This window comes from Bacillus sp. 123MFChir2 (assembly GCF_000383235.1).
GTDB lineage: Bacteria > Bacillota > Bacilli > Bacillales > Bacillaceae_G > Bacillus_A.
In genome coordinates, this window is sequence record NZ_KB910951.1 from 1 (window position 1) to 54,893 (window position 54,893).

The following is a 54,893-nucleotide window of genomic DNA, read 5'->3' on the forward strand; positions in this document are numbered from 1 at the left end:
TTTCTTCACGTAAAAGGTAGTAAGAAAAAACATATCAAACCGTTGTCATTCGCAGGTTTCACACGCTTGTTTCTTTGTGATATTCTGCCGTTTGAGTGGAGAATTTGTTTGAAAGAAATACTGGCATTCCATCGGCAAATAAGTCAAATAGATACTGTATAATTTTGGTTAATCAACACGTGTGTACACATAAAAAGCCTTCGCTGGGGTGCGAAGGCTTTAACGGTTCCCTAATGCAAGATACATAAAAGATTTCTCCTAAATTAACTTTTGCGAAATAGCAATCATAATCTTCATTTCTTCTTCAGATAAAGTAGAAAATCGTTCTTTCAAATACAACTTGTTCTGTTTTTCCATCTCAGCTACTAACTCTTTTCCTTTATCAATAATCTCCAAATACACAACGCGGCGATCTGATGTACTACGCGAACGCGTTACAAGTCCTTTTTTTATTAGTTTTTCTGCAACAGCCGTAATATGACTATTCGATACATTCAATTCATTCGCAACACGGGAAACCATTTCCTTTTGGTTTCGATTTAAAATACGTAACACGAGAAATTCATTCCACGGAATATAATCCTCAAAAATTTTGTTCATATCATTACGGATTGTACGAAACATAGCAAAAAAATTTGTCGACAAATTCTCGATGAGCAACTCGCGATTGTTAACCATTATATACAGCACCCCTATGTACTTAATATAGTTAAATAAAAATATTATGAACTATATTAACGTACTTTTTTCATTTTGTCATCCATTTTATTTGGAAATTCATGTATCTTTTCTTTCTTGTATGGAAATAGATGATAAAAGTTGCTTTTATCAAATGCTGTACACTTGATCAGCGCGAAAACAGGGTGCCTAGAAGCACCCTGTTTTCATTTTCTTCCCCCTAATTAAACAGTGTATCCTTAATATAAAGTTTCGACATTGAAGGATGTCCCCATCAATTATAGTTTCACTACCTATACTTCATTTCCCTAAAAAATGTTACAATAAACAAAAAGTTATTTTTTTCCAAAATAAGTGAGGGGGGTTAGTATGAAGGAACAAGACGAGGCGTTTTCAGATTTAAATAGAAAAGAAAAAACACTTGTAATTAGTAGTATTTCGCTACTCATTTTTCTCGCATTGGCTTTTATATTTTTTGTTTATGTTGGTGTATTTCATCTTACTGGGGTCGAATATACATCTCGAACAGCTCTTCTTCTCTTTTTTATATTAAGCCTTGCTTTAGACATATTTAGTAGCTTTGGAATTGGTTTGTGTAAAATATTTTTTAGCGCTCCATTAAACCAAATGCCTAAATGGCTCTCATTTCTCCTTCTTGCTATTTTACAAATTTCCTTTGATTGGATTACAATTCATATTACAGACGAATGGATTGATGGGGTTACCATCTCCAATATAGGTGAATTGTTGATTGTTCTAACCTTTTTCACAATTGATAAACTATGGATTACCGATAAGAAAAATAAGTAATATTACAAGCTTTCCGCAAAAAAACTTGATACAATATGAGAAAATATAGAAAGGAGTGTCATGTATGACATTACAACAATGGTTTGAAAAAGGCATGTCCTTTGATACATATGTAAATAATATGACAGTAAACCAATACGAATTGCTACACGTTTACAATAACTTCTTAATTCCAAATGAACTTCTTCCAATTTTAGAAACACGCCAAAATGACAACTTAAAGGTTATCGTTTTAAGCGCAGATTGGTGCGGTGATGCCCTTCTTTGCGTACCAATTATGAAACGCATTTGCGAAGTTGCTGGCATCGAGATGAGCTTACTTATTCGCGATGATAATTTAGAGTTGATGGATCAATATTTAACAAATGGTACAGCACGCGCAATTCCAATTTTTATTTTTATCGATCAAGATGGGAAAGAAAAGGCAGTATGGGGGCCTCGAGCACCAAAAGTACAAGAGTTGGTTACCTCTATGCGTGCAACACTTCCTAATAAGGAAGATCCAGGGTTCGAAGAAAAACAGCAAAACATGTATGCAGAATTCCGTAAAACGTTAGCTTCTGACACTGCAATTTGGGAGCACGTCATGGGAAATATAATAGAAAAAATAGCAAAATAAAAAACTGCCCAATGGCAGTTTTTTCATTATAAAACAAAGAAATAAAACACCGCAGCAAGAATGAAACGGTAATATGCAAATGGTGTTAATTTCACACGAGATAATAATTTTAAGAATGAAACAATCGCTAACATCGCAACGACGAATGCAGTAATAAATCCGCTCGCAAATAATGGAAGATCTGCTGCACTTAATTCATTCCAACTCTTAATTAAGTCAAGGCCTGTTGCTGCAACCATCATTGGTACTGCAAGAATAAATGTATATTCAGCAGCCGCTGTATGAGATACACGAGCTAATAACCCACCACTAATCGTAGATCCAGAACGTGAAAATCCTGGCCATAGTGCTAAACATTGAAACATTCCAATTGTGAATGCTTGTTTATAGGTAATCTCGTCCAATGTTTTTGCTGTGCTTGGTTTTGAAAACTTTTCAGCAATAATCATTAAAATACCACCAGCAACTAGACTAATAACAACCGGGCCTGTCCCGAATAAAATCTCCTTGATTTTGCTATGAAATAAAAAACCAAGTAAACCAGCTGGAATCATTCCGATAATAATATGTAATAAGTTTAAAGATGGCCCTTGCTTTACTCGTCCAATTCCAACTAATGACCATAATCGTTTCCAAAATACAACAACAACTGCTAAAATGGATCCTAATTGCACAACAACTTCAAAGGTTTTTGCCTTATCTCCTTCAAACCCAATTAAATGCCCTGTTAAAATCATATGTCCTGTTGATGATACAGGTAAAAACTCCGTCAATCCTTCAACAGCACCCATGATTAATCCAATTAACCAATCAGCCACACCCGTGCCTCCTTAATACCTTCTAATGCTTTATTCATACTTTATCATAATACCTCATCTTTACAAAACACGCATCGTTTTTTTCAAATTCATTCTAAATACATGGATACGTATTACTTTTCTAAATCCTTATTCAATAGTATGATTGAAGCGGTTTGTTTGTATATTAGAAAGGAGTAAATATGAAAGAATCTTCATCAATTTCACAAAAAATAAAACAATTTGTCTTATTATTTTTCCCTATATTTGTTACACAAATATCATTATTTTCCATGAGCTTTTTCGATACTACGATGTCAGGCCATGCAAGCGCTACGGATTTAGCTGGCGTTGCAATTGGAACAAGTATATGGATTCCAATTAGTACAGGATTAACAGGTATTTTAATGGCAACCACTCCGATTGTCGCTCATCTTATCGGTTCCAAACAAAAAGAAAAGGTCTCTCACATTGTGACACAAGCTGTATATTTAGCGATTTTTGTCAGCTTTATCGTTATACTAATTGGTTTTTTTGCAGTTTCACCTATTTTAAACGCCATGCATTTAGAGCAACGAGTAGCTCAAATTGCTAGTCAATTTTTAAGCATTATCGCATTTGGTATCATTCCACTGTTTGTTTATACAGTTCTCCGCGGTTTTATTGATGCCTTAGGAAAAACACGGACTACAATGATTATCACTTTACTATCTTTACCGATTAATATTGTGTTGAACTATGTACTCATTTTTGGTCATTTCGGTTTCCCTAAACTCGGAGGAGTCGGAGCTGCGATTGCCTCAACAATCACATACTGGTGTATTTTGCTAATCACAATTATCATTATTCGTACAAAAGAACCGTTCTCCCCATATGGTATCTTTCGATGTCTATATCATCCCTCTCTACCCAGCTGGAAGGAATTATTAAAACTCGGGATACCTATTGGATTTGCAATCTTTTTTGAAACAAGCATTTTTGCTGCTGTTACGTTATTAATGAGTAATTATAATACAACAACCATCGCTGCTCACCAGTCTGCAATAAACTTCGCGTCTCTTTTATATATGACACCACTTAGCTTATCTATGGCAATGACAATTTCTGTCGGATTCGAAGTCGGTGCATCCAGGTATAAAGATGCTAAGCACTATAGCTTTATAGGGATTGGCTTGGCATTAGCGTTTGCATGTGTTTATTCGCTCTTACTATTTGTATTTGATGAAAATATCGCTTCTATTTATACAAATGATCCTGTTGTACACGACTTAACGAAACAATTTCTAGTATTTGCGATTTTGTTCCAATTTTCCGACGCAGTTGCTACACCAGTACAAGGGGCACTTCGCGGTTATAAAGATGTAAATGTCGCTCTTATTATGACGCTCATCGCCTATTGGGTCATAGGTCTGCCGCTTGGTTATATCCTTGCAACCTATACACCTTTAGCTGCAAAAGGATATTGGATTGGACTTATTTTAGGATTGGCTTTCGGAGCAATCTTTTTACTTGCTCGTCTATTACAAGTACAGAAAAAATATATTGTAGTCAAAAGCCGCTAAATAGCGGCTTTTGAACATCTGAAAGATACAAAAAGGGCAACTCTCTATTTTTTGCATCTGTTTATTTTTCTAATAGGTAACTACTCAGCTATACCTTTTAGAAATTTAGATTCTAGTGAAGATGTGTCTCTCTATTACTTATAAATTCACTTTTGGGCACATAGACTGCTGTCATGCAAACAGGGCGGGAGCCTGTACGTATTTTCTATTTTCAAACTTTGCACGTAGCAGAAATAGGCCCTGACCGCTCCTGTGCATCGCCAGTCCCTCTCGCCCATTTAAAAAGATACTTTTCTGCCTTTTTTTCATACAGTAACTGAGTAGTTACTCTAATACATTAATTAATATCTGTAATATTACAAAAAAAGAATAGGATTCCTTATAAAAGAGAGCTATAATAGATTTTGATATTTCTAGAAAGGAGATTAATTGAATATGAGGAAAATTTTGATTGCACTACTACTCTGCTTTTCTTCTATGCTTCCTATTAAAGCAGTCAACGCAGAGACAAATCAGCCAGATCATTTGATAACTGTCAATGTTGCGACTAATAAGATGGCATATTATGAAAAGGGTAAGCTTATTAAAGAGTTTACAGTTGCTACTGGCAAAAGCAGTACAAAAACACCATTAGGAACGTACAAGATTGTTAACAAAATTAAGAATCGTCCATATTACAAAAGACACATTCCTGGCGGTGATCCACGTAACCCATTAGGAGATCGTTGGCTCGGTCTTGATGTAAATGGAACGAAAGGAACAACATATGCAATCCATGGAACCAATAATGTAAATGCGATTGGAAAATGGACTACACTTGGTTGTATTCGCATGTATAATGAAGATGTACATTGGTTATTTGATCGCGTTCCTGTCAATACAACTGTAACTATCACAAACAAATAAGCAATAACATATAAAGTAATTACTGTTTCATATGAATATATAGTTACATAATGCTTTTTTTTTGAGGAAAAATGTTCTTTTTTAAGAACATTTTTCCTCATTTAGAAACTATATTAAGAACTTATTATAATAAGATATTTAAATATTAATTCTCTTTTCCAATATTTTTATTTATACTTTTGATTCAAGCCTCCCCAAGTGTATATTTCTTCCTTATAGCGCGTAACCTATCCATACAGTGAAAGGAGTTGCAACTATGGACGAAACAGAAGAACAACAATCTTATCAAGAAGAGTTCGCACCGGAAATTTCACCTAGTTCATCCCCCCTCTCGCTTTTCGAATATGACGTTTTTAGTAGGAATTGTCGTATTTGCAGCTGTATTATTATTGCTAATTACCTTCGTATATTTTAAATAAAAGACAGGAGGAGTAATATGGATAACAACCGAGCAAGTACAAGCAAACGAGTTGTAAAAACACAAAAAGGCTACGCCGGAGATTCTTTGGACAAACACCGTGCTATCGAAAATGCGAATCTTGTTTTGGCTAAAAAGGAGATTGGGCAACAAAACGAGAATTTATAAGGCGAAAGCGAGTTCAAGTCATGTTGTATTCTACATAACAGAAACTTGCATGTCGAAAAACCAAAATGGATTTATATAGAATAACAAAAGAAGTCCCTAATTTAGGGATTTTCTTTTGTATGATTAATGAACGAAAGAGGCGAAAAAAATGATAAACTATACGCACTACATTCAAAAAACACTCCCGGATTTACCTATCCATTCTTTTCATAAAGATGAAAGCGGCTGGGATAATGTTGCGATTATCGTAAATGATGAATGGTTATTTCGATTTCCTAGAAAAATTGAATATGCCAAAAAAATTCCTCGTGAAAAACAATTGTACGAAGTTCTATTTCCTATACTGCAAACTGAGTTTATAGAAATACCGAACTATCATATTTTATATGATAACGAAGCGGATTCTATTCCTGTTTGTAGTTACTATAAAATGATTCACGGTGAACCATTCAAATCATCTTACTTACATAATCTTTCAATCAATGAAAAAGCACACATTGCCGCGCAACTAGCATCATTTCTTGCTGCTTTGCATACAGTCCCTACTACACTTGCAAAAGAATGGGGCTTTCAAGTTGAACAAACTATTAAACATTGGAAGGAATTATATATAAAACTAAAAGGTTATCTGTTTACCACACTTACAATAGAAGAAACTAATCGATTGAATACACTATTTCAAACATTTTTAGAACAACTATATACAAGTACTTCCTTACAAACCGTTATTCATGCCGACTTAACACATAACCATATTCTATTTCATCCTCATACAAAAAAACTTGCCGGTATCATTGATATAGGAGACGCACAAATTGGTGATCCTGCATTTGATTTTGCTGGATTATATGCCGATTATGGACATGATTTTACATTAGAAGTTTACAACAACTATATTTCTTTAACAAAGAGCAAGGATAAAACCTTTTTCGAGCGAATTACCTCCTTTTATCAATACAGCCCTATACTCCATGATCTCGTATACGGTTTCGAAGCAAATAATGAAAAAATAATTGAAACAAATAAACAAAGATTATTACATATTTTAAACAAATAAAAAGGTGCTTCTTTGCACCTTTTTTCCTGCTCGCGCTCACCATTAAGAAAGGTGATGTACAAACTCTGTACCAAAATGAAGACATGCATCAACATCTTCATTTTCTGGCGTTAATTCCACTTTTAATCCGCCGAGTACGACTTTAGCTCCGCAGTCTTGTAATTTTTCAATTAAAATGTCAACAGCAGCTCCGTATTTCGGATATGCAGAATCCCCTGAACCAAACACTGCTGCTATTTTCCCTGTTAAATCCACTTTATCCATTTCATCATAGAAATCTAAGAAATCATCCGGTAAATCGCCGTCTCCCCATGTGTATGCACCTAGTACAATTCCATCATACTCTTCTAGAATAGACGCTTTTGGTGACGACATAATATCAATGACTTCAATTTCTTTTCCTGCCTCACGAATCGCCCCGGCAATATGATCTGCCATCTCCTCTGTATTTCCACTCATACTTGCAAAAATCATTACTAACTTACTCATTCAACTCTCTCCCTTTATTATGTATCTCATTCTATTTATTTTTTGCACTCTTTTACAATCATCAAACGATAATGATAACCATTATCAAATACAACAATACTAGATTAATTGATAACAATTATCAAAGTCAATGACCATTTTTGAAAAATTGATGAAAAGATACAAGCTTGTCCGGAAGACATTCATATACTATAAATGAGCATAGTTCTTTCTTAACCCTCTCTAACGGAAAGAAATAGAAGCAACTGCGAATATCGCAGTTGCCTTTTTTTATTCTGAAATATACAGTGAAACTTACACTTATTCTTTCAATAGTTCCATTGCCGTTTGTAAAAATAATTGTGCACCGCGAATTAAAGCTGTTTCGTCTACATCAAATTTGGGATGATGATGTGGATAGCGTGTTTCTTTATTTTCATTCCCTGTTCCTAGCTTTATAAAACAACCTGGGGCCTTTTGTAAATATGCAGAAAAATCCTCTCCCCCCATAGAAGGTGGCAGCGTGGTAATACTTTCTTTTCCAAACAATGTGATTGCACTATTTTCTACTATTTTTGTCACATACGAATCATTTATAACTGGATTATATCCATACCGATACGTATATGCGTACGCTGCATCATGCGCTGCTGTAGTTCCTTTTACAATTTGTTCAATAATCCCTTCAGATTCCTGTCTTAATCTGTTCTCAAAGCAACGCACCGTTCCTATAATCGTTGCTGTCTCAGGAATAATATTATCGGTTGTTCCAGCATGAAATTGTGTAACCGAGACCACCCGTTGTTCAAATGCATCAGTCCGCCTTGAAACAAGATGCTGTAAATTTGTAATAATTTGTGCACCAATTACAATTGGGTCCACCGTTTGCTTCGGATGTGCAGCATGTCCTCCTTTTCCTTTAATATCAATAGTAAATACATCAGGTGCTGCCATCATCGATCCATAAGTAATTCCTATTTGCCCACTATCTAGTCCTGACATGACATGTAAACCGATCACATAATCTACACCATCCATAACGCCTGCCTTGACCATCTCTTGCCCTCCACCAGGGTATTGTTCTTCAGCGTGTTGAAACAAAAGGCGAATTTCCCCTCCCCAGTCATTATCATATTTTGCTAAAGCTTCTGCCGCGCCTAATAAAATTGCCGTATGTGCATCATGACCACAAGCATGCATAATTCCTGGTACAATTGATGCATATGGTTTCATTGTTTGCTCTTGAATTGGAAGTGCATCTATATCTGCGCGGATTGCAATGGTTTTACCTGAACCTTTTCCTTTTCGCGTTGCCATTACACTGCATGCTGTTGGTCTTGTTAGATCAAAATAAGATAACGAATCCAATGTGTCATATACAAACTGTGATGTATGTCTTTCCTGAAATGACAATTCAGGGTGCTGATGCAAATAGCGTCGCCAATTTCGAATATTGTCTTCAGAAAGGTAACGTAACCAATCTACTTGAGATGTTTTCATCCGCTTCAACTCCCTATTCTATTTTTAACAATCTTATTCCACCATGAATGACCGTATTCCCTTGTTTAATGAGAGTTTATGTACTATCTTAGTTAGAAGTAGCATATTCTTGTCCTTTCCTTTGCAAAGGAATTACAATTCTATCTGGAATGTAATATAATTGTTAAGTTAGGGATTTTCTTTTTTAACATTTAGTGCTACTATCAGAAAAGAGCCTTTCCGTCTTACATTTACCTAAAATGTGGAATTTTCGTGTTTTTCAAAGTGATGTAGGATATGATACTTACATACGAATACTATTTCATAGAGGGGGACAGACATGAAAATATTAAAAGAAATATGGTCTCAACCACTCACGCAATGGATTGCAAAAACTTGTTACTACCTTGCGATTTTATTTGCTTTACTATGGTTGTATGGATTCCAAGATACAAATACAAGTACATTTATTTACAATGAATTTTAGGGTGGGAGCGTTATGAAGTTATTAGAACAGATTGAAAAATGGGCGCTTGAAACGCCTGACCAAACTGCTTTTGTTTGGCGAGATGCGAAAATTACGTACAAACAATTAAAAGAAGACTCTGATGCATTAGCACATTGGATTTCTTCTCAATATGAAGATGACCGTTCACCAATTATGGTATACGGACATATGCAACCAGAAATGATTGTCTGTTTCCTAGGATGTGTCAAAGCTGGTCATGCATATATTCCAGTAGACGTCTCAATTCCAGCTGATCGTGTACTACGCATTGCGGAAAGTTCTGGTGCAAAGCTACTTTTATCTCCAACTGATGTTACAGTGGCTGATTTACCAGTTGATATTATTGATGGAATCCAATTACAAGATATTCTTCTCACTCATAAAGGAAATGTCCCAAATCCTGAACATGCAGTAAATGACGAAGACAACTTCTACATCATTTACACATCAGGTAGTACGGGAAATCCAAAAGGTGTACAAATTACGTATAACTGCCTTGTAAGCTTTACAAAATGGACGGTTGAAGACTTCAACTTACAAACAGGACAAGTTTTCTTGAACCAAGCACCTTTCTCATTTGACCTATCTGTTATGGACATTTATCCATCATTAGTAACCGGTGGTACACTATGGGCAATTGATAAAGATATGATTGCACGTCCAAAAGATTTATTTGCTTCTTTAGAACAATCAGATACACAAGTTTGGACATCTACACCGTCCTTTGCAGAAATGTGTTTAATGGAACCGTCTTTCTCAGAAGGTATGCTTCCAAATATGAAAACATTCTTATTCTGCGGTGAAGTATTATCTAATGATGTTGCAAAAAAACTATTAGAACGTTTCCCAAAAGCTACGATTATGAATACATATGGACCAACAGAAGCAACTGTTGCAGTGACTGGTATTCATGTAACAAATGAAGTAGTGGAGAAATATAAATCTCTTCCAGTCGGTTACTGTAAATCAGATTGCCGCATCATTATTATGAAAGAAGATGGTACAATCGCAGCTGATGGTGAGAAGGGTGAAATTATCATTGTTGGTCCAAGTGTAAGTGTTGGATACTTAGGAAGCCCTGAATTAACAGAAAAAGCATTCACTGTTATTAACGAAGAACGCGCTTATAAAACAGGTGACGCTGGCTATTTAGAAAATGGACTTCTTTTCTATAACGGTCGTCTTGATTTCCAAATTAAACTACACGGTTATCGTATGGAGTTAGAAGAAATTGAACATCACCTTCGTTCTTGTTCATATGTAGAATCGGCTGTTGTACTTCCAATTAAAAAAGGTGAAAAATATGACTACTTATTAGCGGTTGTTGTTCCGGGTGAACATACTTTTGAAAAAGAATTCAAATTAACATCTGCGATTAAGAAAGAACTCAATGAACGATTACCGAATTACATGATTCCACGAAAGTTCATGTATCAATCTTCTATTCCAATGACACCAAATGGAAAAGTAGATCGTAAAAAATTATTGAGTGAGGTTACAGCATGACCCCATATGCATCATTTTATTTTTTCGCTATTGTAGGCATTTTGCTTATTCCTACCATTATTGCTGGGTTACGAGGGAAAATGCTGCGTAAATATAATGCGGTTGTAACACTTATTATGTTGGCTGTTATCTTTTCAGATAAACCAATACAAGCTGTTGCACTAGCAATATTTGCAATTTGGCAATTTATTTTGATTAAAGGTTATTTAGCATTAAGGCAGCGTGATAACAAAACTAGTATCTTTTGCACTGCTGTTGTTTTATCAATTTTACCGCTTATTTTAGTAAAAATTATACCTGCTGTACCAGCTTTAAAATCACTCGTACTTTTTGATATACCTGTTAGCAATTTGATTGTATTTCTTGGTGTACCAAATGGAACATTTACTGTTAGCAATTTGGTTGTATTTCTTGGTGTATCATATGTAACATTTAGAGCTGTACAAATGATATTTGAAATTCGTGATGGTCTGATTAAAGAAATATCACTATTTAAGTTTTGGGAGTTTCTTTTATTCTTCCCAGCGATTTCAACAGGTCCGATCGATCGTTATCGTCGTTTCCAAAAAGATGTAGAGAAACCACCATCAGCAGATGAGTATAAAGCATTGCTTTATACAGGAATCAATCGTATTTTCCAAGGTTTTCTTTACAAATTTATTATCGCTTATTTAATAAACAAATACCTTTTAGATACACCACTAACGAAACAATTTACATTTTCATCAGTTATGACTGAGATGTATGCATATAGTTTCTACTTATTCTTCGACTTCGCGGGATACAGTGCATTTGTAATTGGTGTGAGTTACTTAATGGGGATTAAAACACCTGAAAACTTTAATAAACCATTTATAAGTCGTAACATTAAAGATTTTTGGAACCGTTGGCACATGAGTTTATCATTCTGGTTCCGAGACTTTATCTATATGCGCTTTGTCTTTTTTGCGACAAAGAAAAAACTAATTAAAAACCGCTATACAATTTCTTATATCGGTGCTTTTTTAAACTTTTTCATTATGGGAGTTTGGCACGGACTAACGTGGTATTATATTGTCTATGGCCTATATCATGCAATTTTGTTTATTTCATTTGATATATTTGAACGAAAAAACAAAAAGCATAAATTTTGGCCTAACAATAAGTTCACACACGTCCTGGCGATTATTATTACATTCCATTTCGTTTGTTTTGGTCTTCTGATCTTCTCAGGTCACCTGAACAGATTCTTTAGTTAAACACCTTAGTGTAAAGACTAAGAAAATACAAATTATGATTATAAAGGAGAATTAACAATGGCTGAATTTAAAGATCAAGTATTAGATATTTTAGAGGAAGTTTGTGAAAACGACATCGTAAAGGAAAATACAGATGTACAATTATTTGAAGAAGGAATTCTTGATTCTTTCGGTACAGTATCCTTATTAGTAGAATTCCAAGAACGTTTAGGCATTGAAGTGTCTATTTCTGACTTTGACCGTGACGAGTGGGCAACACCAAACATGATTATTAAGAAACTGGAAGATATGCGATGAAACAACCAACGTTTGGCCCGATGCTTCTAGCATTTGCTCTTTTTTGCGTGGTGTTATTTATTCCATCACGCTTCCTTTTACCACTTATCGGGGAGCAAAAGGTCGACGATGCCGCAACATCTTTAAAGAAAGAAATGTTTCAAGGCATTGCAATGCAACAAAAGATGCTAGAAGATCCAAAATTCCTTCCGATGTATGGTTCATCGGAATTTTCTCGATTGGATGTGTACCATCCATCTAACTACTTTAAAGTAAAAAATCAAGAATTTACACCGTTTCTTATCGGTCGCGGTGGAACACAAAGTCTTACCCATGTATTAAGTTTAGCTTCCTCGATGGATCAGTTAGAAAATCGCAAAATCGTCTTTGTCCTTTCGCCACAATGGTTCGTAAAGGAAGGTTTAGATGAAGTGCATTTTGCGCCAAACTTTTCGTCTCAACAAGCGTATCATCTTATCTTTAACAATGACTTAAAGCCTGAGATGAAAAAGCAAATTGCTAAGCGCTTATTAAAATATGAAATTGTTCAAAAAGACACACTCCTAAAAACTTCTTTAGAAGGAATTGTGTATGATGATACAAAACATAATGTGAAAGCAGCGGCGACAAAACCATTTGCATACGTATATCGTAATATTTTAGACCGCAAAGATTTAGTTGCATCAATATTCGATATTAAACCGCGAAAAACACATATAGATCCTGAATTAAAATCGCTTGCTTGGGAAGAAATTCGTAAGCGCGCAGAAAAAACTGGTGAAATAGAATCTAAAACAAATCCGTTTGGCATTGAAGATCCGTACTATAACAAAGGAATTAAGAAAAAATTAGAACGTCTAAAAGGCTACCGATCAAATGAATCATTCAATGAATCACCAGAGTATGACGATTTCCAATTAGTCTTAGACATTTTAAAACAGTCGCATGCAAAACCTTTGTTTATTTCTGTTCCTGTTAATGGTCCATGGTACGATTATGCTGGATTCCCGAAAGAACGCCGTGATGTATACTATAAAAAAATTAATGAACAAATTACCAAAGCTGGATTCCCAGTTACAGACTTTTCGAGCCATGAATATGATAAGTATTTCTTAAAAGATACGATGCATTTAGGTTGGAAAGGCTGGGTATATGTCGACGAGGCACTTCAACAGTTTTATAAAAGTAACTAAGAAGAACGCTTGAATATTTCAAGCGTTCTCTTTTTTACTTATAAACCGTACTTTGTAATCTAGTTAGTGTTTCCTTTGCCTCTTTCATCACTCTCATGATAGTTTGCTGGGCCCCTTCTATTTGTGCTAAAGACGAAGCCTGCCCTGCCCAAAGTGACATATACTCACGATTATTCTGTTTCACCGCTGCTTTGCGAATATCTGTTGTTAATGCATTTTGAATTGGATATGCAGGAAATTTCTCTTCTTTATTTTTTAATTGTTCGATAAAGTCATTTTGAATTCCTCTTGCATATTTACCTGAAAATGCACGTGTCATTGTCGTACTTTGGTCTGCACTCTTTATAATTGCCTCTTTGTGTGCCTTATGAGCTGCACTTTCATAACAAGTTAAAAATGCTGTGCCCATTTGTACTCCTTCGGCACCGAGTGCATAAGCTGCCACTACTCCCCGTCCATCCATGATTCCACCTGCTGCAACAATTGGAATATGAGGAATAGCATCAACAAGCTGTGGAATCAGTGCAGTTGTTCCAATCATAGAATCTTGTTCTTTCCCTAGAAATGTCCCGCGATGTCCTCCTGCCTCACTACCTTGTCCTACAATAATATCTACGCCTAAATGGGCTAATACTTTCCCTTCTGCCATATTTGTTGCCGTACCAATTATTTTTATCCCATGTCTTTTTAACAGCTCTATTTCTTCCTGTTTTGGTGTATCAAAAGTAAAACTAAAAACAGGTACATTCTCCTCGATAAGAACTTTCAGCTGTTCTGTATAGTTCTCTGGTAACTGTACCGTTTGCTTTACGATCTCCAATTGCAATTGTTCACAAATAGGTTGTAATAAATGTTGTGCTTCCTCTACTTGCTTTTCATTTATTTGTACGTCTTTTGTAATGAACAAGTTCACTGCAAACGGTTTATCTGTCAACTGGCGAATAGCACGTACCGCAAGGCGAACTTCTTCAGAACTCATATATCCTGCACCTAATGTTCCTAATCCTCCACTATTAGACACAGCAGCTACTAACTCTGGTGTTACAACTGTTCCTGCCATACCGGCTTGAATAATTGGATATGTAATTTGCAGCTTCTCACATACTCGACTATAAAACATTTTTTCTCCCCTTTCTCTTATATTTTCTTGCCCACCAAAACCATTTCCTTCTTTCCTCAATTATTGAAGACCCATTACATGAATATAGTGTAAGAAAGGAGGGAATTTGATGCAGTACCCAGAACCGTTACAATACGGAGATACCGTTATGATCATTGCTCCAGCAGGTCCACCATCTATCGAGAACATTCTTCAAGCAAAACGAAAATTCGAAGAGATGGGCTTATTCGTTATCATTGGAAAGAGTGTACAAGAAAAACGGGGCTATTTAGCTGGAGATGATACCGTCCGTCTTCATGACTTACACCATGCCTTTACAAATCCATATGTAAAAGGAATTTTTTGCGCTAGAGGGGGATATGGGGCTGGTCGCCTTCTACCTTCTATTAACTATGAACTCATTCGAGATAACCCAAAAATTTTCTGGGGTTATAGTGATATTACAGCCTTACACATCGCTTTTGGACAATTTGCAAGGCTCGTCACTTTTCATGGTCCTATGATGGAGGAAGTTGGCAAAGGGCTCGATACTCTTTCTTTTTCCTCTTTCAAACAACTATTTCGTCCGCACTCTATCATTCTAGAAGGAGCAGCGTTTCTTCACTCTTTCAATTGTTGTATCACCGCTCCTCTTGTCGGAGGAAACTTAAGCGTAATTACAAGTACACTTGGTACACCGTACGAAATTGATACAACAGATAAATTATTATTATTAGAAGAAATCAGCGAAGAGCCTTATCGTGTTGATCGTATGTTAAATCAATTACGCTTAGGAAAGAAGTTAGAACAGTGTGCTGGCGTTATTTTTACAAGTTGTCACAAGTGTACATCTTCAAAACCGGCTTTACCTATTTCCGAAATTCTATATGATTATATTCTCTCTTACAATATTCCCCTTTTGTATAACTTACCGATTGGTCATATAAGGCCAAATATAGGCGTTCCTCTAGGTGTCCCTTCTACAATAAACGGGAAACTAAGAACACTCTCTATCTCTTCTGGTATAAAGTGAAACTTTAATCAGTGGGGGGGTTTCTTCATCCTCCACTTCTCTTCTTCGTTTTCTCTCAATCTTATAGGAAAAAGGAGAAGCTTGTCTTGCTTCTCCTTTTTCCATTCATTAATTCTTGTTGTTGTTATTGTTGTTATTCTTATAATTCCACATGTTCCAACCATAACAGCAGCTATTCTTATTGTTATTCTTGTTATTGTTGTTATTGTTATTGTTGTTATTATTGTTATTGTTATTGTTATTGTTGTTGTTCCACATGTTCCAACCATAACAGCAGCTATTCTTGTTGTTGTTGTTGTCGTTAGCCATATATCCCCATCCTCTCTTGGTCAAGCTACTAATACTATATGTCCCCTTGAAAGAATGGTAACGGCAATTTATTGATAATAGTTAAAAATTCTTCCCGAAGCAATATCAGCAATTTCTGGAGGTGTAAATGTTTTATCAAGATCTGTGCCAATATTTAAGACCGCTGTCGCTTCCACATCAATGCTTTCAAATAACTCTTTTCCACGAATCGAAATAACAGGTGCATCCTCAGGCAATGCAGCTTGTAAAAATTCAAGTTGCGTAAAAAATGGTAAAATCCATCTTCCGTCTCCCTGAAAATAGCGTAAATGCACTATTCCTTGTGAATCTCCTTCTTCTATATCAACTGTTCCTGCAACATAAACGTGTGTTGTTAATAACGTTTCATAAAATTCTTTTTGTTTTTGTTTGTCTTCATCAGCTAATACTAATAATGTCTCTATTTTTTTTACTGGAATATGTGCCATACGCCGCCACCCTGCTTTCAAAATTATTGTAATGTAATTATACAAAATATTCTCATTTTTTTCTATAAAATTATTTTTTACTATAACATCAACAGTAATGAAAACTAAGTTACTTCTTCGTTCTCTTTCCTCTAACAATGTTAATTCTAACTGATATGGAACATATCTTCTCTAAATGAAATAAGCTCTCCATACTTCAGGAGAGCCTTTCTCTTTCATCTGCTTTTTTTATCACAACTGTATCATTCACTAGTTCCACTTTTACATAATCACGTTCTTCTAAACCTAAATGATTGACCGCTTCATCTGGTAATTCAACAGCCATGTAGCGCTCTGTGAAGACAACTTGACTATATGTAGCTTGCTCTGCAATCAAATCAGCTTGTTTTACTTCTTGAATACTTCGCAATGATGGCAGTCCAACTTCTTTTACAGTGCGCCAATTTCGACGGATAAAGGGAATAAGCCATAATAAGCTAATAATAATAACAACAAGGCCGATCCATAAATTACTCTGCGCTTGCAGCTCAGCAATTTTTACCGGTTCCTGTGCGCTGCTATTACTAAATTGAATAATGGTAACAACAGTATTGTTTAATGCATGCACAATTATATTTGTCCATAAGCTTTTCGTTTTAATGTATAACAGACACATCACAACACCGAATAAAAAAGCACCAATCACATCTATGTGCCCAAATCCAAAAATCAGTGAAGAAATGATAATGGCCCGTTTCATCCCCCACTTATACGCCATTCGGTTTAAGAAAAAGCCCCGAAAAATCACTTCTTCCATAATTGGAGCAAATATGCAAGCTGAAATGACACTAAAAATCGTTGTAAAAGTAGTGCTCATATCAATCACATTTCCATCACTTAATAAATCAACTAGAAAATCAGGAATCAGCTGAGCTAGTATGTAAAATTGAATAAAAGAAATACCAAATGAAAAAATCATTCCCATAGCCGTCGCAATTAAAATAAGTCGCCATGGAATAGATGATGGTTTATCAAAAAAACTTGTAAATACTGCGTTATTTTTTTGCATCTTATAAAATAACCACAGTAATGGAAAAGCAAAGAAGACTAGGGTACCTGAGACAAATTCGAATAAATTATCTTCAGCACCTGTTAGATCTAGTGAAAGATATACAATGAATGAACCTAAAATCATCCATCCAAAAAAACTGCGAAGTCGAATACGCGAAAATGCAAGATTAATAGAAAACACCTCCAACATGATATATATATACAGCTTGAAAAACCAACATAAACCACTTTTTTAGATGTGAGAGAGCGTCTAGCCATACTTAGAGCGGTCAGGGCCCTTTTCTGCCACGGACAATGTGAAAATAAAGGAAGCAAACAAAAAGTGAATATATCTATATTATAGTATCAATACGCTGCAATTTCTTCCTTTTTTACAAACTTATCCCTGCATCATCCTACAACTCTTCAAAATAAATCCCCGCTTTAGCGAGGATTTATTTTTATAACACATCACGTTTTTGGAACAATGCACTGGAAGCAACGAGTAAAATAACAAAATGAGCTAACACAAATAACAAAGAAGTTGTAAAGCTAAACTCTGTAAATATTGGTTTTGCTCCTTGACTTAATAACTCATTACTATCATACATATTTAAATTCAAGTGAAACAATACAATGTATTTTGCTATACCTTGAGCAAATTGAAATACTAGCATTTTTAACATTCCCTCTATGAAGAAGAAAAATAGGGTAATTACTAATGGTAAAACTGATTTTCTAAAAATATTCGCTAGCAAAAATGCAACTGTTGGATAAAAGACTATCGGTAAAATATTATATGCAAAACGTTTTAATAAAATTGCAAAAGTTACCGCTCCAGTGTCACTGCCAAATGCGATGAGACCAATTAACATGGCTGTAAATAAAGAAACAATACATACCAATAATATAGCTAAGAGAACAGTAATATACTTTGAAAATAAGATCGTAACTCGTTTTCTTGGACGAATTAACAATTGTTTAATTGTCCCTTTTTGAAATTCCTCTGTAATTGTGCGGGATGCTAACGTAACTCCAAAGATTGTTGCAAACGTAACAATCATGCCAATATTTTGCTCTGCAAACATCATAAACCCTTCGATTTTCAATTCAGGTGGAGCCCATTTTTTAATAATAACTGCTGCTGCAATTTCTAATACTGCTAGCACTACTAATAAAATATACATACTCTTTTTCGCATGCAACTTTAAAAATTCATTTTGAATTAACTTTATCATTATGCTTTCACTCCCCCTGTAACTGCTAAGAATTCATCTTCTAATGATTTATTTTGAACGGTTACACCGTACACAAGAACATCAGCATTCACTAAATTTTTCACAATTTGCGGAATTTCCTCTTTCATGACAGATACAATAATTTTGTTTTCTTGTATGGTTCCATTAATCAGTTCATTCGCTTCCTCTACTTGATTCACTTCAAAGGCTACCATAATCTTGTCATCACTTTTTATCTGTCCACGTAAATTATACTCTTGCACAAATTTTCCCTTCTTAATAATAACAACACGATCACACATCAGCTCTATCTCACTTAATAAGTGACTTGATACAATGACTGCAATGTTTTCTTCTTTTGCTAAACGCTGTAAGTAATCTCGAATTTCACGAATTCCCGCTGGATCTAAACCATTTGTCGGCTCATCTAAAATTAAAATTTTCGGATTATGCAGTAATGCTTGCGCAATCCCTAAACGTTGTTTCATACCAAGAGAATATGTTTTTACCTTTTTATGAATTGCATGTTCTAGTTCAACAAGCTTTACAATTTCAGCAATTCGTTCTTTACCAATTGGTGTAACAGCCATATTGGCAAAATGTTTTAAATTTTGCATTCCCGTCATATATTCATATAGTTCCGGGTTCTCTACAATCGCTCCAATATACTCTAGCGCTTTTTCACGTTCAGTACGCATACTATGACCACAAATTGTAATATCACCTTCTGTTACTGAAATCAGCCCTGTCATCATCCGAATTGTCGTCGTCTTTCCACTTCCATTTGGTCCAAGGAAGCCGTACACTTCCCCTTCCTGTACTTCAAACGAAAGACCACGAATAATTTCAGCACTGCCTATTTTTTTATGAACATTTTCTAATTTCACTACTACATTTCCCAATGCCTATTCCTCCTTTAAATTTCTAACTTTTTGTCGATGATGTAGGATGTTATGAATATGAAGAGAACGGTCGATAACAAGGTAAAGCATATATACGAAATACTTGCCCCTTCATTCACATAAAATGATGTTTCGAAAAAACCATTTTTATCTATAAATTTAATATTTTTAGTAAAAAATACATATCTATTTACTTTTTCTAAGAGAGTAGTTATAAAAAATTGAATTCCAGCTAGAAGCAAAAAGAAGAATATAAATAATACCTTACTTAATAACGAATTCACATTAAAAAGTTTTATAACTGCAATTATGATATATATAGAAGCTAAACAACTCGTTAAATCTATAATCCATAAAAAGATAGAAAAGAAATGATGAAACAATCCAAATTTATAAAAGTATTGCAGCGCTTGCTGAATCTCTCCATTTTTGTTTTTCCCGTAAATATCTAAAGAAAAAAAGTGAACAAATCCTAAAGCTATTAATGACAGTAGAACAATCATTATTGTAAAAAACAATAGGTTGGCACATATATATTTTTTAGCAGGAATAGCTGTATATCGAATCATAGAATTTTTTAACATTCTTCGAAAAGATAAGGCGGCTATCAAACTAATAGAAAATACTGTTATACTAAATAATAATATAAACAAAACTAATATTACGTTTTGTTTTGTTGGAGTCATGTGCTTAGAAGAACCCATAAAATTAAATAATAGAATAAGCGAAAGCGTAATAAATCCTACGTAAATAATCCATATTTTCTTTTTATTACAGTTATATAAATAGTGAAGAAGTTGATTCATTGCCCAAAAACCTCCTTGAACAACTCATGTACTGCTTTTCCTCTTTGAAAACGAAGATCTTCTACATTTTCATGTAACACAATTTCTCCATCTTTTAAAAAGATCACTTCATCAAACAAGTTTTCAATTTCACTAATTAAATGAGTCGAAATTAAAATTGTACAGTCTTCGCGATAAAATTGGAGAATTAACTCTAGTACATGCTCCCGTGAGACAAGATCGATTCCGCCAAGCGGTTCATCTAATACATAAAGTTTTGCATGCCTTGAAAAGGTTAAAATCAGCTGTAATTTTTCTACCATTCCCTTTGATAAAGCATGAATTTGTTCTTCTAATGGAATTTTCAACTTTGCAATTGTATCCACCGCTTTTTGAATATCGAAATCTTCGTAAAAATCGCGATAAAAAAACAAAGCATCTTTTACAGTCATCCACTCTTCAAATATCGGACGGTCGGACATGAATGAAATGATTTTTTTCGTTTCTCGACTTACTTTCTTATCAGCAATGAAAATATCTCCTTGAGACGGATGTTGTAAACCTACAATCATTTTCAGCAGCGTCGTTTTTCCGCTACCATTATCCCCAACAAGACCAATAATTTTCCCTTCTGTTATTGTGATGTTTACATCTCTAATAACAGCTTTTAAATCGTAACGTTTCCATAGATTCTCTATTTTTACTAATTCTCGCAACTGTTCTCCCCCTTTTTCTCTTCTAATGAAGAATGAAGAATGGACAACATTTCCTCTTCTGAAAACCCTAAGTTGTTCATTCCATTTATAAAGGCATGAAGCAACTCTTTCGCCATATCTTTTCGCAGCTCCATAATTTTCTCTCCTTCAGTTGCTACATATCTTCCCATTCCTCTACGTGTCTCAACGATACCCTCGCGTTCTAACTCCTGAAATGTACGTTGAATTGTATTCGGGTTCACTTGTAACTCACCCGCTAATTCACGTACAGAGGGAATTTTACTACCAGGCAATAAATGACCTGTTACAATTTCCTTTTTTATAAATTCCATCACCTGAATGTAAATTGGAATGTTGGGAGAAAATTCAATTTCCATTTCTTCCTCCTATTGTTTTAGTGTACTAACTAAATAGTACACTATGATACAAAAAATGTAAACTTTTTCTCACAAAAAAGAGCGCCCTATACATATAGAGCACTCTTTTTATTAAAAGTTAAATACAAAATCATCATCTGATAATTTTTCAACATTTGTCGCTTTCACATAACCATTTCCTTTTACAGAGAAAAAGTCATGGTTTTTCGTATCTGTACGTAAACCGTTTAATACGATTGGATTAATTTCTTCTTCTTCAAAGTGCGGTTCTAATCCTAAGTTCATTAATCCTTTATTCGCATTATAACGAACGAAACGATTTACTTCTTCCACAAGACCAATCGATGTATAAATTTCATCTGTATATGCTGTTTCAATGTCATACAGCTCTAGTAACAAATCTTTCGTTTCTTTCTGTACTTCTTGTTGTTCTTCTGCAGAAAGCTCTGCAAAAACTTGTTGTGCTAAAATACCGACGAATACGCCGTGGATGGACTCGTCCTTAGTCTTCACATAGGTTCGCTATTCCTATATCGCTTTCGCAGCTTACTGTTACCAGTAAGAAGAGACCATATCACCTACCTTTACAGGTAGCCTTCCATTTCGATTTAAGGGATTTTCACCCACCGCTTGGCCCTACTCCTATTGCGGAATTTCACCGCCTACGGGATGGTCGTTGAACGTTCCTTTATCTATATATCGCACCCACCATTGTTTGTATAACTTACGATGACGGATGCGGCTGGCTGTGCCACCCGATAACCCATATTTTTTCCGTACATGTTATCGCCAGATAAAGGCTTCGCTGCTGATTATCCTCCTTTGGCTATCCCCCAATCTATCTTGGATAAATTAAGAATAAGCTGTATGAATCTTCTCGTCAATATCGTGATGAAAAGGTCCACAGTAGGACTTCCCAGCAATTAGAAAGGTTTTTCAATCGACATTACTGCCGAAAGCCGCTAAAGTCAACGGATTATTAAATTAATAATTTCTCCACTCGCCGTTAATTTTCCTTGCCCTGCTAAATACAGCGGATAGAAGAATCCACTATAGAACAAGTAGCTTTCTAAAAACACACTTGCTACCATTGCCATATATAGCTCTTTTTTTGTTACTTGAGGCTTTAATAAACGACGGTAGTAATTTGTAATGATGCTTGATTTTTTCTCAAGTAATGGATGTGTATCTACCCATTCAAAAATTCCATCAATTTCTTCTTCAGTTGCAAGCGTTGTGAAAATATGGCTGTAACTTTTCGCATGTACTTCTTCCATAGCTCCCATGAACGCAAGTACACTTTTTGCTTGTAAGTTCTCAAGGTGGACAAGAATGAGTGGCATTCCCTCGCCGCCTTGCTTCGTATCTAGAAGTGTTAATCCTCCAAGTACACGCTTATAAGCAATTTGTTCTTCCTTCGATAACTGCACCCACGTATTTTTGTCAGAAGAAACAGCGATCTCCTCTTCTGTCCAAAACTGAGCGATGTTTTGCTTCCAAAACATTAAACTAAAATCGTCTTCTTTCTTGTTCCAGTTTACCGCGCGCATTGAATCGCCCCTTTATTATATTGTTGCATCGTTCTAACGTGCGGTAAAACTTCCATTTCATAATGAAAATCTAACCGCACGTTAGAACGTAAATTTGATAACTTAGCATGAGCAGGGTTTTTGTAAACCCTGCTCATGCTGTTTTATATATCCATTTTTTATTTTTCGACAGCTAAATCCCTGCTATGCAGAATAAAAAGTAACCTACACTCGTTTTCTCTTTCTGTTTTACTTCGCATGTGGCAGAAAAGGAACCTGACCGCTTCTATGCATGGCCAGATACTCTCTTCCATCCAAAAAGAGGGGTCTTATCTCATTTTTTTATTGATGTATATATAATAACTATCAATTGTATACTCTTCTACTAAAAGAATACATTATACTGTGCAGGCTACACACTCTTCCACACTTAATTTACGTGTTCTTGTGTAGTACAAGCTCTTTAATCCTTTTTTATGAGCATAAATATAATAACGTGCTAATTCACGAGTAGAGATATCACTATTTACATAAAGAATTGTACTAATCCCTTGGTCAATATGCTCTTGAATTTCTGCGATTAAATCAATGAGCTTAAACTGATTCATATCGTAAGAAGATTTGTAGTACCAGAACGTATCCTTTGATAAATACGGCATTGGATAATACGTCGTTGCATTCGCATACGTTCTTGATTCAATTTGACTTACGATCGGCATCACGCTTGCAGTTGCATTTTGAATATACCTATTGTTACTCTATCCAAATGATAGGGGATGGTCATTTCTGCCATCCTCTCATAGTTTCCCATGAGAGCAGACTGTATCATAAACTACTATAATACCGTGGGTGGTTAGTCCCTGAGTGAATTTTTCTGTGGCAATCTTCGCAATAACAAATTAAATTATCTAAACTATTCGCTTCTAGGTAATCGTTACAAAGAACAAATGGTTTTATATGATGAACAGACATTTCTTGACCATATTCTTCCTCTGTAATCCCACACCTTTGACACATATAGTTATCCCTTTCACGCGCTTCTCTTCTCTGATTTAACCAGTTAGGACCATAATATTTTCTATTTCCATGTTTATGTCCTAATCCAGTCCAATTCGGATTATTTTCAGCAGTCATTCGTCCTATCATAGAGGAATGACTTGAGTAACATTCCCTACTGCAATACGAATACTCATGCTTTTCTTTTAAAGAAGGGGCTTTATAAAAGTTATTATTACATGTTGGATGATCGCAAATAGTATTAAAGGTTTGTGGTTTCTTTTTACTATCCGTATAACATTTCCTCAAACAATACTTCGCCTTATCTTGTCGAGAATTATGGACAATAAACTCCTTTCCACATGTAAGACAAGTCTTTTCTACTTTTTTATTTAGTAGCAGTTTGTGACATACTTTCGAACACGTTCTAGTTCTAGAGTTTTTCACTAGAAATTCTGTCTTACATATTTCACACTCTTTTTCTGTTCTCTGTTTAAATTGCTTATAGCATTTATCATCGCAAAATTTTTGCTCTTTTTTATTCGTTTCAAAATCTTTACCACAATATTGACACCTAATTACTTTTCTTTTTCGTTCACTTAAAGATCTACATTCTTTTGAACAAAATTTAGCTGTTGCTTATCTATATTGAGGAATTTTGAAATCCCCACCACAAAATTCACATATTTTACTAACCATAGTAGTTTCCCTCCACGTCAGTCGTTGAACCTTTATCTAGTTACCATCTAGATACTTGGCTGCGGATTTTCCATTCAAAAAACTACATTTAACTATTTCCCCATAAAATGCAATTTTTTAATATCTTCCCTTTTTACCGTACCGTTGAAGTTAGCAACGCCCTTACCTACATCACTGCGATAAGTTGGTAGAAAGATCTTTAGGAGTTCCCCGCAATTCGAAGGGTTCATTTTACACGTCACCGTATAAACGGGCTATTCCTAACCTATGCTTTGCGTCGGAGCCACTGCAAGTCTATATGAATGATACATTCCATTCTTTTGTACAAGTTCTTTTAATTGTATCCATTCTTCCTGAGTCGGGATATGAATATCCTCAAACAGCTTCTGTACTTTTTCTGTACGAGGACGATAATCTGTCGTTTCATATTTTTCAAAGTATACGCCAGTTGCGTAATCTGATTTTTCAAAGTCTTTAAAGGTTTGTCCTTTTTCTTTAGCAATCAACATACTCTTTTCTATTGAGTAATAGTTCATAATCATAAAGAACGTACGGACGTAATCTTTTGCTTCTTCACTTTCATAAGCAATTTTATTTTTCGCCAAATAGCCATGTAAGTTTAATGCACCAAGACCAACTGAATGTAATTCTTCATTTGCCTTCTTCACAGTCGGTGCATTCGGAATGACTGTCATATCAGAAACAGCCGTTAAAGCCTCCATACCTGCATGAACTGCCTCACGAATTTCTTTATTCTCCATCACATTCACGATATTTAGTGAACCTAAGTTACAGTTAATATCACGGCGGATAATATCATCTGTACCATAATCATTTATTTCAGATGTTTCTTGTAACTGGAAGATTTCTGTACAAAGATTCGACATCTTCACAGTTCCAATATCCTTTAACGGATGTTGTTTATTTGCATTTGATTTAAACATTAAGTATGGATAGCCAGACTCAAGCTGAATCATTGCAATTTTAATGAGCATATCACGTGTGCTAATATCAAGCTGTTTCTTCTTGATATTCGGATTGCTCATCAGTTCGTCATACATTTCATCAATATCGATATCGTCTAAATGTTTTCCGTACTCTTTATACACTGTATAAGGAGCGAAAACATAGAATGGTTCGTTTTTCTCAGCAAGCTCAAAGAACTTACTTGGAACGATAATTCCGATGGAAAGAGACTGAATACGACTCTTCTCGTCGGCATTTATTTTTTTTGTATCGAGGAACTCAATAATATCCCAATGGAAGATATTTAAATATACAGCTCCTGCACCTTTTCGTTGCCCCAACTGATTCGCATATGAAAACGAATCTTCAAGTAATTTCATAACTGGTACAACACCGCTTGCTGCGTTCTCAATACCTTTAATTTGTTCACCGCGTGCTCGTAGTTTGCTCAAGTTGAGCGCTACGCCTCCACCAATCTTACTTAACTGCATCGCTGTATTAATATTAAAGCCAATCGAGTTTAAGCTGTCGTCCATCTCTAACAAGAAACAAGACACCATTTCTCCTCTTCTGCTTCTACCTGCATTTAAAAAGGTTGGTGTCGCTGGTTGATAGTTTTGTTTGACAATCATGCTTGCAAATTGCTTCGCCTTTTGGGCGTTTCCTCGACCTAAGTATAACGATACAATTGCCACGCGATCAGGATAACTTTCTAAGTATTGCTTTTGGTCATTCGTTTTTAGCGCGTAATCTTTATAAAACTTAGATGCTGCCATATAAGATTGAAACTCGAACTTTTCGCCATATGTGATTTCGTATACAGCCTCTACCTCGTCCATCTTATATTCGCTTAACACATCATAGTAGTAGTCATGCTCTAACATATACTCGATGCGTTCTGTCACGCTATCAAAACGAACGGTATTCTCTTTCGCCTCTTCCATAAAGACAGCCAGTGCCTCTTTATCTTTGTGAAGCTGATAGAACCCGTCCTGCATTTGCGTGATCTCATTATTCAATTCAATGTGTCGCAATCTCCAGCACCCTCTCTTTAAAAAATTCTACATCTTTATTTGTTCCAGATAACTCAAATTTTGATACAACCGGCACTTCATATCTCGTTGCAATTTTGTCTGCACTTGCCCCAAACATATCTCCCCAATTGCGATTTCCGCTTGCAGCTACACCTTTCAAGCATTCATGATTACGCTCTAAAAATTGCAAAACACGTTCCGGTACATTTCCAAAACCTGTTGTATACGTAATAAGGACATATTCTTCATCTAATACGAGATTTTCATTAATTTGAACGGCCGGCATATTTAATTTGTGAATGAAACGCTTCACGTTTCCTGTCATAGAATCATATGCAATTAACATCTCCGACCCTCCTTTTGTATCTTTTTACATCATGTTCGTTCTTGATGAATTCTCTATATATTGTATTACTTTTTAAAAAAGGACACAAGATATATGTATAATTTCTTTCTTTTTAAAAATTTATTTTTTCGACAAAAAAGGCCGTTCTTTTTACAATACAAAGAATATGAAACAACATTCTAAAACACATGTCAATAAAGTGTATTTCAAAAAAGTTGTCAACGGATTTACCCACATTTCCAAAAAAGTTCATCGTAGCAAATTGTCAAAAAAAGAAACATACATGCGAAATCTATTTCTCATTTGTCAAAAAAAAAACGAACAGTTTCCCTATTAGAAACTGTTCGAAACCGGTTACACATTTTTTCTATCGTTTATTTGAACTGTACTCCTATTCATAATATTCTATGCGCACAATATCGTTCAAAAATATATGATAGAAAATTTCATCTTTACATTGCATCGTAAAAACAGGTGATTCTTCATCGAAATACGCAATCGTACCTTTAACTTTTTGAATCGAATTTTGAAGTTTTGCTACTACAAGCACACTTCGTTCTTGTTCATATGCTTTTTTTAATTGTCCGATGATTTCCTTCATTCGCTTTCGCTTCTCCGGAAACATAACCATCCCAACAAATTTCCTTCCTTTTTCATCTTTCCAAAAACAGTCCCAGTGCGGAAGTATTCCTTGCTTAAACTCTCCCAAATAAACTCCTCTCCCTTCTCATTATCCGACTTTTAGCATGCCTTACGAGCGCGGCATTTCCATATATGTATAAATGATTTTCCCGCCATGCTGTGCGTTACCTCGAAAATGTTTAAAATCCTCTCTCTCTACTAAAACTTCACGAAATGTATAAAACACTTCTTTTGTTGCAATGTATTCTTGTATTTCATTATTTTTCAGCTGATCTAAAATCATATTTACTTGTTGTTTATCCATACTAATCACCTCTCTGTCGTATTTTTATTTCACGACTACTTCTATACGCTCCTAATACAGCAAATCATTTCTTATCATGCTAACTCTTATGATACAATAAAATGGACACTAGGAGGGATAACATGATTCGGAAAGCAAAACAAACAGATGCTCAAGCAATATCTCCATTATTGTACAACGCACTGCATGAAATTGCTGAAAAATTAACAGGTGGCACAAATGAAACGGAAGTTCTAGAAGGTTTAGAATATTGGTTTTCGAAAAAAGAAAACCGACTCAGTTATGAAAATTGTTTTGTTGAAGAACGAGATGGAAAAGCTGTTGGTATTATTGTAGCCTACCACGGAAGTGAAGCGACTCAACTAGATGAACCAATTGTGAATCGGTTACGAGACGTTCAACAAGATTCTTCTATTATATTAGAAAAAGAAGCAGAAGAAGATGAATATTATATTGATACTCTATCTGTTTCATCTACATATGGCGGACAAGGTATCGGTTCAAATTTAATTCTTGCAGCTGAAACTTTCGCTCAAGAAGAAGGGCATGAGAAAATCTCATTGCTAGTAAACTTAGAAAACAAACCTGCGTTTTCTCTTTATAAAAAACTCGGCTATACACAAGATAACACACTTATGCTTGTGGGCGAACCATATGCTCATTTAGTTAAACATATATAATACAACGGCACAATTATTATTTCATAATTGTGCCGTTGTATTATATATAGAGTATGACACCTTTATGTATATGTTACAAATGCATTTCCTTCCATTACTTCATGAAAAGTATAAATTGTACATCCCCACGGGTTATTCCGCAATAGCAGTGGTCCACGCCACCCACGCATACGTAACTCTTTCCCAATCATCGTATTAAAATAACTATGCCCAATAAGGGTAACCCGCTGATATACATTTGCATATCCAACTAGTACATCGGCCGCTTGTTTTGCTCTTCTTTGTGCTTCTACATGGGATTCAACATCCTTCGAATAACCAATCGTCCAAAGTGCCCTGCCCAAAAACAGCCATACTTCCGGTTTACACTTTACCCAGTTTGGAACAGGTAAAAGAGAAGGAACAGCAGCTTCGCGAAAAAGCGAATTCTGTATAAACATAACATTGCTAGTCAACATCGTTGCTGATTGAACAGCTATTTTTTGATCACTCGATACGATAAATTTAGAGGATTCAACGACTTCCATCGCTTCCATTGGGATTTCCATTTCTCTCATAATATCTTCATTCTCGTATCTTTGCTGCCACCCTTGAAATTCCTGTACTGTAATGGCTTTCTTTTGAACACTAGAGCTTCCATGACGTATGAAAGAAATTTGCATCTTTCTCACTCTCCGTTCAACACTTTTCTATTATAGAAACACACCTTATATTATTCAGTACTTCCATCTTCATGACTAGAAAAAGAAGACGTACTATCCGCTCCCTCATAGTATATGTATGTTCCATGTTCACGAATCACTTTTAACTTCGCATATGCAAATAAAAATAACACAATAGATATAAAACTCCCCACAATCTCAAATACCATTTTATCGTCTCCGTTTCATAACACTCCTATATTCACCTTACAATAAATGTGAGAATCTTACTATAAATTAATTGTGAAAAATTACTATTTTTTTCAAAAAAATAGCATGGAAACATTTACAAAATTGAAAATATCGTTCAAAATAAAGAAAAATACAAAAGAACGAAACTAGTTCTCTTTTTCAAAAAAATGTAACAAGGAGAGTTGTTTATGGAAATCGCAGAAGCTGGAGATATCATTGAATTTAAAAACGGTTTACAAGGGCGCGTTCAAAAAGTAAATAAAAACTCCGTTATCGTCGATGTAACAATTATGGATAATTTTAGAGATTTAGATATGGAACCGCTTACTGTTGTCAATCATAAAAACTATACAATTCTTACGCAACATACATAGAATACTAGAAAAGAGGGGGCAAGCCCCCTCTTTTCTTAACGATTATCTACTGTTTCTGGATATAAATCATGATTCATTAAACGATATTCAGCCATTTTTTCATATTTTGTTCCAGGGCGTCCATAGTTACAATATGGATCAATCGAAATACCGCCGCGTGGTGTAAATTTGCCCCATACTTCAATATAGCGTGGATCCATTAGTTTAATTAAGTCATTCATAATAACATTCATACAATCTTCATGGAAATCTCCATGATTGCGGAAACTAAATAAATATAACTTTAAAGATTTACTCTCTACCATTTTTTGTTCTGGAATATAGCTAATATAAATTGTCGCAAAATCTGGTTGTCCTGTTTTTGGACATAAACTTGTAAACTCTGGACAATTAAATTTTACAAAATAATCACGATTTGGGTGATTATTATCAAATGTCTCTAAAATTCCTGGACTATATTCAAATAAATATTTTGTATTTTGATTTCCTAATAATGTTACATCTTTTAAATCTTCATCTTTTCTTCCAGTCATCTAAAAAGCTCCCTTCACTTATACACCGCGTTTATTCCCCCACACTAAAGCGTGGAGCTGCGGTAATACTTTTGCATCATTCATTTCCTTACATTGCACTGCTTTATCAATCAGCCACTCATATTTCATAAGAAGACGCTGAATTAATGAAGCATCATCAGTCGTCTTTGTATCATCGTTTCCAACTTGCAAGAAAAATGGAACGTGCGGATAACGTTCATGCACTTCTTTTGCATATACAAAATCTTGATCATCAAATACAACCACTTTTAAACTAAAATCTTTTCCGTCTAACTTATCAATAATTGCATCTAACATAACAAAATTCGTTGTCATCTTTGAACTTGGCGGCTTCGGTGAGATTGTCACCTCATCTATATGAAGCAACCAATCTTGCCATTTACTTCCTTGCGTTTCAATTGCTGTACGAATGCCGTTCTTTTTTAATAAAGAGGTCAATTCTCCTAAATGCTTCAGCAATGCAGGATTTCCACCAGAAATCGTTACATGCGAGAAATTTTCACCGCCAATTTGGACAAGTTCAGAAAAAATTTCTTTCGGCGACATTTGACGAATTTGCTCTTTCGCAGAACCATCCCATGTAAATGCAGAATCACACCATGCACAGCTATAATCACAACCGGCTGTGCGAACAAACATTGTTTTTTGTCCAACAACCATTCCCTCTCCTTGAATTGTCGGTCCAAAAATCTCCAAAACAGGAATGTTACTCACCCATCATCCACTCCCGTCTTACTTCTGCATAGCTCGTTGGTGTTTCAAATAAGCGCACAAACTCAACAAGCGCCCCTTTATATTCATTTTGCCTGGCACCTTTTGTTAACGCTTCTTCCATTTTCTCGAAAATCCATACAACCATATTTTCAGCAGTTGTATTCATAGCTGGAAGTGTTTCATTCAAGTAACGATGATCTAAATATATTTCAATTTCATTTTTCCAAATTTCTTTTATATCACCAAAATCAATCGCTAAGCCAATTTCATTAACATAACCACTAATTCCAAAAATCACTTTATACGTATGGCCATGAAGGTTTTTACATTTCCCTTCATAACAGTGCAGATGGTGGGCAGCATCAAACGTAAATTCTTTGCTAACCATAACACGCTTATTATGATATTTCAGTTGCTTGCGCTCGATGTCCTGATCAATTTTTTGTAAATTTTCAACAATGCGAAATCCAAAGAAGTCTTGTGTCATTATGCTTTCGCTCCTTCACGTTCTTGTACATATTTATCAAGTCCTGCTTTACGAAGCTGACACGCTGGACATTCACCGCAGCCATCACCAATAATTCCGTTATAGCACGTTAACGTTTTTTCACGGACAAATTCAAATGCTCCAAGCTCATCTGCCAATTTCCACGTTTCTGCTTTATCAATCCACATAAGTGGTGTATGAATAACGAATGGATAATCCATCGATAAATTTAATGTAACGTTTAACGATTTCACAAACACATCACGGCAATCTGGATAACCGCTAAAGTCTGTTTCACACACACCCGTCACGATATGACGTGCCCCTACTTGTTTCGCTAACACAGCCGCAAACGATAAAAACAATAGGTTACGTCCATCCACAAATGTCGACGGCAACTCGCCATCTTCATGTGTAATTTCCATATCTGTACGAGTTAATGCATTAGGAGCTAGCTGATTTAACAAGCTCATATCAAGTACAGTATGCTTCACACCTAATTCTTTTGCGATTTCTGCCGCACAGTCAATTTCGAGTTTATGACGCTGATTATAATTAAACGTCACTGTTTCTACTTCTTCAAATTGTTCAAGTGCCCAAAATAAACATGTTGTACTATCTTGACCACCACTAAACACAACAACTGCTTTTTCCTTTTTCATTTCACTCATTCTCCTCTTTTTTCGATTCCAAGAAGAAAGAGCGTTCTTGAACTGTCATACTAAAAAAAACAAAACAATATCAAAAAAGACATTGTTCTCTGCTTAGTTTTTTATAGAGGGAGTTCGCGAACCTCTCCCATGCTATGCATGGATTGTCTTCTTTAACTTGCACCTTATATTGTAACACACCGAGTATATGAGTGGAAAACGTCTATTTTTTCTGTTTTTTCCAAAAATAACATTCATTTTCTTCCATATTAATAGTATGATGATTATATATAAATCCACTTTGATTTTTCAACCTATAAATCGTTGCTGTGCAGCATACATCATGCTAGCTACCGGCCTGATCCTTTTGTTTAAAACCTGGCATGTGGCAAGAAAAGGCCCTGCCCGCTCCTATACGCGGCCAGACGCTCTCGCCCTACCCTAAAAAGAAAATGGTTTTTATATCATTTTGTATTTATCTATATCAAACCCTTTATTTCTCGATATAAGGAGGTTTTAAAGCTGAAGCTTTTTATTATGTACCTCTTCATAAATATATTATTTATTTTAGTTACAATGTTGATTTATCATTTATTTTGGAGTGAAAAAGGAAATCGCTCTCCAAAGCTCAATTCGTTTGTATTTATTCTCTCTTGCAGTATTACTACCATTGTCTGTATGTCGTTTGCTGCAAAAGCAGATTACGGTTTTCAATATGATTTCCGACATATCGTGCTCGTTGTCGGTACATTATCTGGAGGACCAGTCGCAGGTGGTGCCATTTTAGTTGTTATGAACATTTATCGTTTTTTTATTGGGGGCAACGGGTTCATACCTTCTCTTATTGCATCTTTCATCTTGTACATTTTTCTCATTACAACATATAACATGTACATAAAAGGGAAAATCAAAACAAAAATGTATTTAGCTTTTTTCTACAGTCTTATTTACGGCATTGGCTGGATTCCTTATTTTCTATCTATCGTTTCAAATCCAAAGGACTATACCCCTTATCTTGTTACATATGAGTTATGCACAATTATAGGAACAATTTTAATTTTATACTTAATGGAAGTTTTACAATCACAAGTCCGCCTTGCAAAGGAACTTGTAAACGCCGAAAAATTTCATCTCATCGGTGAGATGGCTGCTTCTATTTCACATGAAATTCGAAACCCACTTACATCAACAAGAGGATTTCTTCAATTACTACAATCAAAAAGCTATTCAGAACAAGAAAAATTGTTATATTTAGACATCGCTATGCGCGGTATTGACCAAGCAAATCATGTATTAACAGACTACTTAACATTTGCAAAACCAAGTATTGAAAAAGTACAACTATTACAGTTAGAAGAAGAATTACTTCATGCAATGATGCTCATGACACCATTAGCAAACCTTTCTAACGTTCGTATCCATTATACGAAACAAAGTAAAACATTTTATATAATGGGAGAAAAACAAAAGCTCAATCAATGCCTTTTAAACATTATAAAAAACTGTATTGAAGCAATGCCAAACGGCGGTGATCTTACATTTACTGTAACACCTGCTAATAAACATATACAATTACATATTCAAGATACCGGAATCGGCATGAGTACCGAACAAGTAAAACGTCTTGGTTCTCCTTTCTACTCTACAAAAGAAAAAGGAACAGGCCTTGGAATGATGGTTGTCTTTAGTATTATAAAAGCAATGAATGGTAAAATTGACATCACTAGTAAGAAAAATATTGGGACAACTTTTCTTCTTATATTTCCCTTAACAAAAAAAACGTGATGCATCTGCATCACGTTTTTTTTGTTTCATCTACAAGTTCCGCAAAAGTCTTCACTTTCCCATGCGGCTGCTTTTGTTCTTTTCGTGCTTTCCATTGCCTCTCTTGCTCTCGTTTTTTATTACCCATTATTTCAACTCCTTTTCAGATGTCCTTATATATGTTCCAACATATGAAGTAGGAATATACATATACTGAGTGGTGCAAAAACTACAAAAAAACCATCAGCTAGTAAATCAGCTGATGGAAGTTTCACTTCATCTTTGCAAAATGGCATGTTTTGCTTCTTTTAACTGTGTAAGATGACGCTGTTCGTGTAAGTCTAAGAATTGTACCCATTGATATAAATTAAGTTCATCAAATACAGGATGTTTGAGCGATTTTTCAAATAGTTCTTTTTCATTTACAATGCTATGAAGAACATGTAAAAGCTTTTCTCTTGAACTTTGCAGCAATTGTATCATTTGAGCTTTTTTCATTAACGTTTCTGTTGGTTGCATTTGTTGAGGGGCTTCTCTCTTTTTTGTTCGATCGAGTGTAGTTTGAAGGTCTTTTGGTGGGACAACTTTTTTTTCAGTTTTATGAAGCGCATATACAATAGCAGATGTAACAGATTGTTCAACAAGATGAAGGTGATGTAACACTTGCATAATACTCCATTTATCACGGCGCGGTTTCATATTAATTTCTGTATCAGTTAGCATTTCAATTTCTGATAAAAGTTTCTGTCTCGTAGACGCCATACCACGTAACAATGTTTCCATATTCATATTTGCATAGGATTGCATCATATTTCTCCCCCCTTATTTGGTTAAAAAGAGGCGCTTCTTTTTAAGAAACACCTCATTCGTTTTATTATTCCAAATTTTCTTTTATTATCTCATTTTTCCCGATAATTGTCGATTGCAAATCCATAAAAACTAATGTATTTTTTTTACAATTTTGTGTCATCTACTCCATTTAACCAACCATGAATCTCATCGATTACACCTTTCACACATCCATCAGCAAATGGTGATGTTAAATTAGCTATCTCAACTAATTGTAAGAATGATTTACTACCACCTTGACGGCAAAGATGAACATAATCTTCCCATGCCTCTTGACGATTCTCCCTAGAACGTTTCCAAAATTGGAATGCACAAATTTGTGCTAACGTATAGTCAATGTAATAAAATGGTGAGTTATAAATATGCGCTTGACGTTGCCAAAATCCTCCGCGCTCTAAATAATCATTTTCTTCATAATCACGATGTGGCAAGTACTTTCTTTCAATATTACGCCACGCTTCTTTTCGCTCAGCAGGTGATGCTTCTGGATGTTCATATACAAAATGCTGGAATTCATCAACAGATACACCATATGGTAAAAACAACAATGCTGAACTTAAATGTGAGAAATAATACTTCTCTACATCTTCTCCAAAGAATAATTTCATCCATGGCCACGTGAAAAACTCCATACTCATAGAATGAATTTCACACGCCTCATATGTCGGCCAGTTATACTCTGGAACTTCATAGTGGCGGCTTTCATATACTTGAAAAGCATGTCCTGCTTCATGCGTTAACACATCAATGTCACCAGACGTTCCGTTAAAGTTCGAGAAAATAAACGGTGCTTTATAATTTTCAATATATGTACAATAGCCTCCGCCAGCTTTTCCTTTTTTCGCAACAAGATCTAATAAATTATTTTCTAACATAAAATTAAAAAATGTATTTGTTTCTTCTGACAGTTCTTTATACATCGTTTTGCCGTGATTCACAATCCAATCCGCATCACCTTTTGGCACTGCATTACCAGATGGATATTCAAAATTCTCATCATAATAAGCAAGCTTCTCTACTCCAATACGCTCCTGTTGCTTTTGTCTTAGTTCAGTTGCAACAGGAACAATATAATCAAGTACTTGTTTGCGGAAATTCGCAACCATCTCTGCATTGTAGTCTGTACGATACATTCTTGCATATCCAAGCTCAACAAAATTATTAAAACCAAGTTTCTTCGCCGTTGTCGTTCTTACTTGAACAAGTTCATCATAAATACGGTCTAACTCTTCTTCATTCTCTGCTAAAAAGCCATAATATGCTTCACTTGCTTGTTTACGCATATTACGATCTCTGTTCTCCATAAACGGAACAAGTTGTGATAGCGTTCGTTCTTCTCCTTCAAATAAAATTTTAGCTGCCGCTAATAACTGTGTGTACTGAGAAGACAACTTGTTTTCTAACTGTAAATCTGCTACTACATCATCAGAGTATGTTTTCATTTCAGCCTCTGCAAGTGCAAATAACTGTACACCATAATATTCTTCTAATTGTTTTCGAAATGGAGATTGTGTTAATGCCTCGTAATATTTTGTTACATATCCCTTCACAATTGGTGAATATTCATCAAAGAAATCTTGTTCTGCCTTATAAAATTCATCCGTCGTATCTACACTATGACGAATATAACATATGTTATACATCGTGCTAAAATCATTACGAATCTCATTAATCTGTGCAATTACTTCTTTTTGTTCTTCCACTTTTTTAGCACTCTGAAACTGTTGTAAAGTCTCCGCAAATCTGTCTTTCACTTCATCCATATTCGGACGTTTATATTCATAATTCTCAAATGACATAGAACGAGCCCCTTTCTTTTCTAAAAAACATTCCCTTACTATAATTCCATATACTTCGTAAATTCCCTTTATTCATCAGTAAATTTCATCCTACTTATTGCCGTGAGTACTATAAATTCATTTTAATTTTCCGACATACAAATCGCTTCTATGTGCGGTCAGATCCTCTCATCTCCCTCTAAAAAAGATTTATGCCGTTTTTAATCTTATATATAAGGAGCTTTTTTTGCTCACGGATAGCAAAAATAATAAAAAACTTTGAACTATACATTCAAAGTTTTTCATCATTTCTCATATTTCCCTATCTTTTTTAACAACATTAAGAGTTGATCTTTTTCATCATTTGATAACATATGAAATGATTCATGTATGACTTTCTCATGGTTTGGAAAGATACTAGAAATTAATTGTATCCCTTGTTCTGTTAAATGAGCATAAATAACACGACGGTCATTATGGCTAGGTTTTCGCTCAACAAGTCCTTTTTTCTCTAATTTATCAACAACATATGTAATACTACCGCTCGCAATTAAAATTCTTTCCCCAATTTGCTGCAATGGTTGAGTTCCCTTATGGTATAACAATTCTAGTACAGCAAACTCGGTTGGGTTTAATCCATTGCTTTGAATAGATTTATTGGCCGTATCCATAACAGAGCGGTGCACGCGTGATAAAGCGATAAATACTTTTAATGTTTTAGAAACATCTGCCTCTTCATACTGAGATGGCATAACACTCCCACCCTTCGCTAAATCTCTTTTCAAATAGAGAGATTATATCCAATTTAAACAACACTGCCATATTTCAACATATTACATCAAAAAACTATAAAAACACTACACATTTCAGAATATTTTTATATAATAAAATTAAAAACAGAAGGAGAAGCAATTTTGAGTGTAAAACTACGCAACATATTTTTATATATTTTGCTTGTTATATTTCCAACCCTTTGTATTAGTTCTATCTTGTTTTTATACGAAAAATATACAATGGAAAAAGAAAATAAACAAGCCGCTCATACAGTCGTATTTTTATATAGAGACTACTTAGACCGTTATCTAGGAGAAGCAACATCTGCATTAGAAATGCTGGCGATGGTTATTAGCGCAAAAGCGCAAGATGATACTGAAATACAACATGTTCTACATAGTACAGATGAAACCGACGATCGATTTGATGGCCTGTATTATGCAAATGCTGATTTGAAAGTTACATTATCATCATCGGGATTAAAAGATCCTATCGATATTACTGATCGTTCTTATGCAAAAGAAGCTTTAAAAACTAAACAGACGACAGTTTCATCCGCAATTACAGATCGTGCTTCTGGCCATAAAGTGATTGTGATTGCCACTCCTGTTTTCAATGAAAACAAAGATATTTCTGGGCTGCTATTAGCGAGCCTACGATTTGACTATATTGCAACGTCTTTAAATGCAATCAAACCAGAATATCACTTTGAAGTACTGGATAAGTATGGAGTTACATTTTTACACGATAATAATCCAAAATTCGCCCCAACAAACACACAACAAATTACTGTTCCATTAACAAGATTGCCGTGGAGCGTTGCTATTTATCCGTTACCTATTGAAGAAACTATTTTATATCATAACGTCTTTATGAATTGTTTAATAACATTATTTCTTATGACTATTTTATTTTTAGTTATCAAATACATTCTTCTAAAAAGACAAACAAAATTAGAAAGAAAACAAAATGAAGTACAAAAACTCGAATTAGTTGGTTCCTTCGCTGCAAGCACAGCTCACGAAATCCGCAATCCTCTTACAGGTATTAGAGGACTCATTACTCTTTTGAAAGAAACGCATACAAATGAAAAAGACCAATTTTATTTTTCTGTTATTGAGAAAGAAATTGAAAGGATTAATGAGATTGTCAGCGAATTCCTTATTCTTGGGAAACCAACTGCTATTATTGAAAAAACATACGATTTAAGAGATATTGTAAAAGAAGTTTCGTTAATTATTCAATCCGAGGCAAATTTACATAATGTTGAACTTTCCATACATATGCCTAAACAACCAATTCCGATTTGCTGTTCAAACGATCATATTAAACAAGTTATTTTAAATATTACAAAAAATTCTTTTGAAGCAATGTCACGTGGTGATACATTGACGATTACAATCGAATCAAACAAAAATACGGCACAATTGCAAATCAAAGACACTGGAAAAGGAATTCCAAAACACATTCAAAAGCATATTTTCCATCCGTTTTTCACAAACAAAGAAACAGGAACGGGACTAGGCCTTGTCATATGCAAAAGAATCATTGAAATTTATAATGGTCAAATTACGATTGAAAGTACAGAAAATATAGGAACAACAGTAGGCATTATTCTCCCGCTCTATTCACGGTAATCATCCCTTTTCCTTATGGGATGATTACTTTATAAATGTTGTCCAAAACGCATTCGATTTCTCATTGTGTGCGATTTTTAAAAATGATGTTTTTATCATTAACAACCATTTCGACACCTTTTTCTCTTTGCAGCGTTGATATTTTACAATAAGCGTGTCCAATTCTTGACTTACTTGAATTGTCTCCAAGCTATTAAATCCATTTGTAAGCCCTAAATGAATCATTTCTTCACGCTTCACATGAATATCATACAAAAGCTTGTCCATTGTAGATTTTCTTTTTACTACAAACATGCATATCCCCCTCAATATCCTTTCATAATCTGTATTCCATTCTTATTAAGAATGGAACTTTCTGTTTCTCTCCTTATTACATAAGAACATTCAGAAAATTAAACATTTTCTCCCTATAATTTACAAATCTTTATCCTCACCTTGAGAATTATTACAAATTATTCTATCTTTGTAAATACATTCGCAATAATAGACATTTTTTTTGTTTTATTTTAATGAAAATCCCTCTCAAACAAAGAAATCTTCCTTTTCACAATTTTATTTTCGACATTTTGTGCGTTTAAATTCATTCAAAACGTAAACGATAACAGTAAATTATCATTTATACCACACCACTGAGTGCAATTGATTCGACTTACCGTTAATAGATGAAAATATGGATGCTTTGTATGATCCGAAAGGAGATTTGTACATGCGAAAATATATGATAATCTTTTTCCTTACCGCCCTACTACCAATCGTAACCTTTTCTGCGCCAACCTACGCTCACACAAATAAAGTAGCAATTGTCATTGATGACTTTGGAAATAATATGAAGGGCACAGAAAAAATGCTCTCACTGCCTATCCCGTTAACTGCTGCAGTTATGCCATTTCTTCCATCTACAAAACAAGATGCGACATCAGCTCATCAAAAAGGACACGAAGTGATTATTCATATGCCAATGGAACCGGTAAAAGGTAAAAAAGAGTGGCTTGGCCCAAAAGCTATTACAACCGATTTAAGTGATGCTGAAATTAGAAGTCGTATCAAACAGGCAATTGAAGAGGTTCCATTCGCAATTGGAATGAACAATCATATGGGTTCAAAAGCAACGGCTGATGAAAGAGTGATGCGCATTATACTATCAGTTTGTAAAGAGCATGGCCTCTTTTATTTAGATAGTAAAACAAGTCCGCACAGCGTTGTCAAAAAAATTGGGGAAGAGATTGGTGTACCTATTGTCGAAAATAAACTATTTTTTGATGATCTATATACTTCGGCTCACGTATCGAAACAAGCAAATATTCTCTTACAAAAGGTAAGAACTGAACCTGTTATGGTAGCGATTGGTCACGTTGGTCCTCCAGGAGAAATTACATCTTCTGTCATTCGATCTTATATTCCTAAAATTCAAGAAAAAGCTGATTTTATTTTCTTATCTGATCTTGTAGCGCCAGCCCCGCCTGTTTCTTCACAAAAATAGAGAGAGGCTTCAGCCCCTCTCTATTTCTAAATGCGGTCTACATGACTAACTCGAAAACCCCTTTTTTCTAATTTTGCTATTAATGCTTCTAACTCTTGTTGATTCAAATCATCTGTTAAATTAACGATAACGCGTCTAATATACTGATCTCCATTATCTAACGTAAATAATCCCCCGATATTATATAGCTTTAATAATCTACCAAGCTCTTTAATGATTCCTTTCGACTCATGCGTCGCTAATGTTAATATATATCCACCAGTATGCATTCCAAACGAGTCTTCAATCACATCAAAAATATTAGAATGTGTTAAAATGCCTATAAACTCATGATAATCATTTAGTACAGTTAAAAAAGGCAATCTACGAATTGTATAAAAAGCCCTAAAGAAAGAATCACGTTCAAAAATAAAAGCCTGCTCATCTTTCATTAGCTCAGAAATACTTTCTTTCTTTTCTTCTTGCTCCTTACACCTATTCTCTAACACATCCACTTTATAAATAATCCCTTTAAATGTCTTACCGTCCTCTGCTAAAACAGGAATCGCTCTATATCCACTGTGCTCCATTATCTCTAAAGCTCGCTCCGTCTCTTCATTTTCGAAGCAGGTTACAACTAGTTGCTTCAGAAGAAAATGATTTTTAACTCGCAAAATACGTTCCTCCCCACATGACGACATGTAATCTATATATAATAAGGAGAGCCGTATTTTATGAGTAAAACTTCATGAGTAAAACGCTTTCATTTTTTTGAATTACTCCCTAACAGTTTGTAATTCTCTTTAGGTACTTCTACCTAAAGAGATCCTTCGATTACATCACCGAACTTTTTGTTCCTTTAATCATTAACAATTTTACGTGGTAATTCATTAAATACTCTAATCCCTCTAACCATTTTTTCGTTTCTTCTGGCGTTGTTCCCCAAACAAGTAATCCATAATTGTGAACAAGCACAGCTCCGCCTCCTTTTGTAAAGCAAGGCACACTCTCTTCTAACAAATTCGCAAAGTTACTTTCATCTTCTACGATTGGAATTGTAATACTTGTAATTCCTTCTTTTCCAAAAACACGTTCTACATTTCTCTGTTCAAATGTTACTTCTCCTTCTTTTCCATATAACTCCGACATTAGGTGACTATCAACTGTTTGTACTTGTAAAATACATTCTGCCTGACTTTTCTTATAAATATCTGCGTGCATAAATGATTCAGAAGCCGGTTTCTCATCGAACGCAAATACCGGTTCACATGTACTATTAACTACAATAAAATCATCTTCTACAAATAGTCCTTTATCTTTTCCTTCTATATTAACTAAAAACGTAAGCGGATCTTCGGACGTACGCATTGATAAACTAATTTTTGTCCCATAAAACCAATCGCGAAGAGCCAATTCCATCTTAATATCCCGTAATTCTTTCCATTTTTTCAAAAACAATAACACATTGTCACCCCCGTATTGTTATCTTCTATTTCTATGTAAAGGCAATATTTTTTGATAATTCTAAAAATTTAATTGAATTATCACATGAGAACACCTTTTTGTCAATATGCTTTTGCCGTGTTCCCTAAACTTTATCAAAATAAAAAGAGCCCTTATTATAGAGCTCTTTTATTTATCATAATTTGCAGCATAGCATTCTTCTCTTGTTCATTAATAATGCGTAATTTACGCAGTATATATGCATATAAAATGATCTTCTCATGCACTCTTTTCTTCACCTCTGCTCCCTTCTTTCCTTTAACCAACTTTTTTTCTATTGGTAAATTATATGAGCAGTAAGAGAAAAAGTGTCCTTTTTTTTGTAAATTCAACTTCTTGTGAGTGTTGTTTTTTTCCATATATATGCCTATACTAAACAATGTAATTTTAAATTAAAGTTGAGGATAAAAATATGAACATTATTATTAGTACGTTAAACGCAAAATACATTCATACAAATCTAGCAATTCGTTATATTAAGGCATATGCCCAGCCAGAATTTGATCTTGAGATGGCTGAATATACGATTAACGATCCTGCCATGAATATCGTTACAGATTTACATAGGCGCAAACCTGATGTAATCGGATTTAGCTGTTATATTTGGAACATAGAAGAAACAATTGAAGTCATTCAAATGCTTAAAAAGATTAATCCAAATCTTATTATTTTTGTTGGTGGGCCAGAAGTTACATACGATGTGCCCTATTGGCTCAAGCGTGTTCCTGAAATTGATTTTATTATTATCGGTGAAGGCGAAATTGCTGTAAAAAACCTTCTATTTGAAATACAAGGTACACAACAATTTGAAAACCTTGACGGTATTGGATTCAGAAAAGATGATGGTAACTATGTAATCAAACCACAACGTGAGAAACTAAATTTAAAAGAATTACCATCTCCATATCGTTTCCCGGAAGATATTCCACATTTAAGTAAACGCATTACCTATATCGAGACGAGCCGTGGTTGTCCGTTTAGCTGTCAATTTTGCTTATCTTCTATTGAGGTCGGCGTCCGTTACTTCGATCGTGAACGCATTAAAGAAGATATTCGCTATTTAATGCAAAATGGTGCACGTCTTATTAAATTCGTCGATCGTACTTTTAACATTAGTCGTAGCTACGCAATGGAAATGTTTCAATTTTTAATTGATGAACACGTAGATGGAACTGTATTTCAATTTGAAATTACAGCCGATATTATGAGACCTGAAGTCATTGAATTTTTAAATACACATGCTCCTCCAGGTTTGTTCCGCTTTGAGATCGGTGTACAATCTACAAATGATCAAACAAACGACCTTGTAAAACGACGTCAAAACTTCGAAAAATTGACAAGAACCGTTACAATGGTTCGCGATGGACAGAAAATCGATCAACATTTAGACTTAATTGCCGGACTTCCTGAAGAGGACTATCAATCCTTCCGAAAAACATTTAATGATGTCTTTGCGTTAAGACCAGAAGAATTACAACTTGGCTTTTTAAAGTTACTGCGTGGTACAGGACTTCGCCTGCGAGCAAATGATCATCAATATATATATATGGAGAATGCACCGTATGAAATGCTTGGAAATAATGTACTATCATTTGATGATATTATTCGAATTAAACAAGTTGAAGATGTCTTAGAAAAATATTGGAATGCCCATCGTACGGACAACACTGTGTCATATATCGTATCCCATGCATTTGATACACCTTTTGACTTCTTCCAAGAATTTGGCTCTTACTGGGATACACAAGGGTGGATACGAATTGGACATCAACTAGAAGATTTATTCCAACGCCTGTATCAATTTTTACAATCAAGAAATACTGCGAATCTTCCTATCATTAAAGGTTTAATGACAATCGATTATTTACAAAATCATAAATATCGTCCGCGTAAATCATGGACAACAGAACAAAGGAAAAAAGAAGAGGTAAATGCCTACTATAAAGGAATTCTAGAACATCCAAACATTCTAGGAGATAAGTTTGCTGCTCTTCAATTAGCAGAAAAAGACTTGTATAAACACACGATTGTAGAGAATATACCATTTGATTACCACCATTACATGAAGCATGGTAAAATAATTTCTAATCCTTCTATCCTTGTAGCTTACTACAATCCGAAAACAACACAATGCAAATTATACGCAGCCGATGAAAGCACATTTTCAAATTTAATATAAGTATAAAAAAATGAGACGTTTATGAACGCCTCATTTTTTCTTGCCTTTTTTTGAATTACGATTTGCATATTTTGCAGAGCTTTCATTTTCATACTCAACTGCAAATTCTGCATCCGGTAAACTCTCTTTTGGAGTTTGATTGTTCCTTGCAGCCGCGTTATGCTTTACTTTTCGTTTTACCATACGAAACACTCCTTAATCCTTTATATAAGGTGTCCCACAATCAGGGATATGTCGCTTTTCAATTTGCATTTATATAATGCTTGTAATACTAATATGTACAGCAAAACTCTACTCTATAGATGGTAACTGTTAACAAGTTGCGAATACGCAATGTGAGGAAATGCTATATAACAGAAAGGTCAATCCTTTCTATATATGTCCAAATTAAAAAAACGACATAAAAACCTCTTTCTTTTCAGGAGAGGACGAGAGCATCTGGCCGTGCATAGAAGCGGTCAGAGCCTTTTCCTGCCACATGCGATGTTTTAAAACAAAGGGTGCAAGCGAGTGCAGGTCGTGTTGCAGTCTGCATAACAGCAACTTATATGTCGAAAGATTAAAATTGATTTATATACCTTAAAAACAAGGAGCGATGAATGTGAAGAAAAAGCAACCAATCGACTCTCCCATTCTTGATGAAACCATTCCGCATCAAATGAATTTCCCGTCGTTTAAAGGAACTGGCATCACAATGCAGCAACCATTCACTAATGAATATGACGTGGTTATTGGCGATAGCCAATATAATTCAGAAAATAGCCCTCTAAATCATTGGAGCGATGATATCGATCCTGCTATTATGTCCGGAGACCAATGGGTGCATCCAACGAATGATATCGGTTGGATTGCTGAAGAAAACCAAGAATTACTATCCAAAAACAATAATGATGCAGAAGATATTTTTATGCATCCACAGTTTGGCATTAATGATTAATACAGAAAAGCGATTCTATTTTAAAAGATAGAATCGCTTTTCTTATCCAATAATAACCCGCTCTTTCGGATATTTATATCGAGGAGGTCTCTCTCTGCCCCCAATTACCAATATGAACGTTAAAATACCAATCCGCCCAATAAACATAAGCACAATTAATATTAACTTTCCAATTGTTGTGAGTTCTGATGTAATTCCAGTCGATAATCCAGTTGTTCCAAATGCTGAACACACTTCTAAGACGAGGTTCAATAATGGAAATGGTTCTGTTATACATAAAATAAATATCGCCACCGCGCATAGCAATGCACCCATCAATGTAACAACAAACGATTTTATAATATCTTCTTCATGTAATTGTCTTCCGAATACACGTACGTTTCTACTACCTTTTGCAAAGTTATACAATACGAGGATACTAACGGCAAATGTTGTTGTACGAATGCCGCCGCCAACAGAACTTGGCGAAGCTCCAATAAACATTAATATACTCATAAAAAATAGTGTCGGCGGTGAAAATTCTTGAATATCTATCGTTGCTAAACCACCACTTCTTGTTGTAACAGATTGAAACAATGTATAAAACAGCATTTCATCCCATGATTTCCCATGCAAAAAATGACTCCATTCTAACAAAAAAATAACGATTGTTCCAATAACGATTAAAGAAAAGAACGTTGTCGTTGTAAGTTTTGTAAATAAAGAAAAGCGAAATAATTTATCTTTCTTTCTACTCATATATTGCTTTATCTCAATCAATACAGGGAAACCAATTGCTCCTAAAATAATGAGGAACATATGGATAATTTGTACAATATAATCTTCTTGGTACGGTATAAGCGATTCGCCCGTCAAATCAAATCCACCATTCGTTGTTGCACTAACAGATGCAAAAAAACCATGAAAATACGCTTCCTTCCAGCTAGGGAAGTAATGTAAAAATCTTGTTCCTAATAAAAGCGCACCAAGCACCTCAATTGAAATAATCAATATTAAAATCGAGCGCATTAACTGAACAAGCCCTGCTAAATTCCCTTGATTTTGATCTGCCATAATTAATCGCCGCTGCTGCAAACCTATTTTCTTCCCTGTAATCATCCAAACAAACGTACCAAGTGCCATAATGCCAAGTCCGCCTAATTGTAAAACAAGTGCTAATATCACAATACCTGCTGTACTAAATGTATCGGGAATCGACACAGTAGATAACCCTGTTACACTTACAGCACTAACAGATACAAATAAAGCATCAATAAATGGCAATTTCACTCCTGGTTTTAAAACAAATGGCATGCTTAATAATATTACCGATATAATTACAGCAATGCCATAAAATACAGCGATGAGCTGCACTGGCCTTAAACGTCGCAACCAATTTTTAATAACTTTCATTCCATCACTTCTTTAACTTTTTTTGCGTAAAATGCTTTAAAATTCAAGCTACTATAAATAATGAACACACCACATATCATATCATTTTACAACATTTCATAACAAGGAATAGACAATTTTTAACGTTCGAGCAATAGGCAGTATGACCAATATGCTCTGTAACAGTTGCATGCTCTTGCTGCTCCACAAAGTGAAACTTCAATCAGTGGGGGTCACTGTCTCTTAATGCAGGATAAAAAAATCCAGCTAGTTTTAACTAACTGGATTTTTTTATCCCTATCCATTCCTAGTTTGAGCGTTCTTCAAGCCAATTCCCAACTGTTGGATATGTTTGCTTTACCGCTGTTTTGCCGTATACAATTGACATATGCCCCGTTGGAATACATACATACTGCTTATCTACGCTCGAAATATGATCTAATAAAGCTTCCACTTGACATGGAAGTGCAATATGATCACGTTTCGCAGAAATATTTAATACGTTTGCCTTAATATTTTCCAACTTAACCTGTTGACCGCGAATCACAAGCTCACCTTTCACTAGCTTATTTTTTTGATAAAATTCTCGAATCCATTGACGATATGCTTCTCCCGGAAACGGAATTCCATCTGCGACCCATTTTTGAACTAATCTCCAACTTTCTACAAACTGCTCATTTTCTGAACGATCAAGAAGTGCTACATAAGGACCGACAAAATTTGAAATTGGCTTTAACATTTTATTTCCAAAATCAATCATTTCCGGAGGGATATTTCCAAATGTATCTACCGCTTTATCTAAGTTAAAATATTTTTCATCTAATAGCGGTCCATATAATCCGGTATCAGAGAAGTCAAATGGGCTCGTCATAAAAATTAAATTACGAATTGGCATATGTGGGTGAAGTGCAGCGTAAATAGACGTTAATGTTCCTCCCATGCAATAACCAAGCAAAGAAATTTCTTCTGCCTTTGCTGTACGCAGTACCTTTTTCACAGCTTTTGCAATGTAATCGAGAACAAAATCATCAAATTTCAAATGACTATCTTCTAAACCAAATGTTCCCCAGTCTAGCATATACACGTCAAAACCACGATCCACTAAATATTCCACTAAGCTATTCCCTGGCGTTAAATCCATAATATAAGGCTTATTAATAAGAGCATAAATTAACAAAATAGGAACAGAATGCGTCTTTTCTTTCTTCGGAATGTAACGATATAACTTCGTCTTATTTTTCGTCCAAATCACTTCTTTCGGCGTTAAGCCTACTTGCGGCTCTGGCTCACGAAGTAACACTTCACTTGCTCGTCTAAAGCGTTGATATGCTTTTCGATATTCCTCTGGATACAACTCTAATTGTTTTTCCCATTCTGCTCTGAGCATTGTCATGTTCACAACTCCTTTGTTTTATATTTCTTTTCGGTAACTACTCAGTCATACACTTCATTTAGAAGTTTGGTAAGGAGTATGATTCCAGCGAAACCTCCTTATTACCTATAGCAAGTTATTTTCATTTTTCAGCATATAGATTGCTGTCATGAAGATAAAAATGGACCTACACTTTGCTACCTTTCTTTGTTTTAAAACTTTGCACGTGGCAGGAAAAGGCCCTGTCCGCTCCTATACATAGCCAGTCCCTCAGGGCCACTTAAAAAAATGCTTTTCTGTCGGTTTTTCATAGAGTGACTTAGTAGTTACTCTTTTCGAAAGAAAGAAGTGCATACCTATCATAGACATGCACTTCTTTGTTGTTAGATTACATATATAAACCGCCATTAATATTTAATTGCTGACCTGTAATGTACGCACCATCTCGGCAAAGGTATACAACACCTTTTGCAATCTCATCAGCTTGACCGAAACGTTTCTTTGGAATTTTCGCTACAATTTGCTCGCGAACATTTTCTGGAACTTCCGCTACCATCTCTGTATCAATAAAGCCTGGGCAAATCGCATTTACTGTTACATTTGTTCTTGCAAGTTCTAATGCTAGTGATTTTGTAAATCCAATCATACCAGCTTTTGCAGCTGAATAATTTGTTTGTCCAAATCCACCAGCTTGGCCAATAATAGAAGAGATACTAATAATTCGCCCCTCTTCAACTTCCGTTATGTATGGAAGTGCAGCACTTGTTGTATTAAATACACTGCTTAAATTCACATCGATAACGCGCTCCCAATCTTCACGATTTAACTTTTTAAATGTACGATCTCTCGTAATTCCAGCATTATTAACTAAAATGTCCACTTTTCCAAAGTGCTGTACTGTTTCTTCTACAAGACGCTTTGCATCTTCTAACTTAGAAACATCTGCTTGACAAGCATACACATCATGTCCTTCTTTTGCTAGCTCATTTACAAGGTTCTCCGCAGCATCTTTACTGCTATTGTAGTTAATTACTACCTTTGCACCTTCTGCTACTAGTGCCACTGTAATTGCCTTTCCAATCCCCTTTGCTCCACCCGTTACAATTGCTACTTTTCCATGTAATTGAGCCATTTTTGCTCCCCCTTTGTTTTAATTTGCGGCTACATGATGGATGGATTTCGCTTAGATGTACACCGCATAATGCATGTATACATTTATAAATAATATATCGCCCTAGAAAGGCCCTTACGCTTTCTGAACGAATATATATTTAACGAAATTATTTTTTTGGATCTTGTTTCGCTTGTACAGCTGGCATTTGTAGTTTTTCTAATATTGCATTCTGCCCTTCTAATAACTCTAAAATTTTATCTAATTTATTTTCTAGTGTCCGAATATCTTGTTTCACTTTTGTTACATCACGTTTTATTGTAGGTGATTGTCCGAGGGATTCTGTATTTTCCTCTAAAAACTCTTCAATATTGTCAACTTTGTTTTCTAAATTAATAACAAGGGAAGCAACTCGCGCAATATCTTCTTGCGTTGGGATATTTACTTTCTCTAAATACCCTTTCGTTGCATCGTTCATCATCTTTTGATAAAACAAGTTCAAATCTAAAACGCTTCCCATCCATGCAGAATACTCTTCTGTCTTGACTGTTTCATTAAGCGTTTTTCCCCAAAACTTTTCTGTCTGTTCGTAAACTTCCTTCCAAGCCTGTAGTGGATCGAGTTTTTGTTCAATCAATTCTCCTACACTCCTTCATTTCGTTATCGAAATCGATACAAACAATTGAAATAATTCAATCTATTCATTATTTTCCAATATTCTAACTAAAAGTTCAAGGGTGTATTTATTTTTTCTATTTTCAAAAAAATGAATTGACAAAAAATACAGATAGGTGTAAATTGCACATATAAGAAAAAAATCCCAATTAACTGATTCATGAGGTGATGCACAATCATGCTACAAAATGAACCAGAAAAAAAAGAAAGTTTGGAAACGTCCCAAACGAAACAACCAAACTCCATGCCAAAAAACTTCTTAGTTCCATTCCTGCTTCTCTGTCTTAAAGACTGGAGTCTTCACGGTTACAAACTCATTCAAATGCTAATGGATATTGGCTTTTCTTCTATTGATCAAGGTAATGTATATAGGACTTTGCGAAAGTTAGAAAAAGAAAACCTCATATCTTCCACTTGGGATACAAGTGAAGGAGGTCCAGCAAAACGAATTTATTCTTTAACGGAATATGGAGAGGAATATTTAACTTCATGCGCTACGTCATTTGAACAATACCAACAGATGCTTCGTACATTTTTTAACCTATACACAAATGCATTCTTCCCATTTTCCACGGTTTCAGTAAAGGATGAAAAGTCTTCATCAACTTCTGGTGATACAGCAGATTAATCTGCGTTCACAATATGTAAAAATTTTATTTGGAGGTCAAGTCATGGAAACGAAACCACACGAACTTGTTGATGCATTCTGGAAAAATTGGTCACACTCTCTTTCCCTTTTCTCTTCAGCGGGAAAACAAATGGAACAACTTACATTAGAAACGTTGAAACATCAGCAGGAAGCTTTGCATAAATTAACAGAAAGTACGAAGGAAATCGAAAAAGAAATCCAGCAATTTTCAGCACAAGCAAACACACAATATACTGAATATGTAAAGCAATTCGCCGGAAATTCCTTTAATGAACAAATGGATGGATGGCACGAAAAATGGAATGAACTTTCCAATCAGATGCAACAGATCACTGTGTCTCCAACAAAAACATCTCTATCTTTACTTTCACAAACAAGCGAACAGTTCGAAGAAGCAGTGAAGCAACTAATTAGCCAACAACAACAACAACGTGAAGAGGTTCAAAAGAAAATGGAAAGTTTTTTAGAAGAATTCAAATCCATGCAACTAGACCTCGTAAAAAAGTTCGAGGAAAACTCAAAAAATCTATTTACTTCCATGAAGTAAGAAAAATGTGGCAACTAACTGCAAAAAATACTCTTTCTTTTCTTTCCCCCTTTGCATCTGGATGGCTCACATTTTTCAACATGGAAAAGAAGGAGGAAGAAATGAATCCTTTTCGAGAAGCAGAATCGGTTCATGAGCTTTATTATGATGACATTCACGTAGGGGATCAAGCTTCTTTAACAAAAACGATTGCAAACGAAGATATTATTACATTTGCAAAACTTACGGGCGATGTAAATCCCATTCATCTCCTTGATTCTTTTGCCAAAACAACGATGTTTAAAGAACGCATTGCTCATGGTATGCTCGTTTCTAGCTTTATTTCAACAATACTTGGCACAAAGCTTCCTGGAAAAAACACCATTTATTTATCACAAAATATCGCATTCCGTGCCCCTGTAAAAATCGGAGATACACTACGTGTTATCGCTGAAGTCATTGAAAAACGCGATGATAAAAGAATTATTACCTTACAAACAAACATATATAATCAATACAATAAAGTTGTTGTAGAAGGTACAGCAACCGTTATGAAAAAAGAGTAGCGCTGCTACTCTTTTTCATTTCATCCAAGAACTGTTAGTCTCTCCGATTACTTCCGCGTATGAGTGAAATTCAAACACATACAATAACATCATCAGCTGTTATAAGCTGAAAATGAAAAAAGGGAGTTTATACTATGGCGAAAACAAATAAATTACTTGTTCCTGGTGCTGAACAAGCACTAGAACAGTTTAAGTATGAAATTGCACAAGAATTTGGTGTGAATCTAGGATCGAACACAGCTTCTCGTTCAAATGGATCTGTCGGCGGCGAAGTAACAAAACGTCTCGTTTCCCTTGCACAACAACAGTTACGTGGATAATAAATAAAATAAACAATGGATTTGAGGCAGATATTCTCTGCCTCTTTACTATTTACAACTCTCCACCACCCATCAGCACTTTCCTCTCCTCGTAGAAAGTACAACAATGAAATATTCACACAAAAACCTTATAACGAGTTGACAGACTATACTATTACTTATATACTTTACGTAATAGCATATTTCCAAAGGGGAGTAGCGTCAGAGAAAATATTCTCTGAAACAAAGTCGTCATTACGTGGAACTATGTTCCTCCGGCTTTGTTGGCATAGTTTATTACATATGTCTAGCAAGACCTTTGCCTATTAACGGCAGAGGTCTTTTTTGCATTCATTTCTAAATTCCTCCGCCGTTAATAGAGCTGATTTTTGGTGAAGCTAAACAATGGGGAATTTTCTTCTTTTTGTTTAGCGCTTATACAAACGAGAGGAGAATGTAAATGGAACTATCTTTATTATTGCAGTATGGTTGGGTATTACTTATTTTAGTCGCTTTGGAAGGAATTTTAGCAGCGGATAATGCACTTGTTCTTGCAATCATGGTAAAACACTTACCGGAAGAAAAACGAAAAAAAGCTTTATTTTACGGACTTGCAGGTGCATTCGTATTCCGCTTTGGATCATTGTTTATGATTTCATTTCTTGTCGATGTATGGCAAGTACAAGCAATTGGTGCTGTTTATTTAATGTTTATCGCTGTGAATCACCTTGTAAAAACGTATGTTAAAAAGAATGAAACTCATCAAGAAAAAGAGAAAAAAGAAAAAGAGAAAAAACAAGAAAACTTTTGGTGGACTGTATTCAAAGTAGAAGTTGCTGATATTGCGTTTGCTGTTGACTCTATTTTAGCAGCGGTTGCATTAGCAATGACATTACCGAAAACAAACCTTGGTACAATTGGCGAACTTGATATCGGACAATTTGCTGTTATTTTCGCAGGTGGTATGATTGGATTAATTATTATGCGCTTTGCCGCATCCGCTTTCGTAAATTTACTGCAACGTAAACCTGGATTAGAAACTGCTGCATTCATGATTGTAGGTTGGGTTGGTGTAAAATTAGCAGTCTATACGTTAGCTCACCCTGCATTAGGTATCATTCCACATGAATTCCCAGAATCAACTACTTGGAAAATTATATTTTGGGGTGTATTGCTTACAATTGGTGCAGGTGGTTGGTTCTTATCAAAAGAAATAAATCCAAGCGTACAACAAGATTCAAAACAATATAATGAAAAAGCGCTGTAATCTCAGCGCTTTTTCTTTTTTCTTCAAAAATAGGTGCGGTTTCTCAATTATTGAAAATGTATTATATTATACAACTTTTTGTTAACGCTTTCATTAAAAAAGGTGTCCTTTTTGTGAAATATTGCACAAACTTATTGAAAGTAAGAGCAAATACGTGTACTTTATTCATATAAAGAATATTAATAATTGATGTATTGAAGGAGCGTAATGTTTTATGCTAGAACAAGGAGTAGATTACGTTATACAACTCGCAAAGAAAAAGACAAAAATGCTAAATAACAATCCGATGGAATACTTTCTTCGAGCAGCGCTAGCTGGTATCTATATCGGCTTTGTTATTGTAGTGTGTTTTAAATTAGGAAATTTCTTTCATGATGCACATTCACCTGCAACATATTTAGCATCTTCTTCATTTTTTGGAGTCGCACTTATTTTAATCATATATGGCGGAGCTGAATTATTTACAGGAAATACAATGTATTTCACCATTTCAACTTTACGAAAAGAAACAACTGTTGTTGATACACTTCGCAACTGGGGTGCTTGTTATCTAGGAAACTTAGTAGGGGCAGTATTTTTCGCAGCACTCTTTTATGCAACTGGTATTTTTGAAACGATAAGTCACAATCACTTATTAAATGAAGTTGTCGCAGGAAAGATGGGCGCATCAACAATACACTTATTTTTCAAAGCTATCTTATGTAACTGGCTTGTTTGTCTTGCATGTTTTCTTCCATCTCAAGTAAAAGGAGATACAGCTAAAATACTTGTAATGATGTTTCTTGTATTTGCTTTCTTCTTATCAGGATATGAACATAGCATCGCAAATTTGTCACTATTTTCAATTGCTCTACTTGTTCCACATCCTGATACAATTTCTTTTGCGAATGCAATTCATAACTTAATTCCAGTTACAATCGGTAACATAATTGGTGGATCTGTATTTGTCGGTATGGTGTATCATTATTTGACTAAAACAAAAAGTGAAACAGAATCTGTAAAAACAGAAATGGATTCCATACAAACAGAAGAAATTATCCCATTACCAGCACATGTAAAATAAGCACACGTCGAAAACATGCGTTCCAAATTGATTGGAATGCATGTTTTTTTAGTAACTTCCAACACGTTTAATCATAATAGTTGAAGAAATTTCTCCAGATTCTTTTCCTTTTTTACTTTTGTCACCTCTTGAATACAATTGCCGTGTCCGTAAATCTTTCCATTCTTGATTGGAAATGTTTTGTTTCATGCGTTCATAAAAGGCTTTTCGACCACCAAAAATAACAGGCGGTAATGTACCGTTTGCAATATGCGTTTCATACATCGTAATTTTTTGTTCTAATTTTTGTTTTCGCTTTCGCAAACCGTTTAAACAAACGTCTAATGGTACCTTTTTGGGCCTTTTTCTACCACTTTCATACTCTTCTATTTTTTGTATGGTTTGTTCTAACTTTTTTTGAGTGTTTTCTACATAAACAGGAAGGAGCTCTTTTTGAGAGGAAATGATGGTTTGTGCTTGTAAAACTGCATCTTCACAATAACGTTTATTTAAGGAATACACATGTTGTAATTTCTTGATCAATTCTTTATCGTGATGTCCTTCTGTTAAACGATTAAAACTATAACGTTTAGCACTTTCAAATGTACGAATCAAATCAAGAAGTTGTT

Annotated in this window: 61 protein-coding genes, 6 pseudogenes and 1 riboswitch; of the genes and pseudogenes, 27 read left to right on the forward strand and 40 right to left on the reverse strand. The window is 35.0% G+C overall.

The features are described from left to right. Window positions 1-258: 258 nt before the first annotated feature. Complete coding sequence (locus tag H280_RS0114480; protein ID WP_020061854.1) at window positions 259-678, reverse strand: MarR family winged helix-turn-helix transcriptional regulator; 420 nt, start codon at window positions 676-678, stop codon at window positions 259-261. 369 nt (window positions 679-1,047) lie between these two features. Between H280_RS0114480 and H280_RS0114485 the strand changes: the two genes are divergently transcribed. Next, complete coding sequence (locus tag H280_RS0114485; protein WP_020061855.1) at window positions 1,048-1,488, forward strand: regulatory YrvL family protein; 441 nt, start codon at window positions 1,048-1,050, stop codon at window positions 1,486-1,488. Between the two features lie 64 nt (window positions 1,489-1,552). Beyond that, window positions 1,553-2,107 (forward strand): thioredoxin family protein, encoded by a 555-nt coding sequence (locus H280_RS0114490; RefSeq protein WP_020061856.1) that lies wholly within the window; start codon window positions 1,553-1,555, stop codon window positions 2,105-2,107. A 26-nt stretch (window positions 2,108-2,133) separates the two neighbouring features. Here H280_RS0114490 and bacA read toward each other — a convergent pair whose 3' ends face one another. Beyond that, window positions 2,134-2,925 (reverse strand): undecaprenyl-diphosphate phosphatase, encoded by a 792-nt coding sequence (gene bacA, locus H280_RS0114495; RefSeq protein ID WP_020061857.1) that lies wholly within the window; start codon window positions 2,923-2,925, stop codon window positions 2,134-2,136. A 182-nt stretch (window positions 2,926-3,107) separates the two neighbouring features. Here bacA and H280_RS0114500 point away from each other — a divergent pair, with 182 nt between their 5' ends. The 5 genes and pseudogenes from H280_RS0114500 (at window position 3,108) to H280_RS0114515 (ending at window position 7,015) form a co-directional block, all read left to right on the forward strand. Then, on the forward strand, window positions 3,108-4,466 hold the full coding sequence (locus tag H280_RS0114500; RefSeq protein WP_020061858.1) for an MATE family efflux transporter: 1,359 nt from the start codon (window positions 3,108-3,110) through the stop codon (window positions 4,464-4,466). A gap of 435 nt (window positions 4,467-4,901) precedes the next feature. Continuing rightward, entirely contained in the window at window positions 4,902-5,372 is a 471-nt protein-coding gene (locus tag H280_RS0114505) for a L,D-transpeptidase (protein ID WP_020061859.1), read from the forward strand. A 256-nt stretch (window positions 5,373-5,628) separates the two neighbouring features. Further along, window positions 5,629-5,791 (forward strand): annotated as a pseudogene (locus tag H280_RS25145) (2-isopropylmalate synthase). A gap of 17 nt (window positions 5,792-5,808) precedes the next feature. Further along, window positions 5,809-5,958: a hypothetical protein gene (locus H280_RS26150; RefSeq protein ID WP_020061860.1), complete on the forward strand. Its 150-nt coding sequence runs from the start codon at window positions 5,809-5,811 to the stop codon at window positions 5,956-5,958. 148 nt (window positions 5,959-6,106) lie between these two features. After that, window positions 6,107-7,015 (forward strand): phosphotransferase family protein, encoded by a 909-nt coding sequence (locus H280_RS0114515; protein WP_020061861.1) that lies wholly within the window; start codon window positions 6,107-6,109, stop codon window positions 7,013-7,015. A 42-nt stretch (window positions 7,016-7,057) separates the two neighbouring features. On the opposite strand, the gene H280_RS0114520 is transcribed toward H280_RS0114515, so the two are convergent. Both H280_RS0114520 and H280_RS0114525 read right to left on the reverse strand, forming a co-directional pair. Next, complete coding sequence (locus H280_RS0114520) at window positions 7,058-7,504, reverse strand: flavodoxin (protein ID WP_020061862.1); 447 nt, start codon at window positions 7,502-7,504, stop codon at window positions 7,058-7,060. A gap of 300 nt (window positions 7,505-7,804) precedes the next feature. Beyond that, window positions 7,805-8,983 (reverse strand): M20 metallopeptidase family protein, encoded by a 1,179-nt coding sequence (locus H280_RS0114525; RefSeq protein ID WP_020061863.1) that lies wholly within the window; start codon window positions 8,981-8,983, stop codon window positions 7,805-7,807. Between the two features lie 319 nt (window positions 8,984-9,302). Between H280_RS0114525 and H280_RS0114530 the strand changes: the two genes are divergently transcribed. From H280_RS0114530 to dltD, 5 genes are read left to right on the forward strand one after another with little or no spacing between them, the layout of a single operon-like run. Further along, complete coding sequence (locus H280_RS0114530) at window positions 9,303-9,449, forward strand: teichoic acid D-Ala incorporation-associated protein DltX (RefSeq protein WP_020061864.1); 147 nt, start codon at window positions 9,303-9,305, stop codon at window positions 9,447-9,449. Window positions 9,450-9,461: 12 nt separating this feature from the next. Further along, window positions 9,462-10,976, forward strand: coding sequence for a D-alanine--poly(phosphoribitol) ligase subunit DltA (gene dltA, locus H280_RS0114535; RefSeq protein WP_020061865.1), 1,515 nt, complete (start codon window positions 9,462-9,464; stop codon window positions 10,974-10,976). After that, the gene (dltB, locus tag H280_RS0114540; RefSeq protein WP_020061866.1) at window positions 10,973-12,214 is read left to right on the forward strand and encodes a D-alanyl-lipoteichoic acid biosynthesis protein DltB; all 1,242 of its coding nucleotides are present in this window, start codon (window positions 10,973-10,975) and stop codon (window positions 12,212-12,214) included. Before dltA ends, dltB begins: the two co-directional genes overlap by 4 nt. 57 nt (window positions 12,215-12,271) lie before the next feature. Next, window positions 12,272-12,511: a D-alanine--poly(phosphoribitol) ligase subunit DltC gene (gene dltC, locus H280_RS0114545; protein ID WP_020061867.1), complete on the forward strand. Its 240-nt coding sequence runs from the start codon at window positions 12,272-12,274 to the stop codon at window positions 12,509-12,511. Next, on the forward strand, window positions 12,508-13,683 hold the full coding sequence (gene dltD, locus H280_RS0114550) for a D-alanyl-lipoteichoic acid biosynthesis protein DltD (RefSeq protein ID WP_020061868.1): 1,176 nt from the start codon (window positions 12,508-12,510) through the stop codon (window positions 13,681-13,683). Before dltC ends, dltD begins: the two co-directional genes overlap by 4 nt. 34 nt (window positions 13,684-13,717) lie before the next feature. Here dltD and H280_RS0114555 read toward each other — a convergent pair whose 3' ends face one another. Beyond that, entirely contained in the window at window positions 13,718-14,803 is a 1,086-nt protein-coding gene (locus H280_RS0114555) for an NAD(P)H-dependent flavin oxidoreductase (protein WP_028411245.1), read from the reverse strand. 109 nt (window positions 14,804-14,912) lie between these two features. Here H280_RS0114555 and H280_RS0114560 point away from each other — a divergent pair, with 109 nt between their 5' ends. Both H280_RS0114560 and H280_RS25795 read left to right on the forward strand, forming a co-directional pair. Continuing rightward, window positions 14,913-15,815: a S66 peptidase family protein gene (locus H280_RS0114560; RefSeq protein WP_020061870.1), complete on the forward strand. Its 903-nt coding sequence runs from the start codon at window positions 14,913-14,915 to the stop codon at window positions 15,813-15,815. A gap of 81 nt (window positions 15,816-15,896) precedes the next feature. Continuing rightward, a complete protein-coding gene (locus H280_RS25795; RefSeq protein ID WP_020061871.1) occupies window positions 15,897-16,199 on the forward strand; it encodes a hypothetical protein in 303 nt (100 codons plus the stop codon). Here H280_RS25795 and H280_RS0114570 read toward each other — a convergent pair. The 15 genes and pseudogenes from H280_RS0114570 to H280_RS0114640 all read right to left on the reverse strand — a co-directional run bounded on the left by H280_RS0114570 (window position 16,193) and on the right by H280_RS0114640 (window position 28,154). Further along, window positions 16,193-16,591, reverse strand: coding sequence for an SseB family protein (locus H280_RS0114570; protein WP_020061872.1), 399 nt, complete (start codon window positions 16,589-16,591; stop codon window positions 16,193-16,195). The two genes, H280_RS25795 and H280_RS0114570, sit on opposite strands and share 7 nt — an antisense overlap. A 196-nt stretch (window positions 16,592-16,787) precedes the next feature. Continuing rightward, window positions 16,788-17,813 (reverse strand): type II CAAX endopeptidase family protein, encoded by a 1,026-nt coding sequence (locus H280_RS0114575; RefSeq protein ID WP_155895016.1) that lies wholly within the window; start codon window positions 17,811-17,813, stop codon window positions 16,788-16,790. A gap of 268 nt (window positions 17,814-18,081) precedes the next feature. Then, complete coding sequence (locus tag H280_RS0114580; protein ID WP_020061874.1) at window positions 18,082-18,858, reverse strand: ABC transporter permease; 777 nt, start codon at window positions 18,856-18,858, stop codon at window positions 18,082-18,084. Further along, window positions 18,858-19,760 (reverse strand): ABC transporter ATP-binding protein, encoded by a 903-nt coding sequence (locus tag H280_RS0114585; RefSeq protein ID WP_020061875.1) that lies wholly within the window; start codon window positions 19,758-19,760, stop codon window positions 18,858-18,860. The genes H280_RS0114580 and H280_RS0114585 overlap by 1 nt, the downstream gene beginning before the upstream one ends. Window positions 19,761-19,774: 14 nt before the next feature. Beyond that, the gene (locus H280_RS0114590) at window positions 19,775-20,566 is read right to left on the reverse strand and encodes a hypothetical protein (protein ID WP_020061876.1); all 792 of its coding nucleotides are present in this window, start codon (window positions 20,564-20,566) and stop codon (window positions 19,775-19,777) included. Continuing rightward, window positions 20,563-21,261: an ABC transporter ATP-binding protein gene (locus H280_RS0114595; RefSeq protein WP_020061877.1), complete on the reverse strand. Its 699-nt coding sequence runs from the start codon at window positions 21,259-21,261 to the stop codon at window positions 20,563-20,565. The genes H280_RS0114590 and H280_RS0114595 overlap by 4 nt, the downstream gene beginning before the upstream one ends. After that, entirely contained in the window at window positions 21,249-21,638 is a 390-nt protein-coding gene (locus H280_RS0114600) for a GntR family transcriptional regulator (RefSeq protein WP_020061878.1), read from the reverse strand. Before H280_RS0114600 ends, H280_RS0114595 begins: the two co-directional genes overlap by 13 nt. 111 nt (window positions 21,639-21,749) lie before the next feature. Beyond that, window positions 21,750-22,142 (reverse strand): annotated as a pseudogene (locus H280_RS0114605) (ribonucleotide-diphosphate reductase subunit beta); the annotation flags it as partial. Between the two features lie 467 nt (window positions 22,143-22,609). Continuing rightward, a pseudogene (locus H280_RS23660) lies at window positions 22,610-23,188 on the reverse strand (ribonucleotide-diphosphate reductase subunit beta); the annotation flags it as partial. Between the two features lie 377 nt (window positions 23,189-23,565). Next, a pseudogene (locus H280_RS0114615) lies at window positions 23,566-23,913 on the reverse strand (hypothetical protein); the annotation flags it as partial. Between the two features lie 79 nt (window positions 23,914-23,992). Further along, window positions 23,993-24,313 (reverse strand): HNH endonuclease, encoded by a 321-nt coding sequence (locus H280_RS23665; RefSeq protein WP_081625671.1) that lies wholly within the window; start codon window positions 24,311-24,313, stop codon window positions 23,993-23,995. Between the two features lie 815 nt (window positions 24,314-25,128). Continuing rightward, window positions 25,129-26,862: pseudogene (nrdE, locus tag H280_RS0114625) on the reverse strand (class 1b ribonucleoside-diphosphate reductase subunit alpha); the annotation flags it as partial. Continuing rightward, window positions 26,849-27,208, reverse strand: coding sequence for a class Ib ribonucleoside-diphosphate reductase assembly flavoprotein NrdI (gene nrdI / locus H280_RS0114630; RefSeq protein WP_020061883.1), 360 nt, complete (start codon window positions 27,206-27,208; stop codon window positions 26,849-26,851). The gene nrdI and the pseudogene nrdE, both read right to left, overlap by 14 nt. 391 nt (window positions 27,209-27,599) lie before the next feature. Beyond that, window positions 27,600-27,917: a hypothetical protein gene (locus tag H280_RS0114635; protein ID WP_020061884.1), complete on the reverse strand. Its 318-nt coding sequence runs from the start codon at window positions 27,915-27,917 to the stop codon at window positions 27,600-27,602. Between the two features lie 42 nt (window positions 27,918-27,959). Further along, the gene (locus tag H280_RS0114640; protein ID WP_020061885.1) at window positions 27,960-28,154 is read right to left on the reverse strand and encodes a hypothetical protein; all 195 of its coding nucleotides are present in this window, start codon (window positions 28,152-28,154) and stop codon (window positions 27,960-27,962) included. Window positions 28,155-28,276: 122 nt separating this feature from the next. Between H280_RS0114640 and H280_RS0114645 the strand changes: the two genes are divergently transcribed. Beyond that, the gene (locus tag H280_RS0114645; RefSeq protein ID WP_020061886.1) at window positions 28,277-28,834 is read left to right on the forward strand and encodes a GNAT family N-acetyltransferase; all 558 of its coding nucleotides are present in this window, start codon (window positions 28,277-28,279) and stop codon (window positions 28,832-28,834) included. Between the two features lie 62 nt (window positions 28,835-28,896). Here the strand turns inward: H280_RS0114645 and H280_RS0114650 are convergent, their stop codons facing one another. Further along, on the reverse strand, window positions 28,897-29,496 hold the full coding sequence (locus H280_RS0114650) for a hypothetical protein (RefSeq protein WP_020061887.1): 600 nt from the start codon (window positions 29,494-29,496) through the stop codon (window positions 28,897-28,899). A 50-nt stretch (window positions 29,497-29,546) separates the two neighbouring features. Next, a complete protein-coding gene (locus H280_RS26155; RefSeq protein WP_020061888.1) occupies window positions 29,547-29,705 on the reverse strand; it encodes a hypothetical protein in 159 nt (52 codons plus the stop codon). A gap of 210 nt (window positions 29,706-29,915) precedes the next feature. Between H280_RS26155 and H280_RS0114660 the strand changes: the two genes are divergently transcribed. Further along, complete coding sequence (locus tag H280_RS0114660) at window positions 29,916-30,101, forward strand: YkvS family protein (protein ID WP_020061889.1); 186 nt, start codon at window positions 29,916-29,918, stop codon at window positions 30,099-30,101. A 35-nt stretch (window positions 30,102-30,136) separates the two neighbouring features. Here the strand turns inward: H280_RS0114660 and queF are convergent, their stop codons facing one another. From queF to queC, 4 genes are read right to left on the reverse strand one after another with little or no spacing between them, the layout of a single operon-like run. Further along, window positions 30,137-30,634, reverse strand: coding sequence for a preQ(1) synthase (gene queF / locus H280_RS0114665; protein ID WP_020061890.1), 498 nt, complete (start codon window positions 30,632-30,634; stop codon window positions 30,137-30,139). A gap of 18 nt (window positions 30,635-30,652) precedes the next feature. Further along, window positions 30,653-31,369, reverse strand: a complete 717-nt coding sequence (gene queE / locus H280_RS0114670) for a 7-carboxy-7-deazaguanine synthase QueE (RefSeq protein ID WP_020061891.1) — start codon at window positions 31,367-31,369, stop codon at window positions 30,653-30,655. Further along, window positions 31,362-31,856 carry a 6-carboxytetrahydropterin synthase QueD gene (gene queD, locus H280_RS0114675; protein WP_020061892.1) on the reverse strand — a complete coding sequence of 165 codons (495 nt, stop codon included), beginning with the start codon at window positions 31,854-31,856 and terminating at the stop codon, window positions 31,362-31,364. The genes queE and queD overlap by 8 nt, the downstream gene beginning before the upstream one ends. Next, on the reverse strand, window positions 31,856-32,518 hold the full coding sequence (gene queC, locus H280_RS0114680) for a 7-cyano-7-deazaguanine synthase QueC (RefSeq protein ID WP_020061893.1): 663 nt from the start codon (window positions 32,516-32,518) through the stop codon (window positions 31,856-31,858). Before queC ends, queD begins: the two co-directional genes overlap by 1 nt. Window positions 32,519-32,614: 96 nt before the next feature. Next, window positions 32,615-32,658: riboswitch (PreQ1 riboswitch) on the reverse strand. A 424-nt stretch (window positions 32,659-33,082) separates the two neighbouring features. On the opposite strand from queC, the gene H280_RS0114685 reads away from it, so the two are divergent. After that, window positions 33,083-34,291 carry an ATP-binding protein gene (locus H280_RS0114685; RefSeq protein ID WP_028411247.1) on the forward strand — a complete coding sequence of 403 codons (1,209 nt, stop codon included), beginning with the start codon at window positions 33,083-33,085 and terminating at the stop codon, window positions 34,289-34,291. Between the two features lie 10 nt (window positions 34,292-34,301). Here the strand turns inward: H280_RS0114685 and H280_RS26515 are convergent, their stop codons facing one another. The 4 genes from H280_RS26515 to H280_RS0114705 all read right to left on the reverse strand — a co-directional run bounded on the left by H280_RS26515 (window position 34,302) and on the right by H280_RS0114705 (window position 37,649). Further along, window positions 34,302-34,418, reverse strand: coding sequence for a DUF6254 family protein (locus H280_RS26515; RefSeq protein WP_020061895.1), 117 nt, complete (start codon window positions 34,416-34,418; stop codon window positions 34,302-34,304). Window positions 34,419-34,546: 128 nt separating this feature from the next. Beyond that, window positions 34,547-35,080, reverse strand: coding sequence for a DinB family protein (locus tag H280_RS0114695; protein ID WP_020061896.1), 534 nt, complete (start codon window positions 35,078-35,080; stop codon window positions 34,547-34,549). Window positions 35,081-35,223: 143 nt separating this feature from the next. Then, window positions 35,224-36,918: a M3 family oligoendopeptidase gene (locus H280_RS0114700; RefSeq protein ID WP_020061897.1), complete on the reverse strand. Its 1,695-nt coding sequence runs from the start codon at window positions 36,916-36,918 to the stop codon at window positions 35,224-35,226. Window positions 36,919-37,202: 284 nt separating this feature from the next. Then, window positions 37,203-37,649 (reverse strand): MarR family winged helix-turn-helix transcriptional regulator, encoded by a 447-nt coding sequence (locus H280_RS0114705; protein WP_020061898.1) that lies wholly within the window; start codon window positions 37,647-37,649, stop codon window positions 37,203-37,205. Between the two features lie 162 nt (window positions 37,650-37,811). Between H280_RS0114705 and H280_RS0114710 the strand changes: the two genes are divergently transcribed. Continuing rightward, on the forward strand, window positions 37,812-39,308 hold the full coding sequence (locus H280_RS0114710; RefSeq protein ID WP_020061899.1) for an ATP-binding protein: 1,497 nt from the start codon (window positions 37,812-37,814) through the stop codon (window positions 39,306-39,308). Window positions 39,309-39,332: 24 nt separating this feature from the next. Here the strand turns inward: H280_RS0114710 and H280_RS0114715 are convergent, their stop codons facing one another. After that, a complete protein-coding gene (locus tag H280_RS0114715) occupies window positions 39,333-39,602 on the reverse strand; it encodes an aspartyl-phosphate phosphatase Spo0E family protein (protein ID WP_020061900.1) in 270 nt (89 codons plus the stop codon). 412 nt (window positions 39,603-40,014) lie between these two features. Here H280_RS0114715 and H280_RS0114720 point away from each other — a divergent pair, with 412 nt between their 5' ends. Next, window positions 40,015-40,788 carry a divergent polysaccharide deacetylase family protein gene (locus tag H280_RS0114720; RefSeq protein ID WP_020061901.1) on the forward strand — a complete coding sequence of 258 codons (774 nt, stop codon included), beginning with the start codon at window positions 40,015-40,017 and terminating at the stop codon, window positions 40,786-40,788. A 26-nt stretch (window positions 40,789-40,814) separates the two neighbouring features. Here the strand turns inward: H280_RS0114720 and cbpA are convergent, their stop codons facing one another. From cbpA to H280_RS26755, 3 genes are all read right to left on the reverse strand, one after another. Then, window positions 40,815-41,441 (reverse strand): cyclic di-AMP binding protein CbpA, encoded by a 627-nt coding sequence (gene cbpA, locus H280_RS0114725; protein ID WP_020061902.1) that lies wholly within the window; start codon window positions 41,439-41,441, stop codon window positions 40,815-40,817. A gap of 160 nt (window positions 41,442-41,601) precedes the next feature. After that, window positions 41,602-42,231 (reverse strand): class II aldolase/adducin family protein, encoded by a 630-nt coding sequence (locus tag H280_RS0114730; protein ID WP_020061903.1) that lies wholly within the window; start codon window positions 42,229-42,231, stop codon window positions 41,602-41,604. A gap of 155 nt (window positions 42,232-42,386) precedes the next feature. Next, a complete protein-coding gene (locus H280_RS26755; protein WP_268865079.1) occupies window positions 42,387-42,509 on the reverse strand; it encodes a hypothetical protein in 123 nt (40 codons plus the stop codon). Window positions 42,510-42,682: 173 nt separating this feature from the next. Here H280_RS26755 and H280_RS0114740 point away from each other — a divergent pair, with 173 nt between their 5' ends. Then, window positions 42,683-44,449: a B12-binding domain-containing radical SAM protein gene (locus tag H280_RS0114740; protein WP_020061905.1), complete on the forward strand. Its 1,767-nt coding sequence runs from the start codon at window positions 42,683-42,685 to the stop codon at window positions 44,447-44,449. A 30-nt stretch (window positions 44,450-44,479) separates the two neighbouring features. On the opposite strand, the gene H280_RS26160 is transcribed toward H280_RS0114740, so the two are convergent. Further along, window positions 44,480-44,632 (reverse strand): hypothetical protein, encoded by a 153-nt coding sequence (locus H280_RS26160; RefSeq protein ID WP_020061906.1) that lies wholly within the window; start codon window positions 44,630-44,632, stop codon window positions 44,480-44,482. 418 nt (window positions 44,633-45,050) lie between these two features. Between H280_RS26160 and H280_RS0114750 the strand changes: the two genes are divergently transcribed. Continuing rightward, complete coding sequence (locus H280_RS0114750) at window positions 45,051-45,386, forward strand: DUF3905 domain-containing protein (RefSeq protein ID WP_020061907.1); 336 nt, start codon at window positions 45,051-45,053, stop codon at window positions 45,384-45,386. A gap of 42 nt (window positions 45,387-45,428) precedes the next feature. On the opposite strand, the gene H280_RS0114755 is transcribed toward H280_RS0114750, so the two are convergent. From H280_RS0114755 to phaR, 4 genes are all read right to left on the reverse strand, one after another. Then, window positions 45,429-46,778, reverse strand: a complete 1,350-nt coding sequence (locus H280_RS0114755) for a TrkH family potassium uptake protein (RefSeq protein ID WP_020061908.1) — start codon at window positions 46,776-46,778, stop codon at window positions 45,429-45,431. Between the two features lie 286 nt (window positions 46,779-47,064). After that, window positions 47,065-48,150, reverse strand: a complete 1,086-nt coding sequence (phaC, locus tag H280_RS0114760; RefSeq protein ID WP_020061909.1) for a class III poly(R)-hydroxyalkanoic acid synthase subunit PhaC — start codon at window positions 48,148-48,150, stop codon at window positions 47,065-47,067. A 367-nt stretch (window positions 48,151-48,517) separates the two neighbouring features. Beyond that, window positions 48,518-49,261, reverse strand: a complete 744-nt coding sequence (gene phbB / locus H280_RS0114765) for an acetoacetyl-CoA reductase (protein WP_020061910.1) — start codon at window positions 49,259-49,261, stop codon at window positions 48,518-48,520. 148 nt (window positions 49,262-49,409) lie between these two features. Continuing rightward, entirely contained in the window at window positions 49,410-49,877 is a 468-nt protein-coding gene (gene phaR / locus H280_RS0114770) for a polyhydroxyalkanoic acid synthase subunit PhaR (RefSeq protein WP_020061911.1), read from the reverse strand. Between the two features lie 216 nt (window positions 49,878-50,093). Here phaR and phaQ point away from each other — a divergent pair, with 216 nt between their 5' ends. The 6 genes from phaQ (at window position 50,094) to H280_RS0114800 (ending at window position 54,285) form a co-directional block, all read left to right on the forward strand. Then, a complete protein-coding gene (gene phaQ / locus H280_RS0114775) occupies window positions 50,094-50,543 on the forward strand; it encodes a poly-beta-hydroxybutyrate-responsive repressor (RefSeq protein ID WP_020061912.1) in 450 nt (149 codons plus the stop codon). A gap of 43 nt (window positions 50,544-50,586) precedes the next feature. Then, entirely contained in the window at window positions 50,587-51,111 is a 525-nt protein-coding gene (phaP, locus tag H280_RS0114780; protein WP_020061913.1) for a polyhydroxyalkanoic acid inclusion protein PhaP, read from the forward strand. 101 nt (window positions 51,112-51,212) lie between these two features. Then, window positions 51,213-51,656: a MaoC family dehydratase gene (locus tag H280_RS0114785; RefSeq protein ID WP_020061914.1), complete on the forward strand. Its 444-nt coding sequence runs from the start codon at window positions 51,213-51,215 to the stop codon at window positions 51,654-51,656. Window positions 51,657-51,790: 134 nt separating this feature from the next. Further along, complete coding sequence (locus H280_RS0114790) at window positions 51,791-51,976, forward strand: alpha/beta-type small acid-soluble spore protein (protein ID WP_020061915.1); 186 nt, start codon at window positions 51,791-51,793, stop codon at window positions 51,974-51,976. 439 nt (window positions 51,977-52,415) lie between these two features. Further along, window positions 52,416-53,222, forward strand: coding sequence for a TerC family protein (locus H280_RS0114795; protein WP_020061916.1), 807 nt, complete (start codon window positions 52,416-52,418; stop codon window positions 53,220-53,222). A gap of 214 nt (window positions 53,223-53,436) precedes the next feature. Beyond that, window positions 53,437-54,285 carry a formate/nitrite transporter family protein gene (locus H280_RS0114800; RefSeq protein WP_020061917.1) on the forward strand — a complete coding sequence of 283 codons (849 nt, stop codon included), beginning with the start codon at window positions 53,437-53,439 and terminating at the stop codon, window positions 54,283-54,285. A gap of 105 nt (window positions 54,286-54,390) precedes the next feature. Here H280_RS0114800 and H280_RS23675 read toward each other — a convergent pair. Continuing rightward, window positions 54,391-54,893: pseudogene (locus tag H280_RS23675) on the reverse strand (IS200/IS605 family accessory protein TnpB-related protein); the annotation flags it as partial.

Coding starts and splice junctions, on each gene's coding strand:
- H280_RS0114580 (WP_020061874.1), bottom strand. CDS start 18,858: ATGATAAAGTTAATTCAAAATGAATTTTTAAAGTTGCATGCGAAAAAG.
- queD (WP_020061892.1), bottom strand. CDS start 31,856: ATGACACAAGACTTCTTTGGATTTCGCATTGTTGAAAATTTACAAAAA.
- dltB (WP_020061866.1), top strand. CDS start 10,973: ATGACCCCATATGCATCATTTTATTTTTTCGCTATTGTAGGCATTTTG.
- H280_RS0114490 (WP_020061856.1), top strand. CDS start 1,553: ATGACATTACAACAATGGTTTGAAAAAGGCATGTCCTTTGATACATAT.
- H280_RS0114505 (WP_020061859.1), top strand. CDS start 4,902: ATGAGGAAAATTTTGATTGCACTACTACTCTGCTTTTCTTCTATGCTT.
- H280_RS0114800 (WP_020061917.1), top strand. CDS start 53,437: ATGCTAGAACAAGGAGTAGATTACGTTATACAACTCGCAAAGAAAAAG.
- H280_RS0114720 (WP_020061901.1), top strand. CDS start 40,015: ATGCGAAAATATATGATAATCTTTTTCCTTACCGCCCTACTACCAATC.
- H280_RS0114705 (WP_020061898.1), bottom strand. CDS start 37,649: ATGCCATCTCAGTATGAAGAGGCAGATGTTTCTAAAACATTAAAAGTA.
- H280_RS0114600 (WP_020061878.1), bottom strand. CDS start 21,638: ATGGAAATTGAATTTTCTCCCAACATTCCAATTTACATTCAGGTGATG.
- H280_RS26515 (WP_020061895.1), bottom strand. CDS start 34,418: ATGGGTAATAAAAAACGAGAGCAAGAGAGGCAATGGAAAGCACGAAAA.
- H280_RS23665 (WP_081625671.1), bottom strand. CDS start 24,313: ATGATAGGACGAATGACTGCTGAAAATAATCCGAATTGGACTGGATTA.
- H280_RS0114715 (WP_020061900.1), bottom strand. CDS start 39,602: ATGTTTGTAGTAAAAAGAAAATCTACAATGGACAAGCTTTTGTATGAT.
- H280_RS0114555 (WP_028411245.1), bottom strand. CDS start 14,803: ATGTTTTATAGTCGAGTATGTGAGAAGCTGCAAATTACATATCCAATT.
- H280_RS0114740 (WP_020061905.1), top strand. CDS start 42,683: ATGAACATTATTATTAGTACGTTAAACGCAAAATACATTCATACAAAT.
- H280_RS0114485 (WP_020061855.1), top strand. CDS start 1,048: ATGAAGGAACAAGACGAGGCGTTTTCAGATTTAAATAGAAAAGAAAAA.
- phaQ (WP_020061912.1), top strand. CDS start 50,094: ATGCTACAAAATGAACCAGAAAAAAAAGAAAGTTTGGAAACGTCCCAA.
- H280_RS0114755 (WP_020061908.1), bottom strand. CDS start 46,778: ATGAAAGTTATTAAAAATTGGTTGCGACGTTTAAGGCCAGTGCAGCTC.
- H280_RS0114700 (WP_020061897.1), bottom strand. CDS start 36,918: ATGTCATTTGAGAATTATGAATATAAACGTCCGAATATGGATGAAGTG.
- dltD (WP_020061868.1), top strand. CDS start 12,508: ATGAAACAACCAACGTTTGGCCCGATGCTTCTAGCATTTGCTCTTTTT.
- dltC (WP_020061867.1), top strand. CDS start 12,272: ATGGCTGAATTTAAAGATCAAGTATTAGATATTTTAGAGGAAGTTTGT.
- H280_RS0114570 (WP_020061872.1), bottom strand. CDS start 16,591: ATGGCACATATTCCAGTAAAAAAAATAGAGACATTATTAGTATTAGCT.
- H280_RS0114685 (WP_028411247.1), top strand. CDS start 33,083: ATGTTGATTTATCATTTATTTTGGAGTGAAAAAGGAAATCGCTCTCCA.
- H280_RS26150 (WP_020061860.1), top strand. CDS start 5,809: ATGGATAACAACCGAGCAAGTACAAGCAAACGAGTTGTAAAAACACAA.
- H280_RS0114500 (WP_020061858.1), top strand. CDS start 3,108: ATGAAAGAATCTTCATCAATTTCACAAAAAATAAAACAATTTGTCTTA.
- H280_RS26155 (WP_020061888.1), bottom strand. CDS start 29,705: ATGGTATTTGAGATTGTGGGGAGTTTTATATCTATTGTGTTATTTTTA.
- H280_RS0114650 (WP_020061887.1), bottom strand. CDS start 29,496: ATGCAAATTTCTTTCATACGTCATGGAAGCTCTAGTGTTCAAAAGAAA.
- H280_RS0114530 (WP_020061864.1), top strand. CDS start 9,303: ATGAAAATATTAAAAGAAATATGGTCTCAACCACTCACGCAATGGATT.
- H280_RS0114560 (WP_020061870.1), top strand. CDS start 14,913: ATGCAGTACCCAGAACCGTTACAATACGGAGATACCGTTATGATCATT.
- H280_RS0114660 (WP_020061889.1), top strand. CDS start 29,916: ATGGAAATCGCAGAAGCTGGAGATATCATTGAATTTAAAAACGGTTTA.
- H280_RS0114645 (WP_020061886.1), top strand. CDS start 28,277: ATGATTCGGAAAGCAAAACAAACAGATGCTCAAGCAATATCTCCATTA.
- H280_RS0114640 (WP_020061885.1), bottom strand. CDS start 28,154: ATGGATAAACAACAAGTAAATATGATTTTAGATCAGCTGAAAAATAAT.
- nrdI (WP_020061883.1), bottom strand. CDS start 27,208: ATGTTAATTGCATATGATTCTATGACAGGAAACGTGAAGCGTTTCATT.
- H280_RS0114785 (WP_020061914.1), top strand. CDS start 51,213: ATGAATCCTTTTCGAGAAGCAGAATCGGTTCATGAGCTTTATTATGAT.
- H280_RS0114520 (WP_020061862.1), bottom strand. CDS start 7,504: ATGAGTAAGTTAGTAATGATTTTTGCAAGTATGAGTGGAAATACAGAG.
- H280_RS0114795 (WP_020061916.1), top strand. CDS start 52,416: ATGGAACTATCTTTATTATTGCAGTATGGTTGGGTATTACTTATTTTA.
- phaP (WP_020061913.1), top strand. CDS start 50,587: ATGGAAACGAAACCACACGAACTTGTTGATGCATTCTGGAAAAATTGG.
- phbB (WP_020061910.1), bottom strand. CDS start 49,261: ATGGCTCAATTACATGGAAAAGTAGCAATTGTAACGGGTGGAGCAAAG.
- H280_RS0114525 (WP_020061863.1), bottom strand. CDS start 8,983: ATGAAAACATCTCAAGTAGATTGGTTACGTTACCTTTCTGAAGACAAT.
- dltA (WP_020061865.1), top strand. CDS start 9,462: ATGAAGTTATTAGAACAGATTGAAAAATGGGCGCTTGAAACGCCTGAC.
- H280_RS0114590 (WP_020061876.1), bottom strand. CDS start 20,566: ATGAATCAACTTCTTCACTATTTATATAACTGTAATAAAAAGAAAATA.
- H280_RS0114515 (WP_020061861.1), top strand. CDS start 6,107: ATGATAAACTATACGCACTACATTCAAAAAACACTCCCGGATTTACCT.
- H280_RS26160 (WP_020061906.1), bottom strand. CDS start 44,632: ATGGTAAAACGAAAAGTAAAGCATAACGCGGCTGCAAGGAACAATCAA.
- H280_RS0114790 (WP_020061915.1), top strand. CDS start 51,791: ATGGCGAAAACAAATAAATTACTTGTTCCTGGTGCTGAACAAGCACTA.
- H280_RS0114480 (WP_020061854.1), bottom strand. CDS start 678: ATGGTTAACAATCGCGAGTTGCTCATCGAGAATTTGTCGACAAATTTT.
- queC (WP_020061893.1), bottom strand. CDS start 32,518: ATGAAAAAGGAAAAAGCAGTTGTTGTGTTTAGTGGTGGTCAAGATAGT.
- queF (WP_020061890.1), bottom strand. CDS start 30,634: ATGACTGGAAGAAAAGATGAAGATTTAAAAGATGTAACATTATTAGGA.
- phaC (WP_020061909.1), bottom strand. CDS start 48,150: ATGACAATGCTCAGAGCAGAATGGGAAAAACAATTAGAGTTGTATCCA.
- H280_RS0114695 (WP_020061896.1), bottom strand. CDS start 35,080: ATGATGCAATCCTATGCAAATATGAATATGGAAACATTGTTACGTGGT.